Source organism: Bacillus carboniphilus (assembly GCF_020524035.2).
Classification (GTDB): domain Bacteria; phylum Bacillota; class Bacilli; order Bacillales; family JAIVKR01; genus Bacillus_CC.
The window spans coordinates 2,922,672-2,980,342 of record NZ_CP129013.1; the positions used below are offsets into that span (position 1 = coordinate 2,922,672).

A 57,671-nucleotide genomic window follows, 5' to 3' on the forward strand; every position below is an offset into this window, starting at 1 on the left:
ACAACGTGTAGGTTTAGCTAGAGCTTTAGCTAATGATCCAGACATTCTACTAATGGATGAAGCCTTCAGTGCATTAGATCCTCTAATTAGAAAAGAAATGCAGGATGAACTATTAAGCTTGCAAACTTCAATGAATAAAACCATTATCTTTATTACCCATGATTTAGATGAGGCTTTACGTATCGGTGATCGAATTGCCTTAATGAAAGATGGACAAATTGTACAAATTGGAACACCTGAAGAGATTCTTATGAATCCTGCTAACAGGTATGTAGAAAAATTTGTTGAAGACGTTGACCTATCGAAAGTGTTAACGGCGGAACATGTGATGATGTCCCCTGAAACTGTTCAAATCGATAAAGGTCCACGTGTGGCCCTTCAATTAATGAAAGATAAAAACATATCGTCCATTTTTGTGGTCGATAAGAAAAGTAGTTTGTTAGGACTCGTCACAGCAGATGATGCAGTAGACGCAATTGAATCTAAGAAAACATTAGAAGAAGTGATCATCAAAGAAATTCCAACCGTTTTAAAAGAAACAATGCTAACAGATGTTTTTACCATTATTTCTGGCACAAGTTATCCTGTGGCTGTAACCGATGAAAATCATAAAACTAAAGGTGTACTAGTTAAAGGTGCTGTGCTTGGAGGACTTGCAGGAAATGATGAACACATCAACATATCATAGCGTTGAAACATCAGGAGGTGAAGCATGGGTATTCCAAAGATTCCATTAGATAAATGGGTAGATAATTTAATAGAGTGGCTAACCGATACCTTTGAAGGGTTTTTTGAAATTATTGCAGATGGAATTGAAGCACTTTGTGATTTAATGGTAGATGGGTTAATGTTTATCCCGGTCATACTATTAATCTTATTAATCACTGGTCTTGCTTGGTATGTAGGACGGTGGAAATTAGGCGTTTTTACGTTTTTGGGATTATTTTTAATTGATAATTTAGGGTACTGGGAACAGATGATTGAAACATTGACACTTGTTATTGTTTCGGTTGTCATTACGATAGTCATTGGTATTCCTATTGGAATATGGGCGTCACAAAGCGAAATTGTACGTCGTATCACAACGCCTATTTTAGACTTTATGCAAACAATGCCCGCTTTCGTATATTTATTGCCAGCAATCTTTTTCTTCAATATTGGAATTGTACCTGGAATTGTGGCGTCGGTTATTTTTGCCATGCCGCCTGCCATTCGATTAACGATATTAGGTATTCATCAAGTTCCAGGCGATTTAATTGAAGCAACGCATGCGTTTGGTTCAACAACAAAACAGCGTCTCTTAAAGGTACAATTGCCTCTTGCCATGCCAACGATTATGGCGGGTATTAACCAAAGTATCATGCTAGCTTTATCAATGGTGGTTATTGCGTCGATGGTCGGTGCGCCAGGTTTAGGTGCAGAAGTGTATCGTGCGGTAACACAACTTCAAATAGGAACTGGATTTGAAGCAGGAATTGCCATTGTTGTTTTAGCGATCGTTTTAGATCGTCTAACTCAAAATGTTGGGAAACAAAAAAAAGGAGGAACAGCGTAATGTTAAAAAAAATACTATTACCTATTTCTATGTTGACATTAACAATCGGTTTAACGGCGTGTTCAGAGGATAAAAAGGAAACGAGTGAAAGTTCAGAGAGTGTTAGTGTAGGAGAAAGCGTAGATTATGAAATCATCGGAATCGATCCTGGTGCAGGTTTAATGAAATCTACTAATACAGCACTTGAAACTTATGAATTAGATGATTGGGAGTTAGTTGAAGGTTCTGGGGCAGCAATGACAGCTGCTTTAAAGAAAGCGTATGAAGATGAAGAGCCAATTATCGTAACTGGTTGGACACCTCACTGGAAGTTTTCTGAGTTTGATTTAAAATATTTAGAGGATCCAAAAGGTGTATATGGTGATGCAGAAGAAATTCGTACCATTGCAAGAAAAGGTTTAGCAGACGAAAAGCCAAATGCGTATAAAATATTAGATCAATTTCAATGGACAGCAGAAGATATGGGAAATGTGATGGTCATGATCGAAAACGGTGAAGCTCCTGAAGATGCAGCTGCAACTTGGGTAGAAGAAAATGCCGATAAAGTTTCAACATGGACTGAAGGTACTGAAGTAGTAGATGGCGAAGAGATTTCAATTGCTTACGTTGCATGGGCAAGTGAAATTGCAAGTACAAACGTAATTACTAAAGTACTACAAGATCAAGGTTTTGAAGTGAAGATGGTTCAAGTAGAGGCAGGACCAATGTGGACAGGAGTGGCTGATGGAAGCGTAGACGCTCACATCGCTGGTTGGTTACCATCTACACACCAAGATCACTATGAAAAGTATGAAGGTGATTTTGAAGATTTAGGTCCCAACCTAGAAGGAACGAAGATCGGTTTAGTTGTTCCTGCTTATATGGATATTGACTCAATTGAAGATTTAAAATAAGCATGTTTTAGAACTAGCTCCTTTTAGGGCTAGTTCTTTATTTTTAGAGTAAGAAAGTATATAAATAGGTCCTTATTTGGATGGTGCTTTTATTTTTGTCTAGCTCCAGCGCCCAGCGACTGGTGATGCTTTCGAAGCACACGACGTGCTAGCATCATCGTTGCCCACAGGACGTGGACGCCTTTAGATGATGTTCCATTTCTCTACGATCAGTCAACGGAGACGCCTCCAGGAGGGAGGTGGATCTACGTCGCCACAGGACGTGGCTGAACTTAGTAGATCCTCCGCTTTCGGGCTTTTCGTGTTTCCTTTATCTCATGCGGCGATGAACAGGAGGTTCTAGCGTCAACGTTAGTCACAGGACGTGACTGTACTTAGTTGACGTTCCTTTTCCCCTGCGTTGCTAAACGGGCGCTTGCGCTTTTCTTATTAGAGGATAAATGTAATAAAACGAGAATAGTTAATTGAAAAAGGCCATATAGATGAACTGTGAGTAGGACAATCAAAGGGGGATTTTTGATATGTTTCAACGAATTGATGTGTTCTTAAAAACGTGGGGTTACGAGTCTAAGATGACGCAAAAACTAATGAGTAACTTAACGGATGAATCTCTAAAGCAACCAGATCGTTCTGATCACTATTGTTTAGGTCAAATTGCCGATCATCTTGCCAACACGATACCGATGCTAGCTACAAAAGCAGGATTATCATTAAAGTTACCTGATGAAGTCATACATTCTCAGTCTGTGAAAACTTTATTAGAGCATTATCAAAGGAATAGTGAAGCCTTCATTCATGCTGTTGAGAAGCAATGGAAAGATGATGATTTGAATGAGGAGCTTGACTTTTTTGGTGCTACTTTTACAAAAGGAATGCTTTTAACCTTTTTAATCCAGCACCAAGCCCATCATCGAGGACAAATGACGGTATTGATGCGAGAGGCTGGCTTAATGGTTCCTGGTATGTACGGACCATCAAAAGAAGAAAGAGCAGCCCTTCAACAATAATAGCTGAAAAATATAAGGCCGTTTCTACAAATGTGGAGACGGTTTTTGTTATGCTAGAAATAAGAGGACCAATAGATGATTGTTATACATGAAGTTTCCTTTTCTTTGAGGATTTTAAGGGGAATAGAGACTCCTGTGGAAAGACGGGTTAGGAAAGAGTCGCAATGTGAGGGAAGAACGAGAGAGTCCATGAAAGAATGTCCGCTGAAAAAGAGGAATGCTTTCACAGGCGCAAGAGAAAAAGAAGGATGTTTTTACTTTTAGAGGTTGTTCAAAAAGTCCTAAAAAAATGTCGGTTGAATAACTTTGTTGGTTTGCTTTTGCGCTCCTCATGTACCAAGAACGTACACTGTGAGTGCTCAAAGCTACACCGCCTCGTTCTTCAGCGTCCTTTTTTCCCTACTTTTTGAACACGCACTTTTAAAAAAGGATAGTGGAGGAGCAGGGATGTCCAAAACACAGCGTTTAATAGAAATCATGATGACTGTAAATGCGAAGCGAAAATTTACAGCTAAAGAGTTAGCAGAAGAATTTAATGTTTCATATCGTACCATTCTACGTGATTTGGATGAATTGAGTGCCCTCGGTGTTCCTCTATACTCTGAAGTGGGGGCAGACGGTGGTTATTATGTGTTGAATGACCGAATGTTACCTCCCGTTTTTTTAAAAGAATCAGAGGCAGTGACTTTATATTTTGCTTTCCAGTCTCTCCAGTTTTTAGGTTCACTTCCTTTTGAAACAGAAACGGAATATGTTTTAAAGAAGTTTTATCAATATTTATCATCAGAAGCAAAAGCTCGTATTCACGAGATGAAAGATCGAATTGTTTTTTGGCATCCGAACCGAGTTCAGTCGGCAGATCATTTGGATGTCTTATTGGAAGCAGCTATTGATCAATCAGTCCTCGATATTCTATATGATAGTCAGAGAGGTATCATGGAAAGAAACATTCAACCGATTGGATTGTATAGTTACAACGGATTTTGGTACTGTCCAGCGTATTGTTTTCTCAGGAAAGGTGTACGTTTATTTCGTGCTGACCGAATAAAAAAATTAGAGAAGAAAGAAAGAGAGTCTGTTCAAAAGAACCTTCCGTATAAATCGATTATGGAGTGGATAACGTTGTCTGAAAAAGGCTGCCCCAATCCGATCAAATTTGTTGTAGAATTGTCGAGAGAAGGTGCGCGGCGTGCAATGTCAGAGATCGATTTAGAACGGTTAGTAAAAATAAAAGAAGATGGGACGGGCTTGATCGATACGAGAATTCCCAAATCAGAATTGAATTATTTTGTAGATCTCATTTGGAACTTTGGGGATCAAGCTGTTATAAAGGAACCGACAGAAGCCATTTCTTACATAAAACAAAAATTAAAAGTGTTAACAGAGAGGTATTCTTGAATTATTTTATAAACGATATTGAATGTGACGTAATATGTCACTATTTAATGGTAGCTTTAAGAGGAATCTACTATGGAAAGGATGATAGGTATGAATGCTGTTACCATTTTACGAAATCAATTGTTGGAGGAATTAGAACTAGGGATCCGCTCGATGGAAGGTTTGCTGAGAAAGGTAAAGGAGGAGGATTGGCAGTATCGGCCAGCACATAATATGAGAAACCTGATTGAATTAGCGAGACACATCTCGTCTATACTTGAGGTCGATCTTCATATTTGGCAAGAAAAAGATCAGGAAACAATCCAAAGCGTTGAAGGATTCTATAATGAATTGGAAACATCAGAAGCTATGATTGAAGCGATGAAAAGAGGCTATGACAACTACAGATCATATTTGATAACCATGTCAGATCAAGATTTTTTGACTAAAAAAACAACGCCCTTCTACCTGGAGGAAGGGGCAATTCAAGCACATTGGCTTGTTGAAGAAGTTTCTCACTTTTTTCATCATCGTGCACAATTTTTTAATTATTTGAAACAGCTTGGCTATGATGTAAGTATGTATGACTTGTATTGTTAGGGAATGAAAAACGATTGAAGTGTGTGTTCAAAAGGTAGGGGGGAAAGGGCGTTGAATAGTAAAGCTGAAGCACTCCTTAGGTCCATCATCTAAGTTCAACCACGTCCTGTGGTAACGACGATCATAGCATCGTAAGAACTATTGAACAACCTCTTGAAGGAGAAGATGTAGGGTGAAGAAAAAAATAATCATTAGTGAACGCCTAAAAAGGCAAAAGTTGTTGGCACCATTAAGTAACAGTAATAATGCTGAAGCATATAAACAATTATTTCGTTTATTGCAGCCTGTTGCACCTGTTCATAACAGTCGTCCTGGAAATCCCCCAAAGCTAGTGCATAGGACCAGCTTTGATGACACGTTGTTGGCGGAGAATCTTCGCCAACAACATATGATTGTTAAAGGCCGTTTTCAAGGGGGACGTATCGGCTATGTTTTAGAAGAAGATCTCAGTCTTTATGCCAGCATTTTTAAAAAACCGATTCAAAAAGTGACTTCACTTCATGAAGAAATATTATCTATTCTGCATCGTTCTGGTGGGATGTCAAAGGACTTGTTGAAAGAACAATTACCTTATAAAGCGACAGAAATTAATGCTGCATTAAAAAGAATGCAAGAAGCGTTTTGGCTATATGAATCTCAAATTGATACAGATTGGAATACGGGATGGTTCGACTTTAAAGAAGAATGGCCAGAAGTCGACTTAAGTCAAAACAGTACCTCTGACGTTGCGAAAATTTTATTGCGCTTTCTTGAAGCATTTGTCTTTGCCACCTTAAATCAAATGAAAAGCTGGTCACAGTTAAAACTAAAGACGCTCAATAATGCATTAGATTTTTTAATAGAGAGTGAGCAAATTATTAAATTAGACATTGAAGGTATTGGAATAGGGTATATGAGAAAGGAAGATGAAAGTTTGAGCGATGGGGACATAACGCCATCCGTATTTATGTTAGATAAATCAGATTTTTTAGTGAGGGCTTATTTAGACGAATTAAATCAAATGTTTAAAGGAAAAGAGGTTCTTCAATATCTTTTAATAGATGGGGAGTTTAAAGGAGCGGTACTGGGACATTGGAGAATTGGCCCGCATGATGTTGATGATGTTGAGGTGATCCTTCCTCAAGAAGAATGTAATGAAAGACGAGAAGAAATCATTGCTGAGATTAGGAAGGGGTACTCAAAAGAAACAACCGAAATTCTTCACTTTAATGGAGAACCTCTTACGTGAATGGTGTTCATGAAGCATGAAAGTAAGTATTGATATATTCATACTAAAAACAAGGCGTATTCTGAAAATGGAGTATTCATTCATGAGAAATTAATTGCAGAAGTTCTCCGTCTAGGTTATCCTAAGACTTCTTGAACAGTAAAAACTTGTATGCCCAATAGCTTTCCAATAAATATCATAGAATTATGACTCTTCAGAAAAAGGTGAAATGGTTGGTTACTTTTAGACAAACGATAATACTAATAGTCATTTTTTTAGGTTTCATGTTGACAGGATATATATTCGAAATAGATACTTTTAAACTATTCATTGTCAAGGAGCACGGATTTGAAGTTAGCTTCGTGGGCGTTTTTTTATGGTATGGAACATGTATCATGATTGAGAAGATCGTGAAAAGAGAATATGAATTAGAATGGTAGACGAAAAAAAGCTGATACACCAAGGGTGCACCAGCTTTCTTTCATTTTCATTATTTTTGCGTAGCTTGCTCGAACTCTTCCTCAATCTCTTGAGAAGGTTTCCCGCTTATTAAGCTAAATATAATAATGACAATCGTTGAGAACACAAAACCTGGTACGATCTCATATAGGTTAAACAACCCACCTTCGATATTTTTCCAAATAACTACGGTTAATGCACCTACAAGCAATCCTGCACCTGCTCCTAATCCAGTCATACGCTTCCAGAATAGCGATAGGATAATGACTGGTCCAAAGGCGGCCCCAAATCCTGCCCATGCATAACTAACAAGTTCAAGTACAGAGCTATCTGGGTTTGCGGCAAGTAAGATGGCAATGATCGCAATAACGAGAACCGAAAAACGACCAATCCAAACGAGTTCTTTATCAGACGCATCTCTTTTAAAGAAAGCTTTATAAAAGTCTTCGACAACTGCACTAGAAGAAACTAATAACTGTGAGTCAATCGTACTCATGATTGCTGCTAAGATTGCGGCTAATAAAACTCCTGCTACCCAAGGATTAAATAAGATTTGGGTTAATTCCATAAAGACGGTTTCACTATCTTGGAGCGGGTTATCTACAAAGTAAGCAATTCCTACAAAACCTGTAAAGACGGCTCCTAAACCAGCCAACACCATCCAAGTCATCCCAATTAATCTTGCTCTAGGCACTTCTTTTACAGACTTGATGGCCATAAAACGAGCTAAAATATGGGGTTGACCAAAATACCCTAGTCCCCAAGCCATTAAGGAAATAATTCCGATTAGCGTAGTGTCTGTTAGGGCGTCTAAATAGCCTGCATCAATAGATGCGACTCTGTCTACAGTTTCGCTCATTCCACCCATATCATTAATGGCAATGATAGGTACAAGAATTAACGCGAGGAACATGAGTATACCTTGAATAAAATCAGTCCAACTTACGGCTAAAAATCCACCTAAGAACGTGTAGGAAACGATGACAATCGCACCAATCCAAAGAGCTTGATTATAAGTGAATCCAAATGAGCTTTCAAATAGTTTAGCTCCTCCAACCAAACCGGAAGATATATATAGTGTAAAGAAGATGAGGATGACAACCGCAGACATGACCCTTAAAATTTTGGAGCTGTCTCTAAATCGGTTTTCTAAAAAATCGGGGATTGTAATAGAATCATTGGCTACTTCTGTGTAAGTTCTCAGACGACCAGCAACAAACTGCCAATTTAAATAGGCACCAATTGATAATCCGACAATAATCCATAATGAGTTCATACCAGAAACATAAGCGGCACCAGGTAATCCTAATAGGAGCCAACTACTCATATCAGAGGCACCAGCACTTAAAGCCGTTACACCAGCCCCTAACGTTCTTCCTCCTAAAATATAATCTGATAAGTTCTTTGTTAAACGATAAGCTAAAAATCCAATGACTAACATTCCTACAAGATACACAATAAACGTAATTAACGTTGCTTCATTCATTTTTATGAGTTTCTCCTTTCAGTAAAGTACGTAATTATAGATAAGATGATTAATAGTGGCATAATGGAAATTAGAATATAGGATGCGGTGGATAAACTCTCCATTTCAGAACCTCCTTTCAACTAATAGCTTTCTGACAAGAATATTAACTTGTCATTATTTTGAGCAATAATGTTAATAATGGTAACATACATACATTTCATTTCAAGGGGATAAGAGAATGTCATGAGTATAAGCGTCAGATAGTGAGTATATGCATAGAGTTGTGGAGTTATGATGCCGAGATTCTATGTGAGCATGGGAGAGCTAGTATATTGCGAATAAACAAGCAATTGTGATGTATGGTATGATGGTGGATAAGGGATTATTTTCTATTTTTTCTATAGAGGATGGGGTGTTTATTTATTTTATGTATGAGAACGTAACTTATGAAAGATTTCTAGTGGCATTAAGAAACTGCAACCCAAGTTTTCAAGCATATAGGGAATGGAGATGTGAAGATGAAAATAGGCCAGCAGTTTCCGTTGCATCAAGTGAAAGACGCCCATCAATTAATAGAATAGCGAAAGAATACAGGAAAGGTTTTACTCAATGTTACTCTATAAAGTAAGGTTGGTATGACTTTCGGGTAATAAGATAGACTTGTAGTAAACTGATGAAAAGCAGCCAACACAGATGCTACTATAATACTCGTTCTTAATGGAATCAGTTCTCCCGTAAAACCAATTAATAAGACTGAAATGATTTGCATAACGCTTTGTAATGTCCCAAATACACTCGAAATTCTTCCCATCATTTGAGAAGGGACATTATTTTGGTAGAAGGTTAAAAAACCGGTGCTATAAAAGGTTGTGAAAAATCCTAGAATGACAAACCCGATGGCAATCGACCAAAAGGAAAAAGAGATTCCATATATAAAATAACCAAGACCAGAAAGAAAATACCCTACTCCCATTAATTGTTTGATGGATACCTTATTCGCTATTGCCGAAACAACTGAAGCGCCAACAATGGAACCAACTCCGGTGATACTAATCAATAACCCGTACTCCGTTTCTGATAAATAAATCACGTCTCTCGTGAATACAACTTCCTGCGCGTCCATCCCTAATGAAACAAGCATGAAAAAGACATTCAACATATAGATGGATAAAATAGCTACATGTTGTTTGCTGAATTGAATGACTGCCTGCCAGTCTTTTTTTAATACTTGAAAATGAATGGACTGCTTCTCCTCATGCTGGTGGTCAAGGTCCACATTAGGAAGTAAGGATAAAATAAGGGCTGAAAGTAAAAAGGATGCACCATTAATCCAGATTGCGATACTAGTAGACGTACTGATTAATAGTATTCCTGCAATTGCTGGTCCAATTAAAAAAGCACTAGACATAATAAGGCTACGAAAGGAGTTGTAACGTTTTCGATCCTTCTCAGGGATAAGCATGGTCAGGTAGGTTAATGAAGCTGGATGAAAGAAAGCTTTACATATTGATAATATTAGTAAAATCACATAAATAAGCCAAACAACTTCAACAAAAGGAATTAAACAGACGAACACACCTCGTAATACATCCACAAAGATGAGAATAGTGCGTTTATTCATTCGATCAATAAAACTACCCGACCAAAAACTAGTTATCAAAGAACCTAAAGGTCCCATAATCCACAAACCAGCAACTGCAGCAGGTGAACCGGTCAAATTGAAGACAAAGACATTAATGGCAACAAGATAAATGAAATCCCCTAATGACGAGATCCCAAAACCTAATAGTAATAAATAATGGTGGGACTTTTTAGAGCCTGATTTTTGCTTTATGTATAAATCCTCCCTTACTACTGGATAATATCATCATAACTTGTTATTAATTTACAGTCTATAAAAATTAGAATTTTTTGAGAATTGTTCATATTTTGATACCTATTTACACCAAATAAGAAAAAGTGTATTGTTACACTATATGAATAATTTGGGGAGTGTATATTTATGTTAACGGTCATCTTGTTAACCGTCGTATTGCGATATGTAATCAATAAAATGGTCTTATTAGAGAAAATAAAGTGGGGTAAGACGATTTTAAAGGAGGCAAAAATGATTCTACATATGATGCTTTATGATTTTGAATTAGTGTTTCTCATTCTTTTTATCCCGTTTATGTTATGGGTCATTTCAGGGAAGCCTAGTGATTGGGATGCAATTTACATAGTAGGTGCTTCATTATTAGGGACAATTTTTTATACATACAGTTACTATTTCAAAACAAAAGATGTTTAAGAGGGTTGAGATAGAATGGGGGAGAAAAAGTAAAACCCATAAAAGATCATTCTTTCATGGGAGTAAGAGTAAAATAGATCAATTCTTCTGGTTAATTGTGATCACGGTCTTGTTCTGGTCGGCAGTATTGAAGTCCATTAATTGTTCTAGAGTCTACAACTAAATATTCAGGGTCTGTGCCTGGTGTAAAGGTAGCGAGATGCTCTTCTTGATTAAAAGATATAAAGTTAGTTGTGGCCACTTGATTACCATTGATAATGACATGGTTAATGAGAGTTCCTGGTGTTGTAATTGTTAGTAATTTCTCTACAGAAGTTAGTTCAGACATATTCTAACCCTCCTTTATCAAAGTTCCCTTTTCTAACCCTTTATTTTTTTCTTGGATAAAGGGATATAATAGTATATGTGAAAGCCAAAACTCTTGTTTGGACGAAAATATTAGTGCATGTTAAAACAGGTAGGGGAAAAACGATACGAAGAAAATCCACTATTATGCTGTTGATATGTAATTACTTTTCTTTTGAATTCTTTTCACTTGAAAAATACCATACAGGGGTATAGTATATAAGTAGAGGTGATCAGATTGGATAATAATTGTCATAATCAAGAAGAAGAAAGAATGTTAGCAGAGCCAAGGTCAGATCAAGAAAAAACGCAACTGCTAAACAGATTAAAGCGAGTAGAAGGACAAGTAAGAGGCATTCAAAAAATGATTGACGAAGATCGCTACTGTGTGGATGTGTTGATTCAAGTGTCGGCTATAAATTCCGCCTTAAAAAATGTCGGAATGCAGCTTTTAGAAAGACACACTCATCACTGTGTATCAGATGCGATAAAATCTGGCTCAGGGGAAGAGTCGATTGAAGAGCTCATGAAGGTTATTAAGCAATTTTCAAAGTCTTAATGGTTGGAGGGAAAACCATGGTGAACGAACAAAACCAAATCAATATACATGTAACAGGTATGACCTGTGCATCTTGCTCAAATAGAATAGAAAAAGTGTTAAATAAAATGGATGGAGTAGAAGCAAACGTTAATTTAACAACTGAAATGGCATCTATAAGGTACCCATCACAAGTAAAGACAGGTGAGATTGTCGGGAAAATTAATGACCTTGGATATGGCGTGGAAACGGAACAAGTAGAGTTAGAAGTGTATGGTATGACTTGCGCATCTTGTTCCACGAGAATTGAGAAAGTGTTAAACAAGATGGAAGGGATCGAGAATGCAACCGTTAACTTAACGACGGAAACAGCTAGTTGTACAGTTCAAAAAGGTGTTGTCACAACAAGTGATATTATCAACAAGATTGAAAAGCTAGGGTATAAGGCAAAAATAAAGCAAAATCAACAAGAGAAAGTATCGAATAAAGAAAAAGAAATCAAAAAACAAAAGGTTCAATTATCTTTATCAATTCTTTTTTCTTTACCTCTACTCTATACGATGGTCGCCCATTTTCCGTTTTTGAATATTCCTATGACTGAGATCCTAATGAATCCGTGGGTACAATTTTTATTTGCTACTCCTGTTCAATTTTGGATTGGTGGGCAGTTTTATGTAGGTGCTTATAAAGCGTTACGAAATAAAAGTGCGAACATGGACGTACTTGTTGCCTTAGGAACATCAGCCGCTTATTTTTACAGTTTAGTGGAGGGGCTTCGGACGATTGGGAATCCGCAATATACCCCCCACCTCTATTTTGAAACGAGTGCCGTGCTTATTACACTTATTTTAGTTGGAAAACTTTTTGAAGCTTTAGCAAAAGGAAGAACAACGGAAGCCTTATCGAAGCTTTTACATTTACAAGCAAAGGAAGCCACGGTTTTAAAGAATGGAGAGGAAAGAAAAGTATCCATTCAAGAAGTAATGGTAGAAGATATCATTATTGTGAAACCAGGAGAAAAAATACCTGTCGATGGTGTTGTACTTGAAGGGCATTCTTTTATAGATGAGGCGATGATTACAGGGGAATCGATTCCGGTAAAAAAAGAAGCAGGAGATCAAGTCGTTGGTTCAACGATTAATAAAAACGGAACACTAAAAATGAAAGCGACACATGTAGGGGAGGATACAGCTTTATCCCATATCATTCGTGTTGTCGAAGAAGCTCAAGGATCGAAGGCACCGATTCAACGGTTATCGGATGTTATTTCAGGTTACTTCGTTCCAATTGTTGTCGTAATAGCTGTTCTTACCTTTTTTACTTGGTTTGTCATCGTGACACCAGGCGATATTGCTCAATCATTAGAAGTTGCAATTGCCGTTCTTGTGATTGCTTGTCCATGTGCTCTTGGATTAGCAACGCCAACATCGATTATGGTTGGAAGTGGATTAGCTGCTGAGAATGGCATCCTTTTTAAAGGGGGAGAACATTTAGAGAACACCCACAAAGTGGATGCGATTGTGTTTGATAAAACGGGTACCATTACAAAAGGAAAGCCAGTTGTAACCGATTATCAATCAGAAAATGATGAGATTCTTTCTTATTTATATACAGCCGAAGATGCATCCGAGCACCCTTTAGCCGAAGCGATTGTGGATTATGCAAAAGAACATAACGCCCAAAAAGTAAAGCAGACAAATTTTGAAGCCATTCCTGGTCATGGTATCAAATCAGAAATTAATAACCAAGTTTTCTTAGTAGGAACGAGAAAATTAATGAGTAAGTATAATATAAACTACTCTTCCTATCAAGAATCACTCTCGACTTTTGAAAATCAAGGAAAGACAGCGATGTTAATTGCTTTGGAAGGTCAAGTGGTCGGAGTTATCGCTGTTGCTGATACAGTAAAAGAGACAGCGACAAAGGCCATAAACCAGCTTCAACAGAATGGAATTGACGTTTACATGATCACTGGAGATAATCAAAAAACAGCAGAAGCGATTGCGGGTCAAGTAGGAATCAACCATGTTTTTGCTGAAGTGCTTCCTGAAGAAAAAGCAAATCACATTAAAACGCTTCAAGAACAAGGAAGGAAAGTAGCGATGGTCGGTGATGGCATTAATGACGCTCCTGCTTTAGCAACCGCTGATGTGGGAATTGCCATTGGAACAGGGACAGATGTTGCCATTGATACAGCTGATATCACAATTATGGGCGAAGATTTATCGCTCATCTTTAAAGCAATCAAAATTAGTAAAAAGACGATGAAGAATATTCGTCAAAACTTATTTTGGGCACTCGCCTATAATTCAGCAGGAATTCCAATTGCAGCGATTGGTCTGTTAGCTCCATGGGTAGCAGGAGCTGCGATGGCATTTAGCTCTGTATCAGTTGTGACGAATTCATTGCGCTTAAAACGCGTGAAATTATAATGGTGTTCGAAATGAGAGTTTTTGAACAACCATATTTATAGGAGGAATCAATGATGGAAAAAACAACATTACAAGTAGCGGGTATGACATGTGGACATTGTGAAAAAGCAGTGAAAGGAGCACTAACTCCAATCGATGGAGTAAAAGAAGTCACGGTTTCTTTACAAGATGGGACAGTTGATGTTGAATTTGAATCGTCAAAAGCATCTTTAGTACAACTTAAAGAAGCTGTGGAAGATCAAGGGTATGATGTAAAGTAATCAGTTTATGACTTGTAGAGGAGGATAATCTTCTACAAGTTTTTTAATTGTATAAAGAATTGAGAAAATCTCTTGACCTTTTCCTTACGTCACCCTTGAAACTAAAGATATTCTTATAGAAAGGGTGAATGAGATGGAATTTTATCCAATACCAATGCTAATTAAACTGTCTGTTAGTGATATGGAGTCTTCTGTAAACTGGTATCAAGAAGTACTGAATTTTCACAATGTGTTTGAATTAAAAGGAGATGATAAGCAAATGGTTTTTGCTCACTTACGAGGTAAGAAATATCAAGACATTATATTGGTAAAGAACCAACCAAATGCTAGTACGCATGAAGCGAAGGTTATTTTAACTGTAGAAGACGTTCATAAATTCGAAAAGAAAGCGATTCAATTTGGAATTAAAACAAAAATAACTGAACAGCCTTGGAACGCAGTAGAACTTGAATTAGAAGACCCAGATGGATACCCTATTATATTATCGATGAGGAATCACGATCTTTCTTTCGATGAAGTCGTTAAGCGGATGAAGTTTTGAGTTGCAGGGGAATTGAAATGAGGGTGGAAGTTCTATATAGATAGATTCATCATACTAGGAAACTGTTAAACAGCATACTATGCTATGAACAGTATATTAGTAAATAAGTCACTATAGGAGGAGTAGATGAAAACGGTTTATTATACTAAGTACGTTCCACCCGATGTTCTTCAAGTAAAAGAAGTTGAAAAGCCAATGATTGAGGATAATCAGCTATTAGTCAGAGTACATGCAACGACTGTATCATCTGGTGATTCAAGAATGAGGAGGGGAAATCGAAAGTCATTACCTCTTTGGCCTATTTCTAAAATGGCTATTGGATTAAGGAAACCTAAAAATCCTGTGCTGGGAATGGATTTTGCAGGAGAGGTTGTGTCTAAAGGGAAGAACGTAAGTCGATTAAGGCAAGGTGATCATGTTTATGGGTTCCCAGGAAAGGGTGGTAGTAATGCAGAATACATCAAGGTTTCTGAAGAAAGTTCAGTGACAGTTAAGCCCTCCAACATGACCTTTGAAGAGGCTGCATCCGTTCCTTTTGGTGCAGTATCGGCGTTATTCTTCTTGAGAAAAGGCAAAATTAAAAAGGGTGACGACATTCTGATTTATGGTGCATCTGGGAGTGTCGGCACGTATGCTATTCAACTAGCCAAGTACTATGGAGCAAAAGTGACTGGAGTTTGTAGTACAGAAAATGTAGAGATGGTTAAATCTCTAGGTGCGGATGATGTAGTTGATTATAAAAGGGAAAACTACACTAATAGAAAACAGACGTATGATATTATTTTTGATACTGTTGGAAAAACAACTTTCTCTCATTGTAGAAAATTACTAAAACCAAAAGGGTATTATGTATTAGCGGTTATGAATTACCGAGAGGCTTTTCAAATTTTATGGACGTCTCTTTTTGGTGAGCGAAAGGTAATCAGTGGTATTGCAACAGGAAGTATTGAGGACTTCAATTTTCTTAATAATCTTATAGAAGAGGGGAAATTGAAAGCAGTCATTGATCGGAGTTACCATTATAATAATATTGCTGATGCTCATCGATATGTTGATAAGGGGCATAAGAAGGGGAATGTTGTAATTAAGTGGATTTGAGTGGGATTGTTGTATATTAGATAAGTATGTTAAAAGATCCCTATTCAAATGGTGTACACCTTTTCTACGTTAAAAGATTAGTAGAGGGATTTATTATCATGATTGTGGAAGGTAGTTTCAAATATAAAGAAGGTAATCTGAAAGCATCCTAATAAGGGTGTTTTTTCTTTTTTGTTTTAATATACCTTGATCGTTTTGTCTAAATAACATGGACTAGACAAATTAAGTATACAGAATGAATAGATCGATCGAAAGGTTTCTCCTTTAATATTTTGGATGAAGGTGTGGGATTAGAGCACAGTTCAATATGGTAACAGGATATTCTTAATTTAGCGGAAATGAGTGAAATATTGGAGTAGTTGGCTTTTGGAGGTGTGCCTCAGTATTGTCCCCTTAAACATAATAATTAGTAAGATGAGTATCGCTACCAAATTCGTTATGACCTTTATATTGCTTCAAATCCCTAGATACTCATAGTTTGAAATTTATGGAATTTATTCAATGGGTATCGATAGCATGTTACCATGTTTTTATAAGGGGATAAGTGAAATCATAATAGGTGATTAATTAATATACATAGAAAGGGTGACCATAATGGGCAAAAAGGTCGTTATTGCTGGAGGTACCGGATTTGTTGGAGAATATTTTAAAGAGAAATTCGAAAAACTAGGCTATGAAGTAATCATTATTTCTCGGAAAGCCCCGTTTATTACATGGAATGATCAAGAAGCGATCATTGGAGCGTTAGAAGAGGCAGAGATGCTCATTAATTTAGCAGGTAAGACTGTAAACTGTCGATACAATGATAAAAATAAACAAGAAATTCTCGAATCGAGAACGAAGACAACCGAACTACTAGGAAACGCGATAAAGAAATGTGTCGATCCGCCGAATATATGGATTAACTCTAGTACAGCGACTATTTATAGACATGCAGAGGATCGCCCAATGACGGAGGACAATGGAGAAATTGGGACAGGCTTTTCTGTTGACGTAGCAAAAGAATGGGAGCATTCTTTTTTCTCATTTCAGCTCCCTCACACGAGACAAGTAGCTCTACGAATTGCCATTGTTTTAGGTCCAAATGGTGGAGTAATGATTCCTTACAAAAATCTAGTTCGTTTTGGATTAGGTGGAGTGCAAGGCTCAGGAGATCAAATGTTTAGTTTTATCCATATTGAGGACCTTTTTCAAATTGTGCTCTTCTTGAAAGAAAGAGAAGATTTAGAAGGCCTTTTTAATTGTTCTTCTCCAGTACCAATAACGAATCGTAAATTAATGGAAAAACTTCGAGAAACACAAGGAAGAACATTCGGACTGCCTGCTACAAAATGGATGCTTGAGTTTGGGGCTTTCTTTTTACGGACAGAAACTGAGTTAATTTTAAAGAGTAGATGGGTCATTCCTGAAAGGTTACTTAATGAAGGATTTACGTTTGAATATGAAACCATTGAAAAAACGCTTGAAAATATTTTAGCGAGAACGTAATAACAAGTTCTCGCTTTGTGGTTATTTTTGATGGTCTAATAACGTTTGAACCGTAACAAATGTATATCCTTTTTTTCTCAATTCATCAATGATGGTTGGCAAAGCTTCAACGGTTCCATCCAATGCTCGAGAATTTTCCTTGGCGTTATGTTGTAACACGATTCCACCAGGAGTTGTGTCACGCTTAATAATTTCGATGATTTCATCTGCTGAAGTCCCACTCCAATCCAGTGTATCAATGGACCATTTCACGTTGCGCATACCTAATTCGTTAAGGATTTTTATATCTGCTTTTGTAGTAAATCCATAAGGAGGTCTAAATAAATCTGGCTTTCTTCCTGTAACTTGTTTTATCTCAGTTTGAGTGGATTGAATTTGCTTTTTTACATCAGAAGACCAAATTTTTGTTATATAAGGGTGATCCCAAGAATGGTTTCCAATTCCATGACCTTCCTTAACGATTCTTTTCATAACTTCTGGATAAGTTGCTACTTGTTTCCCTACAACAAAAAAGGTGGCCTTTACTCCTTTTTCTTTTAAAATATCTAAAATCTTCGCAGTATAATCACCATCAGGTCCATCATCAAAGGTTAATGTGACCAGTTTATCTTGTGTGTTTACTTTCTGTATTAAATTTTTCTTTACAGTGATATTACTGGTGATAAAGGATCGTTTTAACTTTGAATCGTAGTTGATTTTCATTCCTAATTTCTTAATAACATCTACTAATGGAACGTAGTACTCTCCATCAACCTCTGTTGATTTAGCAGTCAAGGTTCCTCTTTTCCATTTCTTTGTCATTGAATTATATTCGTCATAATACTTTGTACCAATTGGCAAGGAGAACGTTATCTTATCCGTTTGAAAAACAATCGATTGATATTTTTCGTTCCAATCAACGAATGCCCCTGTTCTTTTTAAAAGAATGGCAGGAACAAGTAAGTGTCCATCAACAACAATGTACTTCGTCGTATAAGGCACATTATCAAAATATATAGATGCTTTATCCAATTGTGATTCTTGTGCTTTCGTTTGAGCTGGTATACAGAGGGTGAAAATGAGGGCTAAAACGAAGCTGATTTTGAATAATGGTGAATTTAATTTCTTTATCATGGTGAATGCTCCTTTTCGTTTTTGCTATTTGTAGCATTTCCTATGAAGTTTTTTTTACAACTAAAAATCTTTTTTATAAAAATTAACAATGAACTAAGAACCGAATATTTCAGAATAAGGTCCCATTTCCATATAATTATTTGTTGACTACTACTTTGTAATACAATATAGTTATTTAAGAGGGAAAGTTTACCTTGTTTATAAAGGGAGTGTCATGTTGTCTACATCAACACAAATGCTTAAAGGAGTACTAGATGGCTGCTTATTAGCGATCATTGCAAAAGGAGAAACGTACGGCTATGAAATGATTGAAAAGCTTCAATCTCATCAGCTAGCAGTGGTAAGTGAAGGAAGCATTTATCCTGCTTTAATGAGACTGCAAAAAAACAACCTTGTTTCAACTGTAATGAGGAAGTCTCCTAGTGGGCCAAAACGAAAGTATTACTCGATTACAGAAGAAGGGATGGAAGAATTGGCAAGGTTTAAAGAATTGTGGGAAGGATTATCAGAAGGTGTGACGTCAATTTTAGCATAAGGGGGAGAAGGGAATGCTCTCACAAAAGTCGGAACAATTTTTAGTGGAGTTAAAATTGCACTTAATGTCTAAAGGGAAAGATGAACAGCAAATCGTAGAGGTTATTGAAGAATTAGAGGACCACCTTATGCAAGCGGAAGCAGAAGGGAAAAGCGTTGATCACATTGTTGGAAACAGCCCAAAGAAATATATCAAGACTATTAGTAACGAATTGAATACAAACCTTCGTCAAACGATTAAATATGTTCTTTTGGCCATTCTTTATTTAGTGGCTTCAAGTTGCTTTTCTTCTGCGATTGAGGGTGAGTTTACCTTAACAGCCAAAAACTTATCCATTACCGGTGCTGGTTTATTTATTGGAATTCCCGTATTAGCATGGCTTTATTTCAAAGGAATTCCAAAGTTTTATCTTTCAAATTGGAAGTTTGTGTTTGTTTCAGTTTTTATCAATATGCTTTTAATAGCTGTTTTTGTTGGCATTCATTTTATCGTCGAGCCATTTGGAGATGGAATTGTTTATAAAGGGTCAACCTCTTTCAGCTATTCAATCGCTATTTTGTGTGTTGTCATTTTCATTCTATTTGCTTTTATTGGTAAGTCGTGGTTATTAACGGCTTTTATTGTCTATACAATTTCGCTAAATCTAAACCCTTTATTCGTTAAGCACTTTTCTTCTTCAGAGAATGAGATTGCCTTGGATATTGGATATACGTTGACTCTGACAGCTTTAATGGGATTCGTTTTTGGCTTATATATTTATCGAGATAAAAAGAATTCAAGTGTGTAAAGGGGAATCATTTATTGGATAGTCAATCAGTGTTAGGGAAAGAGCGGATCATCTCGTTAGATGTCATTCGTGGATTTGCATTATTAGGAATTTTACTTGTTAATATGCCCTCACATTCAGGGAGTGACTTATTTTTCTTATCGGGAATGGACAAACAAGTTTTATTGTTTTTTCATCTCTTTATTCAGACGAAGTTTTATACCATCTTTTCTTTCTTGTTTGGGTTAGGCTTTTATATTTTTATGACGAGGGCAGAGAAAAAGGAACTTGCTGTTAACCGTCTTTTTTCAAGAAGGTTGTTCTTCTTACTTCTTTTTGGTATTCTTCATTTCGCTTTGTTTTGGGAAGGTGACATTTTAACAACTTACGCGTTAGTTGGCTTTATTTTAATACTATTTTATAAAAGAAAACCACGAACCATTTTGATTTGGGCTATCTCTCTCATGACTTTTTATTTGCTACTATTATTATTGGGTTCCCTAAGTGGAACTAGTATTTATGAAATTGATGAAGGAATGGTCAACTATTCAATTGAAGAAGGAGAAGAAAAGGTTGCAGCCTACACGTCGTTATCTTATTTAGATCTTGTAAAGTGGAGATGGGCGGATAGTGCAGTTGAATATTTCTCGAACAATCTTTTTATTGTTTTCGATATCCTTGCTGTATTTTTAATCGGTTTATTGTGCGGAAAGCTAAAGGTGTTTAATCGAGTAAAGGAATTAAAGAACCGATTTAGAAGGTTACAAATCTCAAGTTTATTATTAAGTGTTCCTACATCAATCATTATTTACAAAATGTTCGCCTTAACAGAAGATGTGACATATATCTTCAGTCTTTGGCAGTTGTTATTTATCACCTTGAGTGGAATCACGTTAGCGACTTTCTATATTACCACCATTACATTAGCTCTAGAAAAAGCATTTTGGTCTAAAATGTTGAACCCATTAAGGTATGTAGGGCAGATGGCGTTAACAAACTATTTAGCCCAAACGGTGATCACGTTTATTATTTTTTATGGTTTTGGCTTGTTTGGACAAATCACCTTATCACAAGGCGTGATCTTCAGTATCATTCTATACATATTACAAATTGCTTTTAGTTATATTTGGCTAAAAAACTACCAATTCGGTCCGATGGAGTGGCTATGGAGATGGCTAACATATGGAAAGAAACCTGCCATGAAAAAGAGGATGGAAGTGGAAGGGTAACACAGGTAGGCTTTTCCCATAAGGCTAGGGAGGAGCCTTTTTTACATAAAGGGGATGATTCTATGACCAATCTTTATTTCATCAGACATGCTCACTCTACCTATACGCCAGATGAAAAGGGAAGACCTTTGTCTGAAAGAGGGTTAAATGATGCAAAAAGAGTAACTGAAGTTTTAAAGAGGGAAGATATTGATCATATCATTTCGAGTCCGTATCAACGTGCGATCCAAACGGTTCAAGGAATTGCTAATCACACCAACAAGCAAATGGAAGTGGTTGATGGTTTTAAAGAGAGAAGGTTAGCAAAAGGACCTGTAGAAGATTTTACTTATGCGATCACAAAAGTATGGGAAGATGAGCACTTTTCATGGGATGGTGGCGAGTCGAATATGGAGGCACAAGAAAGAGGAGTTCAAGCTACTTATGATGTATTAAAGAAGTATGATGGCAAAAATGTAGTGATTGGGACACACGGTAATATCATGGTTCTCATCATAAACTACTTTGATAAGAAGTACGATTTTGCGTTTTGGAAAGAACTTGGGATGCCGGATATTTATAAACTAACGTTTGAAAGAAAAGAGCTAATAAGTGTGATAAGGATTATATGTTAGGAGAGACATGATGAATACATATTTATACTTAGTCAGGCACGGAGATTCTCCAAAAGAAGGAAATGAAAGGATAAGAGGACTATCTGAAAAAGGAAAAAGAGATGCTCTCAAAGTGAAAGATATACTAATAGATGAAGGGATAGATGTGTTCGTTTCCAGTCCATACAAACGAGCGATTTTAACTATTCAACCTTTAGCAAATGAGACCGGTCAAGGAGTAAAGGTACATGAAGATTTAATGAGGTTGTTCAAAAAGCCCTAAAAAAATGTCGGTTGAATAACTTTGTTGGTTTGCTTTTCCGCTCCTCATGTACCAAGAACGTACACTGTGAGTGCTCAAAGCTACACCGCCTCGTTCTTCAGCGTCCTTTTTCCCTTACTTTTTGAACACGCACTTAAAAGAAAGAATTTTTTCTAATCAATCTAATCGAATGAGAGATGAGGATTTACTGCCTCTATTAGAAGAATCATTTGCTAACCTAGACTACTCATTCAATGACGGGGAGTCTAATCGAGCGTGCCAAAACAGAGCTATCATGGTACTAAAAGAGTTGCTTAACAATTATGAAGGAAAAAAGATTGCCATTGGTACCCATGGAGCAGTCATGACGTTAATGATGGCGTATTATGACAGCAAGTATAACTTAGATTTCCTACGAAGTTTATCAAAACCTGATCTATATAAAATGGAGTTTAGCGGTCAAAAATTATTATGTGTTGAGAGGTTATGGAGCTGAAAACTGATATTCATTTTTACGAATGTATATTTGTCTTCCTTCTTAATATAATGAATTTATGAGGTGATGATGAATGACGACAAGTTCTAGTATTTCTTTAAGAAATTTAGGTGCTTCTGATTTGAAGGTTTCACCGTTAGGATTAGGTACGTGGCAATTTAGTAAAGGAAAAAGGTTAGCAGGCATAAAATTTTGGCCTGATTTGGAAAAACAACTGATTCAAGAAATAGTGAAGGTTAGCTTAAGAGGTGGAATCAATTGGTTTGACACTGCTGAGATTTATGGGAAAGGGGCATCAGAAGCAGTTTTAGCGGATGCTTTGAATGAATTAGGAGATGAGGCAAAAGAGGCGTTAATATGTACGAAATGGTGGCCTGCCTTTAGAAGAGCTAAATCTATTAATCAAACGATTGATCAAAGACTAGAAGCGTTAAAAGGTAGAAAGATTGACTTGTATTTGGTGCATCAACCATTTTCTTTTTCAAGTGCAAACGAAGAGATGAATCAAATGGCTCAATTATTACAAGAAGGCAAAATAAATCATGTCGGAGTTAGTAACTTTAGCGAAAAAAAATTGAGAGAAGCACATGGTGCGTTAAAAGAACAAGGCTTTCCTCTTGTTGCAAATCAAATGAAATTTAGTTTACTAGATCGGCGGATTGAAAGAAACGGAGTGCTTGATGCAGCAAAGCAGCTCGGAGTCACTATTATTGCCTACTCCCCTTTAGAACAAGGAATTTTAACGGGCAAATTTCATAAAAACCGTGAGTTGATTAAAAACATTGTTGGACCAAGAAAGTATCTCTCTGGCTTTAAAGAGTCCTCTTTAACTAGAACACAGCCGCTAATTGACTTACTGGAACGGCTTGCGAAGGAATATGACATATCAACAAGTCAAATTGCATTAAATTGGACAATCCATTTCCATGGGGAAACGATCGTTGCCATTCCTGGTGCGACGAAAAAACATCATGCTGAAGAAAATATAGGTGCGCTAACTTTTCGATTATCTGATAAGCATCTTGCTGAAATTGATAAGGTTTCGAAAGAAGTTTCACTGAAATAGATTTCCTGGAAAAACAAATCCAAGGGTGTTGCGATATTCTTGGATTTTTTAGCGTATAAATATTTTATTTCGCCATTATTCTGGTTATTCAATATCCAATTTAGTAAAGTTAGTTGTAAGTACAAATAAAAAGGTGATTACAATCAAAAAATTGAAAAGTATATTATTTATGATTATTGGATCCATCTCCTTATTAGTTGGTATTGCAGGGACAATCTTTCCTGTTCTTCCGGGCGGCCCATTTTATTTATTTGCTGCTTTTTGTTTTGCAAAAAGCTCTAAGAAAATAGATAACTGGTTTAAAAGCACCTCTATATATCAAAAATACGTTGTAGCGCTATTAGAGAATAGAGGGATGACGTTAAAAGAGAAAATAAGAATAAACGTGATTGCTGATTTTTTTATCGTGTTCTCTATTTTTTATATCGATATCCTATTAGTGAAAGTGATTTTGATCGTACTCGGTCTCTATAAGCATTATTATTTTATAAAGAAGATTAAGACGATTAGCCCTGATGAAGAAAAAGAGTTGTTAGAAGGAAAATGAAAAGGAGTTAATTATCGTGTCTCAATATGGTGAAGGTTTATTTAAAGGGTCAGCAGAATATTACTCGAAGTATCGACCAATTTATCCTTCCAATTTAATCAGGTTTTTAGTAGATAAGTTCTCCTTAAATGGAGAGCAAAATTTACTTGATTTAGGATGTGGGACTTGACATCTAACTTTAAGATTGTCTGATTGGTGCCAAAAAATTGTGGGTATTGATATAGAGCCTGAGATGATTGCAGAAGCAAAGCGTCTTCATCAACAAATAAGAATAGGAAGTATTGATTGGTTCAACGGGACCCCAGAGCAATATAAGGAGCAGTTTGATGAACCCTTTCATTTAGTCACAATCGCTAAAGCCTTTCATTGGATGGATCGTCCGAAAGTGCTAGATGACCTTTATGAAATGATAGAAGAAAATGGTGGCGTGACGATTATTGATAACTATGACCCGCAAAAAAAACAAGAAGATTGGCAGCTTCAGCTAAACGAAGTGATAGAGATGTGGTATGGAAAAGAGAGAAGGGCTGGAAATTCAACCTATTCTCATCCAACTACAAGTCATGAAGAAATAGTGGCCGAATCAAAGTTTCATCTTGAAAACTACACATTACCTCCTTATGAAATCACATGGACTGTAGAATCTATTATTGGCAACTTATATTCTACTTCTTATGGATCTAAGAGATTTCTAGGAAGCCATGTGAAAGCTTTTGAAGATGAAGTAACCGACGCGCTCCTATCTATTAATGGTGAAGGTTTATTTAAAGAGCAAGTTCAATTATCAATGAAACTAGCATTAAAATGAGGGGAATCTACATGATTGTTGAGTTGCAAAAAAATGAGTTTCATAAATGTAGAGAGTTTTTAAATCCAACTGGACAAGTAGAAGCATTTGCTGTAGTAGAGGGGACAAATCCAGGAAGAATTTTTGTAGATAATATGGATGTACCGAAATCTGGTTTGATTTGGCTAGGGAGTAATGATGGCTTCCTATTTATTGGTGATGAGAAGAATGAAACGTTTAATTGTCAGCTAGATGAGTTTATCGATAAAACTATAGTTTCTAAGCAAAGAAAGTTCAATTAAAGGGATTTGAAGCAATCGTTCATCATGAAAATTGGAATCAAACATTTGAAAAAGTTTTTCATCATCGGGAGATTGGAAGCTGTAATCAACGAGTCTATACGATAAAAAATAGAGATGACTTTAAATCTGAAGAACCGATGATTGATGAGGAATATGAAGTGGTTATAATTACTAGTGAACTGATTGACAAGAACCCCAATACACCATTTTTACGGAATACAATTAACGAGTATTGGACCTCTATTGAACAGTTTCTTGAGAAAGGAATCGGGTTTTGTGTTGTTTACAAGAAGCAAATTGTAAGCGTTTGTTTTTCAGGTTTTGTCTTTAATGATATCCAATGACTTCATCGTGCTGTGTGCTTTTTAGGGAGTGAAAAACCATCAACTGAAAAGTGTGAGTAGCTTTATTTCATTAATGATAGATAAATAGTGGAAAACAGGGGTTATTACATGAATAAATTTTTTAGTGCTTTAGAATATGTAAATGAACACATTTATGAACCTAATCAATTAGTGATAAGGTCTATCCAAGAAGAACAACAAAATTCAAATTATGGTGGCGGCACTTTTTTATTATCAAATAAATCGATTCGTTTTAGAGTCTCTAAAAGAACGCCGAATAAAATAGGAGAGTTTGTTGCTATTTGGGAAAAAGGTGAAGATAGCAAAAATACCGCCTTTTCATACGAAAATGCGCCGGATATCTTAGTTATTAATACCACTATTAAAGAAAATCAGTTTGGTCAATTCATTATACCAAAGGAAACTCTTGCGAAACGAAACATACTTAAAACCCGTTCTTCAAAAGGAAAAATGGGATTGAGAGTTTATCCAAGTTGGGAAAGTCCAACAGGTAAACAAGCCTTAATGACTCAAAAATGGCAGTTACCTTATTTTGTTGATATGAGTAATATGAATGATTTACCTATAAAGAAAATCTTACAATTGTATCTTCAATAGTACGTGGAATGTTATTAGTAAAGAAACCTTTAAGTTATGCGGACGGTTTTTTGATTAGAATAAATAAATGAAGAATATCTTTTTATTGATTTCGATTCGGCGGTATTAGAGATCTATATATAATACCAGGGTGTTTGAGGTGTAAAAAGCAAGGAGAAGAATATGGAATCTAGTTTAATTATTATACGAGGAAACTCTGGAAGCGGAAAAACAACGACTGCGAAAAGCCTTCAAGATCATTTAGGGAATGGAACCTTATTGGTTTCTCAAGATGTTGTACGCCGTGAAATGCTAAAGGTTCACGATAGAGAAGGAAATCTTTCAATTAATTTGATTGAACAAATAGCAAAATACGGAATAGGTCGATGTGAATATGTAATTGTTGAGGGAATATTATATAAAAATCGTTATGGTGAAATGCTGAATAACTTAATTAACCTTTTTAATCAGAAGGCCTATATTTATTATTTCGATCTGCCATTTGAGGAGACAGTCTTGCGCCATAACGGTAGTTCGAAAAAGATGGAGTTCGGAGAAGAATCATTACATGCTTGGTGGACTCCAAATGATCACCTTGGAGTAGAGGGAGAGGTCATGCTGACTAATGATATGTCACAAGAAGAGGTGTTGAAACTGATCTTGCATCAAATAAAACTGAAAGATTATTAGTCAGACCTTTTATGAGAGACGACTTAGAAGATGTGTTTCAGATTTGAAAAATCATGGACTATAGTGCTGACAGCAACTCCAACAACTCAAGTATCCACCCCTTATCTTTTTTATGTGAGGACATATGTCTTTGACTACGACTGATAAATACATAAAATGAAAGGTATGTAAACATGAGGGGTGAATACGTTGAGAGATTCAAAAATAGTTACTTTACAAGGTTTTTATTTATTTGCATTTTTAGGGATGGGAAGTTTTCTGCCTTTATTAAGTGTATATTTAAAAGAAGTTGAAAAATTGGACGGCTCACAAATTGGGTTAATTATGTCCCTTGGTCCTATCGTTATGATGTTTTTTCAACCGATTTGGGGAATGGTGAGTGACTATACGCAAGCGCCAACAAGAGTGTTAGCTTTGACGACTTTCTTAACCGGAATCGCTGGCTTGGGTTATACCATATTTGATTCGTATCATTTGTTTATTGTCATAGCAATTCTGGTGGCTATTTTCCAAAGTGCAATTATTCCTGTTTCAGATAGTATTTCTTTAAAATATGCAACAAAAGTGAAATATAAATATGGAAATATTCGATTATATGGATCGTTAGGATTCGGTATCGCTGTATTTGTGATGGGGAAATTATCTGAATCCATTGGCCCTAGTGTCATTTTTTATTCTTTACTCATTACCCTTACACTTGCTTCTATTCTTGCGTTGATTGCTCCTAGTGAACGACAAACGGTAAAAGTAGAAATAATAAAAGGGATGAGACAACTATTTTCATATAAAGAGTATGTTCTTTTTCTAGGCGTCACGTTCACCATTTTTGCTCCTAACCTTGCTAACAATACGTTCTTTGGCTTGTTTGTTGAAGAAAGTGGTGGAACTTATGCAGCCATTGGGATCGCCTTTATGGTGGCGGTGTTTATGGAAATTCCCTTTATGAGATGGTCTGGAAGCTTTATTGATCGCTACGGTTACTTAATGGTCATTATCTTAGCGGGAACGGTATCACTTGCTAGATGGTTCTTGTACTTTTTTGAACCAAGTATGTCGATTATTTATCTTTCAACCATTATGCAAGGATTTTCCTTAGGTTTATTTATTCCAGCAGGCCTTCAATATATCAAGAAGGTGGCCCCAGATCATGTGGAAGCATCGGCAGTGACGATATATGCCGCTGTTGGAACGGGACTCGGTAACTGGTTTTGTACGATCATTGGTGGTTACCTATACGAATACTTTACCATTTATGCCGTGTATTTATTTTTTGGCTTATTAGCCTTCCTTGGAATCATATTAACGTTCGTTTTATATCAAAATGAAAGAGTTCTTAATAGTGAAACACCTATAGTAAAGACTTCATAATATTTTAGACAGCCTCAGGACCTTTGGATCTGAGGTTTTTCTTTTAAATTTGGATTGATATAATGAAAATTATGGATAATTAAAAGGAGATGAAGAGACATTTATGAGTGATCAATGGATAGAATGGGCAAAAAAATTACAATCAATCGCTCAAGCAGGATTAACATTTTCAAAAGACGAATATGATCTAGAACGTTATCAACAACTAAGAGACCTCAGTGCCGAAATTATGTCAGAACACACAGATTATCCTTTGAACAAAATCAAAGATTTCTTTGCTAACGACAAAGGCTATCAAACTCCTAAACTAGATGTAAGAGGAGTGGTATTTAAAGAAGACAAGATTTTAATGGTGAAAGAAAGACTAGATAATCGGTGGTCTTTGCCTGGAGGATTTTGTGATATTGGCCTGTCAGCTAGTGAAAATATTGTGAAAGAAATTAAAGAAGAATCAGGTTTCAATGTAAACCCTACAAAGTTATTGGCGCTTTTACACATGAATAAGCATCCTCATCCTCCACAACCCTTTGACTATTACAAAATATTTATTCAATGTGAAATTACTGGCGGAAAAGCAAAGTCGGGTTTAGAAACGAATGAAGTGAAATTTTTTGAACAAAATCTTTTACCTCCACTATCTACAAGAAGAAATACGCAATCACAAATAAACATGTTGTTTGAGTTTTTAACAGATCGAAATAAACCGGCGATTTTTGATTGAAGGTCATTCTGTCGATAAAAAAAGAGCTAAACTATAAGTCTACCTTTATAGATTAGCTCTTCCTCATTTTTAGCTTATTTCTTTCTTATTAGGAACATCATAATTGTAATGATGGTGAATGCGGTTAATGATAGAAAAGGAATGGTGATAAATCCAAGCCAATTAATGTACTCGCCACTACATGGAATTCCATTAGAGCAAGGTTTGAGGCTTGCAAAGCCAGGTACTTTCTGTTCTAAATAGTGGAAAATAGCGATAAACAATCCAATGATGGACATCGGTAGAACGTATTTTTTCACTGCTTTGTCATTGAAGAAAGTGGCAATCCCTAAAATCAGTGGTAATGGATACATTAAAATGCGCTGGTACCAACATAATTCACATGGAACAAAACCGCGAAATTCACTGAAATATAAACTCCCTAACATCGCAATAATAGAAGTGACCCAAGCAATATAGAGGTATAACTGCTGGTGATTATTACTTTTATTTTCTTTCATGTTACTCTAATTCCTCTTCTATTACAGATTTAAGGTCTTCATAGCTTGGAGCAGCTAATTTTACTCCATTAACAAAAATTGTTGGTGTTTGTTCTACGTTGAATTCCTTAATTAGACTAGAGTCTGTTGTAATCTTACTTATATGTTCCTGTTCTGTTAAACTTTTTTCTAGCTCCTCTACATTAATGGAAGGGAATTGTTGCGCTACTTCTAATGCTACTTCTTTCGTCAACCATGTTTCATCATGACCTTCATCTGGCTGAGCATCATATAAAGCTTTTTGGAATTCCCAATATGTTTCAGGCGATTGCTCCCAAACTTCCTCTGCAGCTAACGAACCAATGGTGGAAGGCTCGCCATGAAAAATGGTATTAACATAAGCAAACTTTACTTTCCCTGTATCAATATACTCTTCTTCAAGTTGCGGGAACACTTGCTCACCCCAAGCTTTACAAGTAGGGCATAAAAAGTCTCCAAATTCAACAACTGTCACAGGAGCATCCTCATCTCCAAGGACAGGTTGTCCTTCGACGGAAGGTTGATTTTCGTATGTTGTCTGATTGTTTTCTTGACTCATTTTATTAATGAAGAAAATCGCAACTAAAAGGGCGACAACAACAAGCGTTAATATAACAATAATTTTGAATGGCGATTTTTTTTGCAAATGAACTCCACCTTCCTTATAGGATCGTAAATTTTCTTTTGTGCGAATCTTTCATTATTTTATCATGAATGAAGAAAAGCGGTTCAATTAAATTTTGTCAATTACATTAATTTTAATGAAAATATTGACCTATTTATCTTTATCGAAGAATTGCATATGCTTTTTCTCTTCCTTATAGTAATCTAAGCGGTCTTGTAGCGTTCCGGTATGAAATTCAAATTTATGCCCATCTAAGTCCGTGAAGTAGATAGATTTTTTATCTTTCACGTCTCGTTCTCTACCTGGTTGGATGTTGACTTTCAGTTCTTGTAACTTTTCTAACATTTGATCAAACTCTTTTTCCTCGATTGAAAAGGCAATGTGAGTATAGGATTGATCAATTTCATTACGAGGAATATCTTTCTCCTCATTTAATGCTAACCAAAGTCCATTTAAATCGAAATAGGCTGTCGTTCTTCCTTTGACAAGGAGCTTGGCATCAAAAACATTTTGATAAAAATGGATGGAATCTTCTAGGTTCGAAACGGAAAATAATAAATGGTTAATTCCTTTCAAAGTTAATCGCCCCTTTCTGTATCCAGAGTATTATTTATGTAGCATATACACAATCAATATTGGTAATTGGTGCATAGTCTATTGGAGGTAAGGTCTATATTTATGTTGAATTTTTTGACCTTATTATTAAATGATGAGGAGGATAAAAATGACAATAACGTTCACGAGTGGCCCTATTGATAATACAAGTTTATTAATCAATCCTGTCGAAGTAAGAATAAGAAATACTGACTCGGCAAACCAGGCCAGTGTAACCATACGGTTTGTTAATGAGTCTACTTCACCAGAAACCTTGGTTAGTTCTAATTCTTTTCTTGTCAACGCTTCAAGTACAGAAAGTCTATCTTTTAATCCAGTTGGAATCTCATCTTTCTTAATTGAGATTGAAGTTAGTCTTGCCAACCGTAGCGATGAAGTAACTGCTACTACTGTGCAGCCAACTGCCACCCTTTTTTCTGGTGCTACTTTTGTTGAGTTTGAACGTTTTCTTGTGTCAAACCCTGAGCAACTACAAGAGATTGATTATCCTGAAACACCACAATTAAATTTGTTTGTTCCAGATTCAATCGGATGTGATGGAACCATTAATGGAGATGTAACCTTAGGGGGTGTCCCCCCAACCTGGAATTAGCGTGACTCTGTCAGCAAGTACGACAGGTGTTTCTTTTTCTCCAAATCCTGCAGTTACTAATTTAAGCGGAAGTTTTACCACGAATATATCCGTTGACTCTTCAAAGTTTACAACAGATGTTGTAGTTGGAGCGTCTGCTCAAGTTGGTAACCAATTTGTTCAAACGGTTGCTGTTATGAGTGTGTTATGTGGATTTGTCGTTTACACAGCAAATCTTGCCCCTCCATTTGGCGATAATGTTTCTGTCGTTGATGGAGTGACTAATAGTGTGATAGAGACTGTGACACCAGGACAAAGCCCTATTAGCGTTGTAGCCAATCCATCAACCAAGTTGGTGTATATTTCAAATGTTACTTCTATGGATATTTCTGTACTGAACGGAGAAACAAACACAATTATTGACACTATTAGCATAGGGGTATCTCCTGGTTTTCTAACTTTGACAACAAATACAATACCAACAAAATTGTTTGCACCATTAGACATAGCCTCTGTTTCAATTATTGATACTGAAACAAATCAAATCGTAGCGACATTATCCATTGGATCTGAACCTAGAGTTCCCTCCGCAAATCAACAAACGAATCTCGTCTATATCCCTAACAGTGATAATAACAATGTTTCCATTGTAGATGGGGAGACAAATACCTTAATTGGTACGATAACAGTGGGTGACTCTCCGCTTGGAGTGGCTGTTTCAGAAATAACCACACCACCTAAATTATATGTCACCAATAGTAATGATAACAATGTTTCTGTTGTGAATTTAAATACAAATACAATCATAAACACTATAACGGTTGGTATGCAACCTTTTCCTATTGCAGTTAATCAGACGACAGAATTGGTTTATGTAGGGAACAATGATGATGCCACTCTGTCTATCATTGATGCCAATACCGACACGATAATTTTAACAGCATTTCTTTCTTTAAATCCCTCATTTATAGCCATCAATGAAGAAACCAATCAGTTATATATCACTAATGGAATGCAGTTTCTTGGGGTGTTCGATGCGAACATAAACCAGTTAACAGATGTGGTTGTAGTAGGTGGAGGAGTCAACTCCGCTGCGGTTTTGACTTGCTAAAAAAGAGACTGTCACTTCAGTCTCTTTACATAACTTAGTCTAAGGATCTCAAAGAGGGGTTTAAAATATTAATAAGGATAACCTTGCAAATCGTAAAAATACTGGTCAAAATGACAGTCATATTTGTAACCCTGTCAATCCATTGAACCTCTATAAACAAGAGAATAATCCAGCTTAACAAAACAATAAACAAATATAGCGATAAGTTTATGACGACGGTTATGATTAAGGGATGTTCTTCGTTCACTTTCAAGTCGAACAACACATGGGCAAAAATGAAGAAGAAGCTATAAAAGAAGATATCAAAATTTGCGCCTGTAAAATCCATTTTTGTAGACACCCTTCAAAGAGAGATTTTTTTAAGAGTTTCATGATGATTGCTTTCTATCCATCTCTCTATTTTGCCCACTTATAGAAGTATATATGAGAGGTTTATACGAAGGAAATTAGTTTGGTTCCATATGGATATGAACATAATAAACATTATGTTTATCCATTAGGGCATGCTCTACATCGGTAGAAATATCATGGGCGTCGCAAATATCTAATTGACTATTTACAAGAATAATTAAATCCACAACCGATTGATTACCGTATCTCCTAGCCTGTATACTTTTCACTTCTTCTACTCCGTCAACATCTAATGCCGTTTCTTTATAACACTCAATATCTTCTTCATCATAGCCATCTGTTAAATAATGTGTCGCATCTCGGAAAATATCCAACCCTGTCTTGCAAATTAACACTCCCACAAAAAACGCCGCTAATGGATCTAGCCACGGGAGGTAAAGGTGGGCACCAATAATTCCAACAACCGTTCCAATACTTACTAAAGCATCAGATAAATTATCCTTTGCCAGCTGCATAAACGGCTTGGCTATTAATTTTCTTTGCTAAGTTTTTATTATATCGATAAACAGCGAACATTACAGCTGCACAAAAGAGTCCTGTATAGGCAGAAAACAAGTCTGGTGTTTGGGCATTTCCTTCTAAAACTGAAGCTCCAGCTTTAAATAAGACTTGAAAACCAACAATAATCATAATAAGTGATGCAACTAATGAACCGATGTTTTCCGCTTTCCAATGACCATACGTATGATCATGATCGGCTGGTTTACGTGAAAACCTTAGCCCAATTAAGACAGCAACTGAAGCGACAATGTCTGTTGCGTTATTCAAACCGTCAGCTCTTAAGGCTTCAGAGCCCGCCCAATACCCAACAATTAGTTTTAAAGAAGATAAAAATAAATAGGCGATAATACTAATAATAGCTCCCCGTTCACCTAATTTAATTTGTTCATATCTTTCTTGGTCCATTAGAATCCCTCCACTTCCTTACCCATTTCTATCGTATCAAGCCCATGCCGAGTGGGTCTATAGCAACGTTTTTTCGCCTTCCTATATAATTATGAGTTGTATAAAAAAGTTTTATTTAGCTAAAAAACATTGAATGAAACAACACAGTCTATATGTTCCTCTAGTTCCAATACATTTAAACAAACGTTTGATTAAATGATGTTTATTGTTGAAGAAGCCAAAAATATTCATTATGGAAAAAAGATTTAAAGTTTAAATGAGAGTTAATGAAAAGGAGTTTGACAACACTGAAGCCAACATCTATCTTTCATTTTTCCTATGATAAAATAAATAAAAAAATGTATGAAGGAAGGTAGGCATGGATATTTATCAATTTAATAAAGAGGTTGGAAAAAAGGTTGAAAAGTTTAATTCGGATTTTATAATGTCTCATATAATTCAAACTCAAAAACCGTCTCGCATAGGGTGTATGTATTTAGAAAAGAATGGAATCATTGGTTATCATGAAGCAGTTGTTCCACAGCTTCTATTGGTAGTTAACGGAGAGGGGAAAGTAAGAGGAGAAAAGGAAGAGTTTGTACATGTGAAAAATGGAGATGCCGTTTTTTGGGAAAAGGGAGAGTGGCACGAAACGAGAACAGATACTGGATTAACAGCCATTGTCATTGAAAGTAAAGAATTAAACCCGGCATCATGTATGCCTTTAGCAGAGAAAAAACGTATTTAAACAAACGTTTGATTAAGAAAAACAGGTAACCCATTAACCGGGAATATACCTGTTTTTTATTTCTTATTGGCGATAGTAAGCCCATTTTTAGTTGGTTTGTGAAACTTGTCCAATCAATATAGACAGTTCTTTCATATTATTAATATAAAAGATAGAGATTTCTTAGAAAAAATCTGAAAGAAAGGAGAACTGAAATGAATAGTAGATTGTGGGATAAAATGTTAATTGTTATGAATAGAGGAAAAATGAAGAATGACAAGAAAAAACTTTTTCTTGTATTTTGTAATCACAGAACTGGTTCAAGTGCAACAGCTGGAGTTTTATCTCAATTAGGTGTTCATATGGGTGATACACTTTTAGAGCCGAATGAAAATAATCCAAAAGGCTATTTTGAGAATAAGCTCTATGTCTCAATAAATGAAAATATTTTGCATGAGAATGGAGCAACGTGGATTGAACAGCCAAATTCTCTTAAGTTAAAACGATCATCCAGAATGGATAAGAAAATATCTGAATTCGTTGAAAGTCAGCAAAGGAATGTTTGGGGATTAAAAGACCCTAGGACATTATTAACATTCGAACTTTGGGAGCCTTTTTTAAAAAAAGACAATGACATCTATTATATTTTCGTTCATCGTGATTTTGAAGAATCGAAACAATCATTAATAAAACGAAATGGATTTTCCCCAAAGAAAGCAAATGACGTTTTAATCCCCTATTTGAAAAAACTTCATTATTATCGTCACATTTATTTGTCTTCTGAAGAAAAGATTATTGACGTTTCATTTGATAGTCTTGTCTCTAACCCCAGAGTATTTACAGCCCATATTAATCATTTACTAGGACATCCAGAAGAAAAAAATTTTAAAAAAGTATTTTCTTTTATAGATCAAAGCCTTAAACATTATTAGCCCTATTATAAAGAGAAATATGTGAGAACAATATTGAGCAATAAAGCTCATCAATTAAATCAGTAAACATTTATATTATTCAAGTTCTCCATACTTTCATAGAATGAAAAAGTGTGAATAACATATAGTGATAGTAAGTGAAATAATAGGATGTTCAGCAATGAATCTTTTGACAGAGCATCAAGTTGTTGTTTAATTTTAGGTTATCTTCTTTTGGATGGGGGAACTTTCGGATGAGTGACAATAAGGTATCTGTTATTTGTTGTTACAATAAAAAAGATGTTTTACAAGGCATGTTATACAAAAGCTTAGAAACACAAACCATATCATTTGAGTTTATTCCAATAGACAATACTAATAATCACTTGTTCACCTCTGCCTCAGCTGCACTTAATTATGGAGCTAGGAAAGCGAAAGGGGAATATGTGGTTTTTGTACATCAAGATATAAGGATTGACAGTCCTACCTTTTTGGAATCGCTTATTGATCATTTTGAATCTCACAAACCATGTTTATTAGGTTTAGCCGGAAGAAGTGAAGATTTTCATGCCTATTCCAATATGAAGCACGGGAAAAATCAAGATGCAGGGTCGAAAACTTTGATCACACCTGTATTAGTTCAAACGCTAGATGAATGTTTTATTGCATCCGAAAGAGATCTCTTTCTTCAGTATCAATTTGATGAATGTTTATGTGATAGTTGGCATCTATATGCTGTTGACCTATGTCTTTCTTGTGGGAAGGATGGAATTAAGTCGTATGTAGTTCCTGAACCAGCTTACCCACCAATCTACTGGTGATTTGGATAGAAAGTACTACAAAACTTTAAAAGAACTAATAGAAAAGCATAAAGATCATTATGACGTTATTTATACGACAAATACAATTGTTCGAACGGACCATTAAACAAACGTTTTATTAATGAAAAACAGGCAAACCTTTCGACTAAAAGTGCGTGTTCAAAAAGTAGGGAAAAAAAGGACGCTGAAGAACGAGGCGGTCTGCTTAATGAACACAGGCTAAGTACAGCCACGTCCTGTGGCAACGCCTGCGCTAGCCCGTCCTGGGCGTCGAAGCACTCACAGTGTACGTTCTTGGTACATGAGGAGCGGAAAAGCAAACCAACAAAGTTATTCAACCGACATTTTTTTAGGGCTTTTTGAACAACCTCTAAAAGGTTTGCCTGTATAGCTAAACAGTATCTTTCACCTCATAAAAATGAAAAGTAGCTTTAAACAATCTCATCATTATTCCTCCTTACTGATTAGTATCAATTATAAAATTAGTTAAAAAACATACGGCTATGTTTGCTTTTTACTTCTTCCATTAACTCTTCGACATGTTGCTGATGATGGATTTGTTGTGGTGTCATTTCACGTCTATTGACGGTAACGACAACAAAGAAAAGGTTAATCGTCATCTATATCACCTCCTTTAAAAAAGTACCTTCGTTGTTTCTTAAATTCAGCTAAGTCATATAAAGGTCTTTACAAATAATCAAAAAAACTCCAAGAGAACTTCTCCTGGAGTGAAAAAAACATATAAAAACTACAGGAAATGTTGCTCGTCCTGTAGCAATAAACAATCATAAACATATACATGTTTAAAGGATAGAATATATCGGCACAGGTCGAATAATATATGGTGTTTTTGTTGGTAGAGATAAATAAATGGATTGGTTAAACATGTTATCCGACCTCCTTAGTAATAATTTTCTAGTAACATTAAAACATACTTAGAAAGGTTTGTAAATACCAATTTAGTATTTTTTTTCTTATTAATAAAGAAGTTTCTGAATAGGAGAGTATATTAATGGATAAAAACAAGTTGTTTCTTATTTTTTGTCTTCACCGTTCAGGTTCAAGTGCAACAGCTGGAGTGTTAGCTCAATTAGGCGTTCATATGGGGGATAATCTATTGCAACCTAGTGAAACGAACTCAAAGGGATATTTTGAAAATAAAGACTTTGTATCCATAAATGAAGTGCTTTTGTACGAGAATGGAGCGAATTGGGCTAAGCAACCAAATCCTTTTAATTTGACGTTATCATCCAAAATGGAACAGGTCATTTCCAAGTTTATCGATTATCATCAAAGAGCTGTTTGGGGACTGAAAGATCCGAGAACTTTATTAACATTTGAACTGTGGGAATCTTATTTCAAAAGAAGCAATGATATTTACTATATTTTTGTTCATCGTGACTTTCAAGAATCAGTGGTATCTTTAATGAAAAGGCACCAATTTACTGAACAAATAGCATATGAAATCTTGATTCCTTATTTAAAAAGACATTATTACTATCGTCATATTTATTTATCGTCAAATGAAAAGGTTATTGATATTTCATTTAATGATCTCGTATCAGACCCAAGTTTATTTACAGCTCAAATGAACAAAATTTTAGGAAACCCAAAAGAAGAAAACTTAGAAAAAGTACGATCTTTTATAGAAGAAGATTTAAAACACGAATAGAGGACGGTCCTTATGTTTTTTCCTCTAACGTGTATTGTTCAGTAAGTCTCAATATATGTTAAACTATCATTATTAAAAATGTACAGAGAGTGATATTGTATGCCTGATTGGTCCTATCATATTCTTTTTAAACCATTTCTTTCTAAAATGTCATCTTTAACGTCTAGAGAGTTTATCCATCGAGGGATGAATACTGTTGCATCTCTCCCTGGAGGATCACATATCATCAATTTCCTAGGAAGAGAAGAATGTTCTCCTTTGTTAAAGAAGACTAAAGATCAGATTGTCTTTTCGAATCCAATTGGTATTTCAGGTAGCCTTGACCCTCAACTAACAGGAACAAAGGCTTTTACAAATTTAGGGTTCGGTTTCATTGAGATTGGTCCGGTTACGGTCGAGAAAAGAGAAGGAAATGCAACTGCAATTGATTTCAAAAAACAAACGATTGATTTTCTTGAAAAATTCGAATCTATTGGATTAGAAGCGACAAAGAGAAAGCTGCAAAATATAGAGTTTAAACAGCCGTTATTTATTCGTCTAAAAGGTACGAGTGAAGAAAAGCAATGGATGATTCAAGAATTAGAGGAGTTTGCATCCGCTTTTGTTGTTGAGGATAAGGATGTGGAAAGGCTTCATACGAAGAAACCGATTTACTTAGCCATACATATTGATCAGGCGTCTATGGAAGGAATAAAGGAATATGAGGGAATTATTCTTGAGGACGAGTATGACCCTCAAAGATATGTAAAGGTCATCAGTGATTTAAGAGAAACCGGGTACGATAAGACAATTATGACAGTAGGAGCTGTGAAAGAGCCGCAAGATGCTTTGGGAATCATAGATGCAGGAGCAGATTTCATCATTCTTAGTAAAGAATATGTCTTTTCAGGTCCTGGTTTAACAAAAAGGATTAATGAAGCGCTTCTTAATCGACTGTCAACAAAGAATGAAGTGATAGATGGCTGGCAATATTATTGGTTGTTCGGTTTAATGATCGTCATAGGGGGGATATTAGCCCTGTTCATCAGTTTACAATCTGTTTTATTGCCCTACGATGAACAGTTTCTGCAGACGACTAAAGATGAAATATGGTCTTTCAATAAAAGAATTCTCTTATTTATGTCTCATGATCGAATGACGTTAGCTGGTACGATGATTTCAGGTGGAATTGTGTATATGTCATTGGCGAGACATGGTGTAAGAAAAGGGTTACTTTGGACTAAGCAAGCAATAGATATAGCTGCAATTGTTGGGTTTTTAGGCATATTCTCATTTATTGGCTATGGTTATTTTGATTGGCTACATTTAGTCTTTTGGTTACTATTAATTCCCTTTTACTTATTAGGTTTTATCAAAACAAAGGGGTTAACGAATACGCCTAGTTCAACCAATCTAAGAAACAATAAATGGTGGAAGCTTAGTTTGGTTGGTCAGCTTTTCTTTGTCATTCTCGGCTTTTCTTTTGTCATTGGTGGGCTAGTTATATCCTATATTGGCGTAACCAATGTGTTTGTATCAACAGATCTATTATACCTTTGTATGCCTCCAGAGATTTTAGATGAGTTTAATCAAAGGTTGATTCCTGTTATTGCTCATGATCGAGCAGGGTTCGGGAGTGCTCTATTAAGTGTTGGCTTATTAGTTTTGATGCTTGCGCTTTGGGGGTTTCAACAAGGGAATCGATGGATGTGGTGGACGTTATTTGTCGGTGGTCTACCCGCTTTTTTCACAGGAATTTGGATTCATTTTAAGATTGGCTATACAACCTTTATTCATTTATTACCTGCTTATTTTGCTTTGTTTTTATTTGTCATTGGTCTAATACTCAGTTATGCATTTTTACATAAGGGTGATGAAGGATGATCCTTGAGAACAAAAATGGACTTATTTTGATTAGGCAAGACCAATTAAGTGAACGGAATTGGAGAACGGACGATACGTATAAACTAAGCTTCTCTTCCTTTGGGGAAACGAAATATGGGATAGAAGGAGAAGAGATCTCTCTAGATAAAGGGGAGTTTCTCATCTTTAATCCTTCCGTCCAACATAGACAACTGAAAGCAACGAAGGAAAAGTTTCTTGTAGAAATCAACTCTTCGTTGCTTTATGATGTAGCAAAACAAATAGGTGGAATGACAGAGCCGGAGTTTTCTTTCATAACGTACAGACAGCCACAAATTGAACAATGGACGTCTTTTGTTCGAAACTTTTTGCTGGCAAGCAATGATTCAGACTCGAATCAACTTTTTCTCGAAAACAGCCTTACGCAACTAGCCATCTTGATGCTACAATACGGCATTGGCTCCCATCAAGCCGATTTTCCAAGAATCAATTGTAAAGAAAATATTCAATCTGTGATCCATGCGTTAAAAGAAAACTATGATGAAGAATGGAGTCTTGATCAAATGGCAGTGATAGCTCAGATGGGTAAGTATCAATTTGCCCACCTTTTCAAGGAAGAAACGGGTCTTTCTCCTTATTCATGGCTGCAATTATATCGTCTTTTCTCTAGCCAAGGAAAACTGATTTATACCGATCAAACGATTTTAGACATTGCCCTTGATCATGGATTTAAAAGTGTCTCTTCCTATAATCATTTATTTAAAAAGGTTTATCGAAAAACGCCACGACAGTTTAGGTTGAGCCATCGTATAAAGCAAGCCAATCAAACTAGAAAGAATAATAATTAGACCACTAAAGATCATGAGCTGCCTAATGGAAAAGATGAGTGAGAGTAGTCCGAATAAACTTAATGATAGGGTGTTAGCTAAATATAATAGAAAAGCATTTGAGCTGAACGCCCGTCCCATTTTCTGTTCAGGAACAATGGTTTGAATTAAGTAAACACGTGATAAGCCGGAGATCGGTAAACCAATTCCTACTATTATGACACCAATGAAAAAGTGCAAAGGTTGATTAAAAAAGCCAAGGTAGGCGATTCCTAATCCCCAAACGATCCCCCCGATGAGGTAAGATTTCATCGTTAAGTTCTTAAAGAAGATAGGTAAGACTAAGTTCGTTAAAATGACGATGGCACCAAACACCCCTTGCAAGGCACTATAAAACTCCTTACTATTTGAACTTACTTCTGTAAGGGAGAGTAATAGCCCTACTTGCCAAACCCAAGTATTGAAAAATACGATTGTGAAAGTGAAAAGAAATAGTTTGCGAATCGTTAATTCATTTTTAGCCCACATGAAAAATTCAAAGATTGAAGTAAAGATAGACTGAATCGATTTTTCTGTGATTGTTATGGTTTCTTTGAAATGAACTTTTGAAAGACAGTACGCACTTAATAAATAGGTTAAGGCATCTATCGTAAAAAAAGTGAATGACTCCGTATGAGTTTAGCATCCAGATTGATAGAAAGGGGCTCAAAATGGTGATCCCTCTTGTGACGGTATCATGTAAGCTGTTTGTACCCGCTCTTTCTTTTTCTGTCGTAATTTTTGGTAGAACTGTTCTGTGCGCGGGGTTAAAAAAACAACCAAGGCTTTGAATGAGGAAACTAATAAAGAGCAAATAATAGTAAGAAAGAGAACCGATAAAATAAAAATAAACAATAGATAAAATGAGTGGAACTCGTAATAAATCTAAAAGGATCAGTAACTTCTTTTTTGGAACCCAATCTGTTATGACTCCGCCGATAAGACCGAAGAGCAAATAAGGTAATGTTTCAGCGATCGCGATTCCAGTCGTATGAGCTTTAGATCCTGTTATGTCATAAGCTAAAAATAGAAAAGCCATCCCAGATAAAACATCTCCTAGTTTGGATATGCCTCCACCCAAAAGATAGTAACGTATATTTTGATTCTTCCAAATTTGTTTATACAATTTAATCACCTCAAGGAACACTTTATCGAAAAAGAAATCAATATTCTGCTTCTATATTGCTAAGATTTAGGGCAAGATATTGCAGAAATATAATCTGATTTTTCAGAATAATAATATTTATAATCAAGGATAGACAATGTAAGAGCATATACGAGCATAAGTCAGTATGTTTAAGAGTAATAGATATGTAATCACGTTAGAAGAAGAGAAGAGAGCAGGACATGCAGTACCAAGTCATATGGTATTTTCATTTAATCAAATAGTTATGTAGAATAGGTTTATAGTTTTGCGGTAATCCTAGATTAAACAATTATTCAATAAACAGGAGATGTCTAACACAGATGTTAAAAAACAAAAAAGTAGCCTTTTTAGGAGCAGGATCAATGGCAGAAGCGATTATTTCTGGAATGATCCAAGCTGAAAAGCTTCCAAGTGAACACATTATTGTTACAAACAAAAGTAACCAAGAAAGACGAAATGATCTTGAAAATAAATATGGAATTACTGGAGTAAAGCTAGATGAGCTAAATCTCGATGAAATTGATATGGTTGTTTTAGCGATGAAGCCTAAGGACGCAGAAAAGGCACTTTATTCAATAAAGAACCAATTAAATTCAAGCCACATTATTATTTCTGTAATGGCTGGAATTACAACATCTTATATAGAAGATTGTATAAATGAACAATGTCAAGTTGTACGTGTCATGCCGAATACGTCTAGTATGATCGGTCAGTCTACTTCAGGTATGTCATTTGGTTCAACTGTTCAGAACGAAAGTGTCTCTTTATGTAAGGAGTTAGTAGGAACCTTTGGAGAAGTATTCGTTATCGATGAAGATAAAATGGACTTGTTTACTGGAATCGCGGGGAGTGGTCCTGCCTACTTCTATTATTTAATGGAACATATCGAACAGGTTGCAATAGATGGTGGGTTAGATAGTGAAACGGCTCGAAAGATTGGTGTACAAACGATGTTAGGTGCATCACAAATGATGGTCGAACAAGAAGAATCGCCATCTGAATTACGGGAAAACGTCACATCTCCAAATGGAACGACAGCTGCAGGGCTTCATGCGTTAAAGAAAAATGGTGCAGGAAATGCAATTTCACAAGCCATTAAGTCAGCAGCTAAACGATCGAAGGAATTAAGTTCCAAGGAGCCTGAATTAGTATTGACCGCTAGTCGCTAGATTTTATACTGATAGAGGTTGTTTAAAAAGTCCTAAAAAAATGTCGGATGAATAACTTTGTTGGTTTGCTTTTCCGACACTCCGACGCCAGGATTGGCTAGCACGGGTGTTGTCCCTAGGATGGGGACGTTCTTAGCCCGTGAACCATTGTACGTACACTGCGAGTGCTCAAAGCTACACCGCCTCGTTCTTCAGCGTCCTTTTTTCCTTACTTTTTAAACACGCATTGATATATAAACTACAGGAGTGATTCTTTGAATTCGTCTCATGCTCAAAAAATAGTCGTTAAAGTTGGTAGCAGTTCATTAACAAGTATGCATGGGGAAATTAGCCGTAAAAAGCTAGAAAAATTAGTGAATGAAATTGTTCAACTAAAAGATGATGGACATGAAGTCATCGTTGTTTCATCTGGTGCAGTAGCAGCAGGCTATCGTAAACTTGGTTGTTTGGAACGCCCACAAACGTTACCTGAAAAACAAGCGGCTGCTTCAATCGGACAAGGTTTATTAATGGAAGCTTATTCTGACTTGTTCATATCACATGGATATGTTGCGTCACAAATATTAATAACAAGGGATGACTTCTCAGATCGAACGCGCTATAACAATGTTAGAAATACGATGAATGTTTTATTAGATCGTGGAATTATTCCGATTATTAATGAGAATGATTCGTTAACGGTGAAAAACTTGAAGTTTGGTAATAATGACGTTCTTTCAGCAAAAGTGGCGGGCTTAATCGATGCAGATAAACTGATTATCTTATCTGATATTGATGGGCTATTTAGCTCTGATCCAAGGAAAGATACGAATGCGAAGTTATTAAAAAATGTTCATGAAATTACGAAAGATATAGAAAAACTTGCTGGTAGCTCAAGTAGCACAGTTGGCACAGGTGGAATGAAAACGAAGCTTGACGCCGTAAAAATTGCGATGGCATCAGGAATTCCTGTCTTTTTAGGAAAAGCTAATAGTGTAAATATTCTTTCTGATGCGGTCAATAAAAAAGCAATAGGGACGTATTTCGAGCAGAAAAAGAAAAAAATCCTTTTAAATAAGAAAAAGCACTGGATTGCTTTTCATTCAGAGCCTGAAGGTGAGCTAGCAATAGATCCTCATGTAAAAGAAGAGATGATTGAAAGTAAGAAAAATTTACATTTGGATGATGTTTGCGATGTAAAAGGACAGTTCCACTCTGAAGATGTTGTCAAAATCACCGACTTAGATGGAAAAGAGCTCGGATTAGGAATTGTCAATCATTCATCAGATCAGATTAAAGATTTAAAACAGGATTATGAAGAAGAGGACAATACAACTGTCATTGATCGAAAAGATTTTGTGTATTTCGACCTATCTGTACCAGCAAATTTATAGATAAAGCGAAGAATAACGTTAGGTAATAAATGGAAGTTAATCTCTAGAAAAGGGTGATCCTTGTGATTACAACGGAAAACAGTATTGAAAAACAAGCGATAAAAGCAAAAGAAGCATCAAAGACCTTAACGATGTTAACAGAAGAAGAAAAGAATACGGCCTTACTGACAGTAGCAGAAGAGCTTGAAAACAACGTCCAAACGATCATTAAAGCGAATCAAATTGACTTGGAAAATGGTGAAAAAAAAGGCTATGAATCGGCCTTTATAGACCGTCTTTCTTTATCTAAGGAGAGAGTGTTAGATTTTGTTCAAGGGTTACGTGAACTTGTTAACCTTGAGGACCCAACGGGAAAAGTAATATCTAACTGGACGTTAGAAAATGGACTAGAGGTTTCCAAAGTGACCGTTCCACTAGGTGTTATCGGCATGATTTATGAGGCTAGACCGAACGTAACGGTGGATGCAACAGGAATCGCATTAAAATCTGGAAATGCAATTGTCCTTAAAGGAGGATCATCAGCGATTTCTTCCAACAAAGCGATCGTAGAGATCATTCATCAAGGGTTAGAGAAAACGAAAATACCGAAGGATGCAGTGCAGCTGATCACTTCTACTGACCGTGAAGCCACGAAGCAAATTTTCACGATGAAAGAACATATTGATGTATTAATTCCCCGTGGTGGAAAATCGTTAATCGATGCTGTTGTGAATAATGCGACCGTTCCCGTATTAGAAACGGGTGTTGGAAACTGTCATCTTTATATTGATGAACAAGCAGATCCTAAAATGGCGCTGAATATTATGGTTAATGCAAAAACCGATCGCCCAGCTGTATGTAATGCGGCTGAAACCTTAATTATTCATGAAAACTGGTTAAATGCTAATTTAAGGGATTTAGTGAAGGTGTTAAGTGAGCACACTCTATTGCGGTACATGGTGACGAAACAATCACAAATCTTATTCCTAATGCTACATTAGCGACAGAAACAGATTGGACCGATGAATATTTAGGGTTAGAGATTGCGATCAAAGTTGTTCGTTCTATGGATGAAGCAATCGAACATATCGAAACGTATGGAACGAAGCATTCAGAAGCAATCATAACAGAAAACAAAGAAAATGCGGAGAAGTTTTTAAATGTCATTGATGCAGCTGCTATTTATCACAATGCGTCAACCAGGTTTACAGATGGAGGAGCCTTAGGATTTGGCGCTGAAATCGGCATATCGACGCAAAAACTTCATGCCCGCGGACCAATGGGTCTACCTGAACTAACAACGACGAAATTTACCATGAGAGGGAACGGACAAGTTCGATAAATGAATAAAAAGAAAGCTGTCTATTATTCGAGAGTATGAGTAATAGGCAGTTTTTTTGTTTTAAGATCAGAAAGCATTCCTGTATTTAAGCAAAAATGAAGATTGAACAAAAAAGCCATCTTGGTATGATACGAGGTGCACAGCTAAGAATCCCTTAAATAGACCAAGGAAGACTTAATACGAAGTATAAAAAAACGATAAGTTTTTAAAACTGACAGAAAAAACCTTAATTATAAGAGTAGACATTACCAAACATAAACATGTAGCGCGAGCGCATAAACTTTGTTCTTAATAAGACAGTACTTTCACCGTTGTCTAACTTCAGCGTCCAGTGAATGGTGTTACTTTCGAAGTACACGATGTGCAAGCATCAACGTTGCTTACTTAAAGGGTGTGGCCATTTTTAGTTGATAATCCTCTGTAGTAGATGATGATCCATTTTCTCCACGATAAGTCAGCGGAGACGTCTCCAGAACGGAGGTGGATCTACGTTTTCCACTCTTTTTATTGTCTTTTTAAGACTTCAATATCGTATTTCATAGCGTATATGTCTTTATTTAAAATATCGGTCTTGGTGTCTATATGCTTTGTTGTTCGGTCTATATATTCTCCGACTTGGTTAATAAGGTTTTGCTGAAGGCTATCAACTTTAGTGTCCACTATATCAACCTTTTCACCTAATATGTCCACCTTGTTTTCTAGCTTATCGAACTTCTTTTCGGTAGATTCTTTAAAATTGTTTAATTCACTAGATATAGAATCAATCTTCTTTAAAATTAATTGTAAAGTTTCTTCCATGTTCCCTATTCCTCACTTTCATTATCCCGGTACTTTTTCGGCTTATACTTTTCATTTTTCTTCAACTTTTTTTCAGCTTCTAAAACGTCTGCCTTATAAAACAATTGTACGTTCCCTTCTTTTATGAATGGTTTTAGCGTTCCTTGTTCAATGATCTTTTGAAGCCTAGCCCTTCCAATATTTAAGTGAGTCCTAACGCTGTTACTTGTTAGTACTTCAGTTTTAATATATACTCTTAATTCATCTTCATTATTAAATATTAATTTACTCATTCGTTATCACGTCTTTCTTTTCAGCAACTTCACCAAACATTTAATTGGAAATAAAATACTATAACCGTTATAAAAATCATGACCCAATAAATAACAATATACCATATTGAAGATAGATTTTCATCCAATCATTCAACAACAAATACAAAGAAAAAAGATAACGCTAGTAAGTAAAACAGTTGTTAGTATTCCTAACTCAAGTTTCTTGTATATATCTTTTAACATTTTCTTTCATAGATTAAAATGTTACAAGGAGGATGAAGAAAGGCGATGGAACCGCCTTTCTTCATCACTTACTTAACACTTTTTCTTTCATTTACTAGCTTGGATATTCTCTCTACGGTTCTTCTTGTAAGTTTGCCAACCGCTTAGGATGATTATTATCAGTGATATGTTGGTTAGGATAACTGTGAAATTGAATCATTTGTAGTAAACCAAGCTAGTAATCATTGAAAGCATTTTTTCCACTCCCCTTTCAGTATACCAAAACTACATACGAATGTACATACTTATTTATATATTCATATCGTTTATTTTTCATAGACTTCAAACAATAAAACAAAACAAGAACACATGAATTAACGTGCGTTCCCTTCTAATTACTTCTCAACCTCGATCAAGTTTATTCTATTTTCTTTACACTTAGCAACTAGGATCTTTATCCCCTACTTTTTGAACACGCACTATAAGTAAAAACCATTAAAGGTCTAAAAATAATTGTAATATTACAAATATTAAAACTTTAGAAAAATGATTCATTTTCACTATACTAATCGGAGCCTCACTTCATATGTTATACAGTGTGTTTTTACAGAGACAGAAGGAGGGTTAAGAATGAATCTTTTTCAAGAAACGTATTACGTTTGGGTGAATAGTGATTTGGAAAAAAGAGAATGGGAATTAAAAATTATTGAAAACCCAGACGATCTACAAGCACAAATGAGAGTTGAAAAGAATTAAAGGTCTTTATAAGAAAAAAGCACCTGTTTCACTTAGGTGCTTTTTTACCGTTTTTAGTTTAAAATATGGATTTAATTGAAATGATTTCAAAGGATTGTTTCGTGTTACGTGGAATTAATAATGTAGGATTGAAAAGGATGTGATGGCGTGAGTATGAAAGAGGAAGTAGAAAAATTAATTCAAGAGACAAGAGAATTAGACGAAAAATTAAACTCATTAAATACATTAGAGCATTTAAAAGCACTAGAAGAAATTCTTTCACAGCATAAAGTAGAGATTGAAAAATATTTAGGAAGAGAAATTAGCTGAATTATCTTCTTCTAAAGGGATATCCCCATCCATACCGAATACATTTGTTAATGACCTTAAGGATGTGGTTCGATTGAGATGGTGGAAAAACATTGAGGAAGCTTTCTTTGAGTCGAGTGAACGGGAGAAGACCATTAACACATCTGAACAGGATTTACAAAAAAGCTTGCTAAAACATATAGAAACAGTAGATAACCATATGTCCATGAACCAATATTTATAAAGGGAAACGATAATGATGTTGAAAAAGAAGACGATTATCTTTGGAAGCACTTTGGTTGTTGGTGTGTTTTTTATAAAAAAAGCAATAGAATATGAAGGCAAAAAAACGTTGTTAAAGCAACGTTTTTTCATTAATGTATTAACAATAAACAACCGTAATCTCTTCACAAACGACGAGCATATCTTCATTAAATGAAGGAAGCGCACTTGTAAAAAAGTCAATATCGCCGAAATGCCAAGATGTATAGTTTTGATGATGGATATTGGCTTCTTGTGAAAAAGAACTCCACACGTTTTTCACTGAATGATGTATCATCATAACTTCTTTCGTTAACTGATCTTGTTATCGATTAATTGAATAATTTTCTCGTAATAATTGAATGAATGAGGAACAAACTGATCTTTGCTTACGAAATGATGGATTTTTTCTTTTAAACTTTCTTCGTTATAAGTAAACCCTTGAATCTCAATCTTAGTTTTGTTTCCTAAAAATAACTCTTTGAAGTCTTCAAATTTGACTTTGACCATTCCTGAAACTTCTTCATGTTGGAGGTGATAGTCGTCAAACGGTTGATTATTTTCTAATAAAAATACATGAGCAAATTCATTGTCAATAAACGAACCTTTCTTCACGCAATAGCGAACAACTTCTAGTGGGATAAGCGATTCAAAAGGAACGTCTAGGCCAATTTCTTCTTTAAGTTCTCTTACTCCGTCTTTTATAGACTCATGCTCAAGAAGGTGCCCAGCAGCTGTAATGTCCAATAAATTGGGCCAGTCTTTTTTAAAAGGACTTCTAACTTGTAAGTGGATGTACGTCTTGTTCTCCTCATGACTAATAATCCAACATTGAAAGGTTTCATGCCATAGCCCTTTTGTATGAACTTCTTCTCGTGTGGCAACTCCAAGTGTCTTTTTATTGTCGTCAAATATTTTTAATGTTTCATTATTCATTATTAACTCCTTCAAAAAGTGATTTGGTCTATTATAAGTGCGTGTTCAAAAAGTAGGGGAAAAGAGCCGAGAAGAACGAGGCGGTGTAGCTTTGAGCACTCGCAGTGTACGAACTCTGTACATGAGAAGCGGAAAAGCAAACCAACAAAGTTATTCGACAGCAATTTTTTATGACTTTTTGAACAACCATTATAACAAAATTTTTTAGTGAATCTTTATTATTGAGGAAAGGTAATGTATAAAAATAAAGGAGATGGAAGAAATGTGTGGTCGGTTTTCTTTAGCAACAGACATGGAGTTGCTTCATGAATTATTTGAAATCGAAATGAATGAAGCATTGACCCCTAGGTACAACATTGCTCCTTCTCAACCTGTTCTTTCTATTATAAATAGTCAAGATGGCTATAGAGCAGGGTTTCTTAGGTGGGGATTAATTCCACCTTGGAGTAAAGATGAAAAAATCGGCTATAAAATGATTAATGCAAGGTCGGAAACGCTTGATGAGAGAAAGTCATTTAAAAAACCATTACAATCGAAACGTTGTTTAATACTCGCAGATGGATTTTATGAATGGAAAAAGGAAGGGTCTGTTAAAACCCCTTACCGTTTTATTATGAAGAACCAACGTCCATTCGCATTTGCAGGATTATATGAAAAATGGCAGAACGGTTCAGAAACGATTTTTAATTGCACGATCATTACAACTGAACCTAATGATTTAACTAAAAAGGTTCATGACCGCAGTCCTGTCATTTTGACGAAGGAGGAACAATCATCATGGTTAGATAGGAATGAGCAGGACTTAAAAAAGCTTAAGCAATTATTAAAGCCTTATCCTGCTACAGAGATGGAAATGTATCAAGTATCCTCTTTTGTAAATTCACCTAAAAATGACAATAAAACTTGTATTGAACCAGTTAAGAAGTAACCTCTTTTCCTGTATAGCAGAAACAAGTGGTCAAATGATCATTCACCATACCAGTAGCTTGCATAAATGCATAGCATATGGTCGGTCCTACAAATGTAAAGCCTCTTTTCTTTAAATCTTTACTCATATGTTTGCTTATTTCTGTAGTGCTAGGAACTTCTTCTAGTGATGTAAAGTGGTTAATAATTGGTTTTCCATCCACAAAAGCCCATATGTATTGACTAAATGAACCAAATTCGTCAACGATTTTAATATAGGCATGGGCATTACGAACAACTGCCTGAACTTTTAATCGATTACGGATAATCCCCTCATTCTTTAACAGTTCATCTATTTTTTGATCATCATATTGAATGATTTTCTGAGGGTCAAAGTAATCAAAGGCTTGCAAATAATTCTCACGCTTCTTTAAAACGGTGTACCAGCTGAGTCCAGATTGAGCGCCTTCTAAATTTAATAACTCAAATAGCTTTTGATCATCGTATACTGGCACTCCCCATTCATGATCATGGTAATCAATGTAAAGGGGATCGTCATTCACCCAACCGCATCGATTCATAAAAAACGCCTCCCTCATGTTTTTCCTCAGTATAAAGGGGAAAGACGAGGGAGGCAAGTATGTTATAAATAGATTTTCGGCTTTTAAAAAGGAATTTTAACAAAGTGAAAACGTATAAAAATTTGTCCTTATTTGGTTGGTGCTTTTATTTTTGTCTAGCTCCAGCTCCCAGCGTCTGGTAGCGCTTTCGACGCACAGGAGGTGCTAGCATCATCGTTGCCACAGGACGTGGCTGAACTTAGTAGATCCTCCGCTTTCGGGTTTTTCGTGTTTCCTTTATCTCATGCGGCGATGCACACGAAGTGCTAGCGTCAACGTTAGTTCGCGCGTCGTGACTGTTCTTAGTTGACGTTCCAATTGTTGTGCGTCGCTAAACGGGCGCTTGCGCTTTTCTTATAAACTATGCTCCTTTCCAACTATCAATTAAGTCTTGGTTTTCATCAATCCACTTTTGAGCCCCTTCCTCTGGGGAACTATCTTCAATATATTTCATTAATGTACCGAGTTGTTGATCATTGAGCTGCCAGTTTTGAAACATTTCGAACACATTAGGATAATCAGTATCGAAGTCTAGACGCGTTAAAAAATAGATATCATCTGGCTCCCCATAAACACCTTTCGGGTCTTCTAAATATTTTAAGTCATATTCAGAAAAAGCCCAATGTGGATTCCATAAGGTGACAGCGATCGGTCTTTCTTCTTCATATGCTTTTTTTAACTCAGTCATCATTGCAGGTTCTGATGATGTTAATAAATCAATATCTAAATCATATGCTGAGAGCATTTCTTTATCCGTAATATCCATCAAACTTGTTCCTGCTTCAATTCCAACAATTTGGTTGTCAATTTCATCTTTTATCTTTGATAAGTCTTCTAAGGAATTTACTTCCTCCATATAAGTCGGTACAGCAATTCCAAGCCCAGTTCCCTCATACCAAGCATTCCCTTTTATAATATCGTCTTTGTAATCCTCATAAAAAGGTTCATCGGTGAATGGTAGCCAAGCTTCAGGGGCAATATCTAAATCTTTTTTTTGCTATCCCAGACCAGACGGCTGCTTTTTCCAGTTCTTTTAACTCGACAGAGTACCCTTCATTTTCGAGAATAATTTTCCACATGTTTGATACAGCAATATTTTCAGCCCAGTTGTTGATTCCGAAAACAAAGTTTCCTTTCTCCCCTTCCTCATTTTCTCCTTGTGAACAACCACTAAGAATGACGTTAAAGGAAAGAACAAAAAGTAAACTAAGCATTACAAATCTTTTCAAAAGTGTCTCCTCCTTATATCTAATATGACTTAGGGTAAATAAGATACTTTCAACCTTTAAGTTAGTCTTCCATATGGAAGCAGATCTATACCTATAGTGATTAAGAACTAGTAAATCTGAACTCTTCCTAATACTTTGGATAGAAGATCATTTTATGGATAGCATAACAATTGGAGATAAGCACTTTATAACTTTTGAATTTTATTCTATTAAAAAATTTAGAAAAGAGTGTTAACGACATGAGTGATAGCGTAAAAATCAAAATTCGAGTAGATAAAGTAACGAAAATCTTTGGGAAACAGCCTAAAAAAGGTTTAAAACATCTTCAAGAAGGAAAAAGCAAAAAAGATATATTGAGTGAGACGGGGATGACTGTTGGGGTCAATCGGGCGAGTTTTGAAGTAAGAACTGGAGAGATTTTTGTCATCATGGGTTTATCGGGGAGTGGAAAATCCACTTTAGTACGTTTGTTGAATCGTTTAATCGAACCTACAGATGGTCATGTATACATAGATGGTAACGATCTTATCAAAATGGATCAGGCTGCTTTACGTGAAGCAAGGCGTAAAAAAATGAGCATGGTGTTTCAACGTTTCGCGTTATTTCCACACCGTACCGTTATAGAAAATGCCGCATACGGATTAGAAATACAAGGTGTCAATAAAGAAGAGCGGGAGAAAAAAGCGAACGAATCTTTACAATTAGTTGGATTAGCCGGTTATGAACATAGTTTACCGGGAGAACTAAGTGGAGGTATGCAACAAAGAGTAGGGCTAGCAAGAGCGCTTGCAAACGATCCAGATGTTTTGTTAATGGATGAAGCGTTCAGCGCATTGGACCCTTTAATTCGCAAAGATATGCAAGACGAACTATTGGAGCTTCAAGAGAGTATGCATAAGACAATCATTTTTATTACACATGATCTTGATGAGGCTCTTCGAATAGGGGATCGAATTGCATTAATGAAGGATGGGATGATTGTACAAGTAGGAACACCTGAAGAAATTATGACTAATCCAGCAAATGATTATGTTGAGCGATTTGTTGAGGATGTAAATTTGGCAAAAGTGATTACGGCAGATCTAGTGAAAACACGTCCTGAAACGATTCAAATGGATCGAGGACCTCGAGTTGCATTGAAGCTTATGAAGGATACAGGCTATTCTACGCTCTATGTGGTTAATAAGAAAAAAGAATTTTTAGGTATTGTGAAGGCGGATGATGTGAACGAAGCTATTTCTAAGCAAAAAGAGTTATCGGATATTGTCATTAAAGATATAGAAAAAGTTCTTCCTGAGACGGTCTTAGAGGATTTATTTGATAAAATGGCTGCTTCGCCCTATCCATTGCCTTTAGTAGATGATGATGGCCGAATTCAAGGTATTGTAAAAAAGAGAAAGTGTGATTGAAGCGCTAGCAGGACACACACTCAATGAGGAAGGAGAGGATCAAGGTGAATAATATTCCGAAGATACCTTTGGGAAGATGGGTAGATGTAATTGTTACGTGGATTGAGGAAAACTTTGCTTCTTTTTTCAACCTTATTAGTGATGCGATCGAAGGGTTTGTCAATAGCATTGTTTTATTACTTAGTGTTCTTCCTGCCTTAGTTTTAATCTTAATCATTGCTGCTCTTGCTTATTATAGTAGTAGAAACTGGGGGCTGACTATTTTTACATTGATAGGGTTAACCTTCATTTGGAATTTAGGGTATATGGAACAAACAATTGATACGCTAGCTCTTGTATTAACTTCTGTGATTATTTCTGTGATTGTTGGAATTCCATTTGGGATATGGGCTTCACAAAGTTCACGTGTCTCAAGAATCATTACCCCAATATTAGACTTTATGCAAACCATGCCGGCCTTCGTCTATCTTATTCCATCTATCTTATTTTTTGGGATAGGCGTTGTACCTGGGATCATTTCTTCAGTCATATTTGCTATGCCACCAACGATACGTCTGACCAATTTAGGCATTCGTCAAGTACCTGAAGATTTGGTTGAAGCCGCCAATGCGTTTGGCTCAACAACGAGACAAAAACTATTTAAGCTGCAACTGCCACTTGCGATTGGTACAATAATGGCTGGAATTAATCAAAGTATTATGCTGGCATTGTCGATGGTTGTCATTGCTTCTTTAGTAGGAGCACCAGGTCTAGGGGTAGAAGTCTATCGTGCGGTAACGCGTATTGAAGTAGGTTCGGGATTTGAAGCGGGACTTTCCATCGTCATTTTAGCGATCATATTAGATCGAATTACTCAAAATTTAAAGCCGAGTAGAAAGTAATGTCCTATTTAAACGAAGCACCTCTCTAGTTAGGTGCTTTTATTTAGAGAACTAAGTTGACTTTTGAAAAAACAGTATATTAAAAAGGGATTTTACCGTCTAAACTATTAGCAGTTTTTGATTGTAGGATATATTCCTCGTTTCTTTTCCTAAATATCCACTTATATACAAAATTCCACACTACTTATACAATTAAATTGTGCGTTTCCCCAAGCACTCAATGATGTACATGCATATAGTATTCTATAAATGTTAAAAGGGGGGAGTCCAGTGCCGTTTATTGGCTGTGATTCATCTAGTAATGGGGGGAGCAGTAATGGGGGGACGACATGTATATGTACAACGCTTGAAAATTTAATAGGTGATCATGTCTTGTTAACAAAGATTGATGGAGCTATGTTATATGCGTTTGGAGATCTTGAATCGGGAACTACTTGTTTTATCACGATTTATTTTCGTGTATCGAATGTGAACTTAACGAGTGGATGTGTAGTGTTTGAATTGTTAAGACCACTAGGGCAAAGATCTATTACTTTACCTAATAGTGTGTGCTGTGTACCACTAAATCAAGTTTGTAAAGGGCAGAATTTGTCGGTGAATGTAACAAATCAGTTTGTTACAGTAGATTGTGATTGTTTATGTTCCGTTCAGGAAATTTTCCCTGTAGTCGTTGAGAGTGTTTAGATTTAGAGCGATGTGTCTTAATCAAAATATTATTAATTAAATAGGATGTTTAACTAATAATAGTCATGTCTTGTGATTGAAAACTTTTCAAGAAAATAAGTTCTAATCTGACCTCTTTTTATTTTCTATACCTAGCTTTAGCTTGCGGAAGCACCTGCTTAGCAGGAGGTGTGGTATAAAACCACCTACTTTTAGTAGCATTTCTTTTAGTCGGCTTTAGCCGATAAAACTCGTAGGCGGTTCAGTCCGCCTACGAGAAACCTCCGTACTTTAGTGCGGAGTCGTTTAGTAGGGGAAACATGGGAGAAATAAAATATACAAAGAGGATTAACAAGGTTAAAATTTTACCCCAAGCCCAATAGTGTTCAAAACTTTGGTTTTGGGGAAAATAAGGATTGAATCTATTTATTTTAGGTTTAGTCTAAAAAGTATGAAATTTAAAAAATATCAAAATGATAAACAGATTTATTAAAAACAATAGTTCAATGTTGCCGATACCCTTGCAGTAGCTGTATCAGTACCAGTGCCAGAAGCATCAACTGAAATCGTTTCTAATTCTGCAAGTGTAACAGATTCGCATTCACCTGCATCTACTGTAACGGTTGTGACACCACCATTAGAAACAACTAAACTTACATCTAATGGGTCATTGGTTGATGAAGTATTTTCAATAAGGATCGTACCGTTTATTGAAAAATTTGTACTATTCATCCATACTGTTGAAGACATGGACGCGGTAAAGGTTAAATCACAACAAATGGCATCATTGACACAGCATTTATCAGTCCTACAACTCCCTATACTTGCCAAATGGTAACATCTCCTCTCGTTTTTTATTTTATGATTTCTATTGAAGGAAGGTGATAAATGTGGGGAAAAAGGGCTTAGTATGATGTTTTTGATGAGCATGGATTACCTTCAATTACTATCTTTGTTTTCTTGAGAACACATATCTTGTAGGTTAAATCAATGAGGATGTCAATATCAAGGTGACACGCACTTTTGTGAACATTTAGGATTAAAAAGTCTAAATCGCATAATTGACTTTTTATTTTGGCCCCTTTTGGGATACATAACATCACTTTTTCTGTTTTATAAAAATCAATTAAAGGAAAAAATGGATGGGTGTAACATGGTATCTGGAGTAATCCAAAAATAGAAAGAATTACTTGCGATATAGGTAAAGTATTATGGCTAGTACAAATATGATTGATTCGTTTTCTACATTGATTGTCTACTTCTTTTATGTCAAACTGTAGCATCTGAATGTTTGTTATAGTCTGTCCAATAAGTTCTTTTATTTGAGTAGGATGTTGGAATGTTTTTTTGCAATAATGTAATTGTAGTTCTAATATTCCCTTGCAATATTGCTTGTTTTCTTTGCAAAATAAAGAAATTGTTTTGATGTCACAAATGGTAATGGCTTTACATTGATTGGGAGATAAAGTGAAATTCTTATCTTTATTAATGGAGAGGGTTACATTTCCAAAATGATTTTTGACGATAACCGTTGCGACGATGAAATAATCAGTGTTATTTTCCCATAAATTTCTATGTTGATTTATGTTACATTTTTTTTTGAAAGGGATACAAACAACATCACTGTATACACACTGGACAGTTTTTATCTTTTTCCGAATGGTAATTTTGCTATTTTTTACAATCCAATCCGTGACTCGATCTACATTAATGACATGACAATGTTCTTTCGCTTCAATCTTCTCTAAATCAGTGTTGTTTTTAAAAACCATTTGTGTCACATCCTCACTTATCCTTACATAAGCAGATTATGAATGAAGCTAAGAAATGTGCAAATATATAGCTGAATAAGGCTATCCTTTCCTTAATTTTAGTTAAACAGAGAAGAATTAATTATCCCTCAATCATTAAATACATCAACTTGCAAATTCTCAAGCACGTCTATTGCTTCTTTTACGGGTAGTTTTGGCAACGCAAACTCTTCTCTTATGACTTCATCTATTTCATCGTATGTCCTCAACTTATGTGTCCCCACTTGTTTATCCTCGTGTTGAATAGAAGGAGAAAAGTTGAATTGCTGTATTGTTGATCACAAATAGATAAAAAGGTCCAGTTAATATTAAAAACTTACAAATATTGATCTTTATTTAGTTTAATAGTCTATCCCCTTTTTAGTTAGTTAGAATCGATTTAAGGAAATGTCGAAAAAGGGAACTTCTGAACGATGAATGTTGGTAAGTGTTTCTTTATAATTGGCTATGTTTTCTTAATAAATAAAAGGAAGGAATGAAACATATGCCCAAAAATTTAAGGAAACGTTTGAGCCTATTTGTCATTGGTGTGCTCTTAATAGGAAGTTTGATGGGGGTAGCGATCTTTTTTAATAGTAAAGATTCAAAGTTAGTAACGAGTAAAAAAGATGTTGCTCCATTAGACAATGCAAAAAGAAAACAGGAGGAGGATGAAGAAAAAGAGAAGAGTCTTCCACCAGATGACAAAGCAACAACTGAAGGGACAAGAGAGGAAGAAGAGGAGTCTGAATCTCAAGAGTTGGAGGATGGTCATGTACCACCGTCTGATTCGAATGATTCAAATGGAAAGGATTTATCCCAATCGGAGGAAGCTATTCGAAATACTCCTTCATCGACCAAGAATAATAGTTTAGTAGATGAGAGCTTTGCTCAAGAAAAACAAACAGGGATAAATACTTTAGGTGAATTAACGAATGAAGGAATCAATCAAGAACCCTCGGCCACCTCTGAGGAGTTATTTGGTGGTCAAGATAGTGGGAGAAAGGATTCGACGCAACCAGAATCTACAAAAGATAGTGATGATGTTGGAGTAGAGCCGACACTTCCTGGAGATACAGTTGAAGAAGGTGAAGAGGAT

At 35.9% G+C, this 57,671-nt stretch carries 62 protein-coding genes and 6 pseudogenes (1 of these 68 only partly in view); 48 read left to right on the top strand and 20 right to left on the bottom strand.

Going from position 1 to position 57,671, the window contains the following annotated elements:
- The 7 genes from LC087_RS15040 to LC087_RS15070 form a co-directional block, all read left to right on the top strand.
- Positions 1 to 688, top strand: partial view of a quaternary amine ABC transporter ATP-binding protein gene (locus LC087_RS15040; protein WP_226540466.1) — the 3' portion only. 515 nt of this gene lie to the left of the window's left edge; 688 of the gene's 1,203 nt are visible here — the last part of the coding sequence; the start codon falls outside the window, past its left edge; the stop codon is at positions 686 to 688.
- 24 nt (positions 689 to 712) lie between these two features.
- A complete protein-coding gene (locus LC087_RS15045) occupies positions 713 to 1,555 on the top strand; it encodes an ABC transporter permease (protein WP_226540469.1) in 843 nt (280 codons plus the stop codon).
- Entirely contained in the window at positions 1,555 to 2,448 is an 894-nt protein-coding gene (locus LC087_RS15050) for a glycine betaine ABC transporter substrate-binding protein (RefSeq protein WP_226540471.1), read from the top strand. The genes LC087_RS15045 and LC087_RS15050 overlap by 1 nt, the downstream gene beginning before the upstream one ends.
- A gap of 521 nt (positions 2,449 to 2,969) precedes the next feature.
- On the top strand, positions 2,970 to 3,455 hold the full coding sequence (locus LC087_RS15055) for a DinB family protein (protein WP_226540473.1): 486 nt from the start codon (positions 2,970 to 2,972) through the stop codon (positions 3,453 to 3,455).
- A 447-nt stretch (positions 3,456 to 3,902) separates the two neighbouring features.
- Positions 3,903 to 4,853 (top strand): helix-turn-helix transcriptional regulator, encoded by a 951-nt coding sequence (locus tag LC087_RS15060; RefSeq protein WP_226540475.1) that lies wholly within the window; start codon positions 3,903 to 3,905, stop codon positions 4,851 to 4,853.
- Between the two features lie 72 nt (positions 4,854 to 4,925).
- Complete coding sequence (locus tag LC087_RS15065) at positions 4,926 to 5,432, top strand: DinB family protein (protein WP_226540476.1); 507 nt, start codon at positions 4,926 to 4,928, stop codon at positions 5,430 to 5,432.
- 172 nt (positions 5,433 to 5,604) lie between these two features.
- A complete protein-coding gene (locus LC087_RS15070; protein WP_226540478.1) occupies positions 5,605 to 6,660 on the top strand; it encodes a DNA glycosylase AlkZ-like family protein in 1,056 nt (351 codons plus the stop codon).
- 469 nt (positions 6,661 to 7,129) lie between these two features.
- Here the strand turns inward: LC087_RS15070 and putP are convergent, their stop codons facing one another.
- Together putP and LC087_RS15080 are read right to left on the bottom strand one after the other, a co-directional pair.
- Positions 7,130 to 8,584 carry a sodium/proline symporter PutP gene (gene putP / locus LC087_RS15075; protein WP_226540488.1) on the bottom strand — a complete coding sequence of 485 codons (1,455 nt, stop codon included), beginning with the start codon at positions 8,582 to 8,584 and terminating at the stop codon, positions 7,130 to 7,132.
- A gap of 547 nt (positions 8,585 to 9,131) precedes the next feature.
- On the bottom strand, positions 9,132 to 10,400 hold the full coding sequence (locus tag LC087_RS15080; protein ID WP_371932704.1) for an MFS transporter: 1,269 nt from the start codon (positions 10,398 to 10,400) through the stop codon (positions 9,132 to 9,134).
- Between the two features lie 168 nt (positions 10,401 to 10,568).
- Between LC087_RS15080 and LC087_RS15085 the strand changes: the two genes are divergently transcribed.
- The gene (locus LC087_RS15085; protein ID WP_226540490.1) at positions 10,569 to 10,856 is read left to right on the top strand and encodes a hypothetical protein; all 288 of its coding nucleotides are present in this window, start codon (positions 10,569 to 10,571) and stop codon (positions 10,854 to 10,856) included.
- A gap of 91 nt (positions 10,857 to 10,947) precedes the next feature.
- Here the strand turns inward: LC087_RS15085 and LC087_RS15090 are convergent, their stop codons facing one another.
- Entirely contained in the window at positions 10,948 to 11,184 is a 237-nt protein-coding gene (locus tag LC087_RS15090) for a hypothetical protein (RefSeq protein WP_226540492.1), read from the bottom strand.
- Positions 11,185 to 11,475: 291 nt separating this feature from the next.
- Between LC087_RS15090 and LC087_RS15095 the strand changes: the two genes are divergently transcribed.
- From LC087_RS15095 to LC087_RS15120, 6 genes are all read left to right on the top strand, one after another.
- The gene (locus tag LC087_RS15095; RefSeq protein ID WP_226540638.1) at positions 11,476 to 11,760 is read left to right on the top strand and encodes a metal-sensing transcriptional repressor; all 285 of its coding nucleotides are present in this window, start codon (positions 11,476 to 11,478) and stop codon (positions 11,758 to 11,760) included.
- A 20-nt stretch (positions 11,761 to 11,780) separates the two neighbouring features.
- Positions 11,781 to 14,171: a heavy metal translocating P-type ATPase gene (locus LC087_RS15100; RefSeq protein WP_226540640.1), complete on the top strand. Its 2,391-nt coding sequence runs from the start codon at positions 11,781 to 11,783 to the stop codon at positions 14,169 to 14,171.
- A gap of 53 nt (positions 14,172 to 14,224) precedes the next feature.
- Positions 14,225 to 14,431: a copper chaperone CopZ gene (copZ, locus tag LC087_RS15105; protein WP_226540496.1), complete on the top strand. Its 207-nt coding sequence runs from the start codon at positions 14,225 to 14,227 to the stop codon at positions 14,429 to 14,431.
- 133 nt (positions 14,432 to 14,564) lie between these two features.
- Positions 14,565 to 14,972 carry a VOC family protein gene (locus tag LC087_RS15110; RefSeq protein ID WP_226540501.1) on the top strand — a complete coding sequence of 136 codons (408 nt, stop codon included), beginning with the start codon at positions 14,565 to 14,567 and terminating at the stop codon, positions 14,970 to 14,972.
- Positions 14,973 to 15,098: 126 nt separating this feature from the next.
- Positions 15,099 to 16,070 carry an NAD(P)-dependent alcohol dehydrogenase gene (locus LC087_RS15115; protein WP_306019681.1) on the top strand — a complete coding sequence of 324 codons (972 nt, stop codon included), beginning with the start codon at positions 15,099 to 15,101 and terminating at the stop codon, positions 16,068 to 16,070.
- Between the two features lie 594 nt (positions 16,071 to 16,664).
- Positions 16,665 to 17,558 carry a TIGR01777 family oxidoreductase gene (locus LC087_RS15120; RefSeq protein ID WP_226540503.1) on the top strand — a complete coding sequence of 298 codons (894 nt, stop codon included), beginning with the start codon at positions 16,665 to 16,667 and terminating at the stop codon, positions 17,556 to 17,558.
- Positions 17,559 to 17,579: 21 nt separating this feature from the next.
- Here LC087_RS15120 and LC087_RS15125 read toward each other — a convergent pair whose 3' ends face one another.
- Positions 17,580 to 18,671, bottom strand: coding sequence for a polysaccharide deacetylase family protein (locus LC087_RS15125; RefSeq protein WP_226540510.1), 1,092 nt, complete (start codon positions 18,669 to 18,671; stop codon positions 17,580 to 17,582).
- A 214-nt stretch (positions 18,672 to 18,885) separates the two neighbouring features.
- On the opposite strand from LC087_RS15125, the gene LC087_RS15130 reads away from it, so the two are divergent.
- From LC087_RS15130 to LC087_RS15205, 16 genes and pseudogenes are all read left to right on the top strand, one after another.
- Complete coding sequence (locus LC087_RS15130; protein ID WP_371932609.1) at positions 18,886 to 19,206, top strand: PadR family transcriptional regulator; 321 nt, start codon at positions 18,886 to 18,888, stop codon at positions 19,204 to 19,206.
- Between the two features lie 13 nt (positions 19,207 to 19,219).
- Positions 19,220 to 19,993 (top strand): hypothetical protein, encoded by a 774-nt coding sequence (locus LC087_RS15135; protein WP_226540514.1) that lies wholly within the window; start codon positions 19,220 to 19,222, stop codon positions 19,991 to 19,993.
- A gap of 14 nt (positions 19,994 to 20,007) precedes the next feature.
- Positions 20,008 to 21,201: a DUF418 domain-containing protein gene (locus tag LC087_RS15140; RefSeq protein WP_306019682.1), complete on the top strand. Its 1,194-nt coding sequence runs from the start codon at positions 20,008 to 20,010 to the stop codon at positions 21,199 to 21,201.
- A gap of 62 nt (positions 21,202 to 21,263) precedes the next feature.
- Positions 21,264 to 21,815, top strand: coding sequence for a histidine phosphatase family protein (locus LC087_RS15145; protein WP_226540642.1), 552 nt, complete (start codon positions 21,264 to 21,266; stop codon positions 21,813 to 21,815).
- Between the two features lie 10 nt (positions 21,816 to 21,825).
- Positions 21,826 to 22,050: pseudogene (locus tag LC087_RS15150) on the top strand (histidine phosphatase family protein); the annotation flags it as partial.
- A gap of 160 nt (positions 22,051 to 22,210) precedes the next feature.
- Positions 22,211 to 22,552 (top strand): annotated as a pseudogene (locus LC087_RS15155) (histidine phosphatase family protein); the annotation flags it as partial.
- A 73-nt stretch (positions 22,553 to 22,625) separates the two neighbouring features.
- On the top strand, positions 22,626 to 23,618 hold the full coding sequence (locus LC087_RS15160) for an aldo/keto reductase (protein ID WP_226540526.1): 993 nt from the start codon (positions 22,626 to 22,628) through the stop codon (positions 23,616 to 23,618).
- A gap of 151 nt (positions 23,619 to 23,769) precedes the next feature.
- The gene (locus tag LC087_RS15165) at positions 23,770 to 24,165 is read left to right on the top strand and encodes a YbaN family protein (protein ID WP_226540527.1); all 396 of its coding nucleotides are present in this window, start codon (positions 23,770 to 23,772) and stop codon (positions 24,163 to 24,165) included.
- Positions 24,166 to 24,181: 16 nt separating this feature from the next.
- On the top strand, positions 24,182 to 24,334 hold the full coding sequence (locus LC087_RS15170) for a class I SAM-dependent methyltransferase (protein WP_226540530.1): 153 nt from the start codon (positions 24,182 to 24,184) through the stop codon (positions 24,332 to 24,334).
- 15 nt (positions 24,335 to 24,349) lie between these two features.
- Positions 24,350 to 24,973 (top strand): class I SAM-dependent methyltransferase, encoded by a 624-nt coding sequence (locus tag LC087_RS15175; protein ID WP_226540532.1) that lies wholly within the window; start codon positions 24,350 to 24,352, stop codon positions 24,971 to 24,973.
- Positions 24,974 to 24,984: 11 nt separating this feature from the next.
- Positions 24,985 to 25,254, top strand: coding sequence for a GNAT family N-acetyltransferase (locus tag LC087_RS15180; protein WP_264189908.1), 270 nt, complete (start codon positions 24,985 to 24,987; stop codon positions 25,252 to 25,254).
- A 14-nt stretch (positions 25,255 to 25,268) separates the two neighbouring features.
- Positions 25,269 to 25,598, top strand: coding sequence for a GNAT family N-acetyltransferase (locus LC087_RS15185; protein WP_306020853.1), 330 nt, complete (start codon positions 25,269 to 25,271; stop codon positions 25,596 to 25,598).
- Between the two features lie 108 nt (positions 25,599 to 25,706).
- Positions 25,707 to 26,216 carry a MepB family protein gene (locus LC087_RS15190; protein WP_226540534.1) on the top strand — a complete coding sequence of 170 codons (510 nt, stop codon included), beginning with the start codon at positions 25,707 to 25,709 and terminating at the stop codon, positions 26,214 to 26,216.
- A gap of 162 nt (positions 26,217 to 26,378) precedes the next feature.
- Positions 26,379 to 26,885: a kinase gene (locus LC087_RS15195; protein WP_226540535.1), complete on the top strand. Its 507-nt coding sequence runs from the start codon at positions 26,379 to 26,381 to the stop codon at positions 26,883 to 26,885.
- A 180-nt stretch (positions 26,886 to 27,065) separates the two neighbouring features.
- Positions 27,066 to 28,253, top strand: a complete 1,188-nt coding sequence (locus LC087_RS15200) for an MFS transporter (RefSeq protein WP_371932610.1) — start codon at positions 27,066 to 27,068, stop codon at positions 28,251 to 28,253.
- Between the two features lie 103 nt (positions 28,254 to 28,356).
- On the top strand, positions 28,357 to 28,974 hold the full coding sequence (locus LC087_RS15205) for an NUDIX hydrolase (protein ID WP_226540537.1): 618 nt from the start codon (positions 28,357 to 28,359) through the stop codon (positions 28,972 to 28,974).
- A 74-nt stretch (positions 28,975 to 29,048) separates the two neighbouring features.
- Here the strand turns inward: LC087_RS15205 and LC087_RS15210 are convergent, their stop codons facing one another.
- From LC087_RS15210 to fosM, 3 genes are all read right to left on the bottom strand, one after another.
- The gene (locus LC087_RS15210; protein ID WP_226540538.1) at positions 29,049 to 29,474 is read right to left on the bottom strand and encodes a disulfide oxidoreductase; all 426 of its coding nucleotides are present in this window, start codon (positions 29,472 to 29,474) and stop codon (positions 29,049 to 29,051) included.
- A 1-nt stretch (position 29,475) separates the two neighbouring features.
- Positions 29,476 to 30,138 carry a DsbA family protein gene (locus tag LC087_RS15215; protein ID WP_226540539.1) on the bottom strand — a complete coding sequence of 221 codons (663 nt, stop codon included), beginning with the start codon at positions 30,136 to 30,138 and terminating at the stop codon, positions 29,476 to 29,478.
- Between the two features lie 129 nt (positions 30,139 to 30,267).
- Positions 30,268 to 30,693, bottom strand: a complete 426-nt coding sequence (gene fosM / locus LC087_RS15220; protein ID WP_226540540.1) for a FosM family fosfomycin resistance protein — start codon at positions 30,691 to 30,693, stop codon at positions 30,268 to 30,270.
- A gap of 148 nt (positions 30,694 to 30,841) precedes the next feature.
- On the opposite strand from fosM, the gene LC087_RS15225 reads away from it, so the two are divergent.
- A complete protein-coding gene (locus LC087_RS15225; RefSeq protein ID WP_306019683.1) occupies positions 30,842 to 31,324 on the top strand; it encodes a hypothetical protein in 483 nt (160 codons plus the stop codon).
- Positions 31,302 to 32,414: a YncE family protein gene (locus LC087_RS15230; RefSeq protein ID WP_306019684.1), complete on the top strand. Its 1,113-nt coding sequence runs from the start codon at positions 31,302 to 31,304 to the stop codon at positions 32,412 to 32,414. The genes LC087_RS15225 and LC087_RS15230 overlap by 23 nt, the downstream gene beginning before the upstream one ends.
- A 446-nt stretch (positions 32,415 to 32,860) precedes the next feature.
- On the opposite strand, the pseudogene LC087_RS15235 reads toward LC087_RS15230, so the two are convergent.
- A pseudogene (locus LC087_RS15235) lies at positions 32,861 to 33,731 on the bottom strand (cation diffusion facilitator family transporter).
- Positions 33,732 to 34,089: 358 nt separating this feature from the next.
- Here LC087_RS15235 and LC087_RS15240 point away from each other — a divergent pair.
- From LC087_RS15240 to LC087_RS15250, 3 genes are all read left to right on the top strand, one after another.
- Entirely contained in the window at positions 34,090 to 34,458 is a 369-nt protein-coding gene (locus tag LC087_RS15240; RefSeq protein ID WP_226540545.1) for a cupin domain-containing protein, read from the top strand.
- A gap of 194 nt (positions 34,459 to 34,652) precedes the next feature.
- A complete protein-coding gene (locus LC087_RS15245; protein ID WP_226540547.1) occupies positions 34,653 to 35,369 on the top strand; it encodes a sulfotransferase family protein in 717 nt (238 codons plus the stop codon).
- A gap of 233 nt (positions 35,370 to 35,602) precedes the next feature.
- On the top strand, positions 35,603 to 36,169 hold the full coding sequence (locus LC087_RS15250; protein ID WP_306019685.1) for a glycosyltransferase: 567 nt from the start codon (positions 35,603 to 35,605) through the stop codon (positions 36,167 to 36,169).
- 482 nt (positions 36,170 to 36,651) lie between these two features.
- Here the strand turns inward: LC087_RS15250 and LC087_RS15255 are convergent, their stop codons facing one another.
- Positions 36,652 to 36,789, bottom strand: a complete 138-nt coding sequence (locus LC087_RS15255) for a YrzI family small protein (protein WP_226540550.1) — start codon at positions 36,787 to 36,789, stop codon at positions 36,652 to 36,654.
- 392 nt (positions 36,790 to 37,181) lie between these two features.
- On the opposite strand from LC087_RS15255, the gene LC087_RS15260 reads away from it, so the two are divergent.
- The 3 genes from LC087_RS15260 (at position 37,182) to LC087_RS15270 (ending at position 40,531) form a co-directional block, all read left to right on the top strand.
- On the top strand, positions 37,182 to 37,841 hold the full coding sequence (locus tag LC087_RS15260; RefSeq protein WP_226540552.1) for a sulfotransferase family protein: 660 nt from the start codon (positions 37,182 to 37,184) through the stop codon (positions 37,839 to 37,841).
- 99 nt (positions 37,842 to 37,940) lie between these two features.
- On the top strand, positions 37,941 to 39,704 hold the full coding sequence (locus LC087_RS15265; protein ID WP_226540554.1) for a dihydroorotate dehydrogenase: 1,764 nt from the start codon (positions 37,941 to 37,943) through the stop codon (positions 39,702 to 39,704).
- Positions 39,701 to 40,531, top strand: a complete 831-nt coding sequence (locus LC087_RS15270; RefSeq protein ID WP_226540555.1) for a helix-turn-helix domain-containing protein — start codon at positions 39,701 to 39,703, stop codon at positions 40,529 to 40,531. The genes LC087_RS15265 and LC087_RS15270 overlap by 4 nt, the downstream gene beginning before the upstream one ends.
- On the opposite strand, the gene LC087_RS19770 is transcribed toward LC087_RS15270, so the two are convergent.
- Together LC087_RS19770 and LC087_RS19775 are read right to left on the bottom strand one after the other, a co-directional pair.
- Positions 40,439 to 41,038 (bottom strand): MFS transporter, encoded by a 600-nt coding sequence (locus tag LC087_RS19770; protein WP_371932611.1) that lies wholly within the window; start codon positions 41,036 to 41,038, stop codon positions 40,439 to 40,441. The genes LC087_RS15270 and LC087_RS19770 overlap by 93 nt on opposite strands.
- 7 nt (positions 41,039 to 41,045) lie before the next feature.
- The gene (locus tag LC087_RS19775; protein ID WP_371932612.1) at positions 41,046 to 41,675 is read right to left on the bottom strand and encodes an MFS transporter; all 630 of its coding nucleotides are present in this window, start codon (positions 41,673 to 41,675) and stop codon (positions 41,046 to 41,048) included.
- Between the two features lie 341 nt (positions 41,676 to 42,016).
- On the opposite strand from LC087_RS19775, the gene proC reads away from it, so the two are divergent.
- From proC to LC087_RS15290, 3 genes and pseudogenes are all read left to right on the top strand, one after another.
- Positions 42,017 to 42,865 carry a pyrroline-5-carboxylate reductase gene (gene proC, locus LC087_RS15280; protein WP_226540557.1) on the top strand — a complete coding sequence of 283 codons (849 nt, stop codon included), beginning with the start codon at positions 42,017 to 42,019 and terminating at the stop codon, positions 42,863 to 42,865.
- Positions 42,866 to 43,179: 314 nt separating this feature from the next.
- Positions 43,180 to 44,238, top strand: a complete 1,059-nt coding sequence (gene proB / locus LC087_RS15285; protein WP_371932705.1) for a glutamate 5-kinase — start codon at positions 43,180 to 43,182, stop codon at positions 44,236 to 44,238.
- Between the two features lie 131 nt (positions 44,239 to 44,369).
- Positions 44,370 to 45,559: pseudogene (locus tag LC087_RS15290) on the top strand (glutamate-5-semialdehyde dehydrogenase).
- Between the two features lie 504 nt (positions 45,560 to 46,063).
- On the opposite strand, the gene LC087_RS15295 reads toward LC087_RS15290, so the two are convergent.
- Together LC087_RS15295 and LC087_RS15300 are read right to left on the bottom strand one after the other, a co-directional pair.
- Positions 46,064 to 46,357, bottom strand: coding sequence for a coiled-coil domain-containing protein (locus LC087_RS15295; RefSeq protein ID WP_226540561.1), 294 nt, complete (start codon positions 46,355 to 46,357; stop codon positions 46,064 to 46,066).
- Positions 46,358 to 46,362: 5 nt separating this feature from the next.
- Positions 46,363 to 46,629 carry a hypothetical protein gene (locus tag LC087_RS15300; protein ID WP_226540562.1) on the bottom strand — a complete coding sequence of 89 codons (267 nt, stop codon included), beginning with the start codon at positions 46,627 to 46,629 and terminating at the stop codon, positions 46,363 to 46,365.
- 834 nt (positions 46,630 to 47,463) lie between these two features.
- On the opposite strand from LC087_RS15300, the gene LC087_RS15305 reads away from it, so the two are divergent.
- From LC087_RS15305 to LC087_RS15315, 3 genes are all read left to right on the top strand, one after another.
- Complete coding sequence (locus tag LC087_RS15305; protein WP_264189909.1) at positions 47,464 to 47,589, top strand: hypothetical protein; 126 nt, start codon at positions 47,464 to 47,466, stop codon at positions 47,587 to 47,589.
- A 147-nt stretch (positions 47,590 to 47,736) separates the two neighbouring features.
- Positions 47,737 to 47,898, top strand: coding sequence for a hypothetical protein (locus LC087_RS15310; RefSeq protein ID WP_226540563.1), 162 nt, complete (start codon positions 47,737 to 47,739; stop codon positions 47,896 to 47,898).
- Positions 47,899 to 47,971: 73 nt separating this feature from the next.
- Positions 47,972 to 48,121, top strand: a complete 150-nt coding sequence (locus LC087_RS15315) for a hypothetical protein (protein WP_226540564.1) — start codon at positions 47,972 to 47,974, stop codon at positions 48,119 to 48,121.
- A 138-nt stretch (positions 48,122 to 48,259) separates the two neighbouring features.
- Here LC087_RS15315 and LC087_RS15320 read toward each other — a convergent pair whose 3' ends face one another.
- Both LC087_RS15320 and LC087_RS15325 read right to left on the bottom strand, forming a co-directional pair.
- On the bottom strand, positions 48,260 to 48,436 hold the full coding sequence (locus LC087_RS15320) for an ASCH domain-containing protein (protein ID WP_226540565.1): 177 nt from the start codon (positions 48,434 to 48,436) through the stop codon (positions 48,260 to 48,262).
- Positions 48,437 to 48,450: 14 nt separating this feature from the next.
- Positions 48,451 to 49,074, bottom strand: coding sequence for an NUDIX hydrolase (locus LC087_RS15325; RefSeq protein WP_226540566.1), 624 nt, complete (start codon positions 49,072 to 49,074; stop codon positions 48,451 to 48,453).
- Between the two features lie 262 nt (positions 49,075 to 49,336).
- Between LC087_RS15325 and LC087_RS15330 the strand changes: the two genes are divergently transcribed.
- Positions 49,337 to 50,002, top strand: coding sequence for an SOS response-associated peptidase (locus LC087_RS15330; RefSeq protein WP_226540572.1), 666 nt, complete (start codon positions 49,337 to 49,339; stop codon positions 50,000 to 50,002).
- Here the strand turns inward: LC087_RS15330 and LC087_RS15335 are convergent.
- Positions 49,992 to 50,561 (bottom strand): DNA-3-methyladenine glycosylase I, encoded by a 570-nt coding sequence (locus LC087_RS15335; RefSeq protein WP_226540574.1) that lies wholly within the window; start codon positions 50,559 to 50,561, stop codon positions 49,992 to 49,994. The two genes, LC087_RS15330 and LC087_RS15335, sit on opposite strands and share 11 nt — an antisense overlap.
- 400 nt (positions 50,562 to 50,961) lie before the next feature.
- A pseudogene (locus LC087_RS15340) lies at positions 50,962 to 51,814 on the bottom strand (glycine betaine ABC transporter substrate-binding protein).
- A gap of 254 nt (positions 51,815 to 52,068) precedes the next feature.
- Between LC087_RS15340 and proV the strand changes: the two are divergent.
- The 3 genes and pseudogenes from proV to LC087_RS15360 all read left to right on the top strand — a co-directional run bounded on the left by proV (position 52,069) and on the right by LC087_RS15360 (position 54,803).
- Positions 52,069 to 53,290: pseudogene (gene proV, locus LC087_RS15350) on the top strand (glycine betaine/L-proline ABC transporter ATP-binding protein ProV).
- Positions 53,283 to 54,119: an ABC transporter permease gene (locus tag LC087_RS15355; RefSeq protein WP_226540580.1), complete on the top strand. Its 837-nt coding sequence runs from the start codon at positions 53,283 to 53,285 to the stop codon at positions 54,117 to 54,119. Before proV ends, LC087_RS15355 begins: the two are co-directional and overlap by 8 nt.
- A gap of 270 nt (positions 54,120 to 54,389) precedes the next feature.
- Positions 54,390 to 54,803 (top strand): CotY/CotZ family spore coat protein, encoded by a 414-nt coding sequence (locus LC087_RS15360; protein WP_226540582.1) that lies wholly within the window; start codon positions 54,390 to 54,392, stop codon positions 54,801 to 54,803.
- Positions 54,804 to 55,271: 468 nt separating this feature from the next.
- On the opposite strand, the gene LC087_RS15365 is transcribed toward LC087_RS15360, so the two are convergent.
- The 3 genes from LC087_RS15365 to LC087_RS15375 form a co-directional block, all read right to left on the bottom strand.
- Positions 55,272 to 55,613, bottom strand: a complete 342-nt coding sequence (locus LC087_RS15365; RefSeq protein ID WP_226540584.1) for an S-Ena type endospore appendage — start codon at positions 55,611 to 55,613, stop codon at positions 55,272 to 55,274.
- 74 nt (positions 55,614 to 55,687) lie between these two features.
- The gene (locus LC087_RS15370) at positions 55,688 to 56,554 is read right to left on the bottom strand and encodes an S-Ena type endospore appendage (protein ID WP_226540586.1); all 867 of its coding nucleotides are present in this window, start codon (positions 56,552 to 56,554) and stop codon (positions 55,688 to 55,690) included.
- A gap of 128 nt (positions 56,555 to 56,682) precedes the next feature.
- On the bottom strand, positions 56,683 to 56,817 hold the full coding sequence (locus LC087_RS15375; protein WP_306019687.1) for a hypothetical protein: 135 nt from the start codon (positions 56,815 to 56,817) through the stop codon (positions 56,683 to 56,685).
- Between the last annotated feature and the right edge of the window lie 854 nt (positions 56,818 to 57,671).

Coding starts and splice junctions, on each gene's coding strand:
- LC087_RS15045 (WP_226540469.1), top strand. CDS start 713: ATGGGTATTCCAAAGATTCCATTAGATAAATGGGTAGATAATTTAATA.
- LC087_RS15050 (WP_226540471.1), top strand. CDS start 1,555: ATGTTAAAAAAAATACTATTACCTATTTCTATGTTGACATTAACAATC.
- LC087_RS15055 (WP_226540473.1), top strand. CDS start 2,970: ATGTTTCAACGAATTGATGTGTTCTTAAAAACGTGGGGTTACGAGTCT.
- LC087_RS15060 (WP_226540475.1), top strand. CDS start 3,903: ATGTCCAAAACACAGCGTTTAATAGAAATCATGATGACTGTAAATGCG.
- LC087_RS15065 (WP_226540476.1), top strand. CDS start 4,926: ATGGAAAGGATGATAGGTATGAATGCTGTTACCATTTTACGAAATCAA.
- putP (WP_226540488.1), bottom strand. CDS start 8,584: ATGAATGAAGCAACGTTAATTACGTTTATTGTGTATCTTGTAGGAATG.
- LC087_RS15085 (WP_226540490.1), top strand. CDS start 10,569: ATGTTAACGGTCATCTTGTTAACCGTCGTATTGCGATATGTAATCAAT.
- LC087_RS15090 (WP_226540492.1), bottom strand. CDS start 11,184: ATGTCTGAACTAACTTCTGTAGAGAAATTACTAACAATTACAACACCA.
- LC087_RS15095 (WP_226540638.1), top strand. CDS start 11,476: ATGTTAGCAGAGCCAAGGTCAGATCAAGAAAAAACGCAACTGCTAAAC.
- copZ (WP_226540496.1), top strand. CDS start 14,225: ATGGAAAAAACAACATTACAAGTAGCGGGTATGACATGTGGACATTGT.
- LC087_RS15110 (WP_226540501.1), top strand. CDS start 14,565: ATGGAATTTTATCCAATACCAATGCTAATTAAACTGTCTGTTAGTGAT.
- LC087_RS15115 (WP_306019681.1), top strand. CDS start 15,099: ATGAAAACGGTTTATTATACTAAGTACGTTCCACCCGATGTTCTTCAA.
- LC087_RS15120 (WP_226540503.1), top strand. CDS start 16,665: ATGGGCAAAAAGGTCGTTATTGCTGGAGGTACCGGATTTGTTGGAGAA.
- LC087_RS15125 (WP_226540510.1), bottom strand. CDS start 18,671: ATGATAAAGAAATTAAATTCACCATTATTCAAAATCAGCTTCGTTTTA.
- LC087_RS15130 (WP_371932609.1), top strand. CDS start 18,886: ATGTTGTCTACATCAACACAAATGCTTAAAGGAGTACTAGATGGCTGC.
- LC087_RS15135 (WP_226540514.1), top strand. CDS start 19,220: ATGCTCTCACAAAAGTCGGAACAATTTTTAGTGGAGTTAAAATTGCAC.
- LC087_RS15145 (WP_226540642.1), top strand. CDS start 21,264: ATGACCAATCTTTATTTCATCAGACATGCTCACTCTACCTATACGCCA.
- LC087_RS15160 (WP_226540526.1), top strand. CDS start 22,626: ATGACGACAAGTTCTAGTATTTCTTTAAGAAATTTAGGTGCTTCTGAT.
- LC087_RS15180 (WP_264189908.1), top strand. CDS start 24,985: ATGATTGTTGAGTTGCAAAAAAATGAGTTTCATAAATGTAGAGAGTTT.
- LC087_RS15190 (WP_226540534.1), top strand. CDS start 25,707: ATGAATAAATTTTTTAGTGCTTTAGAATATGTAAATGAACACATTTAT.
- LC087_RS15195 (WP_226540535.1), top strand. CDS start 26,379: ATGGAATCTAGTTTAATTATTATACGAGGAAACTCTGGAAGCGGAAAA.
- LC087_RS15205 (WP_226540537.1), top strand. CDS start 28,357: ATGAGTGATCAATGGATAGAATGGGCAAAAAAATTACAATCAATCGCT.
- LC087_RS15210 (WP_226540538.1), bottom strand. CDS start 29,474: ATGAAAGAAAATAAAAGTAATAATCACCAGCAGTTATACCTCTATATT.
- LC087_RS15225 (WP_306019683.1), top strand. CDS start 30,842: ATGACAATAACGTTCACGAGTGGCCCTATTGATAATACAAGTTTATTA.
- LC087_RS15240 (WP_226540545.1), top strand. CDS start 34,090: ATGGATATTTATCAATTTAATAAAGAGGTTGGAAAAAAGGTTGAAAAG.
- LC087_RS15245 (WP_226540547.1), top strand. CDS start 34,653: ATGAATAGTAGATTGTGGGATAAAATGTTAATTGTTATGAATAGAGGA.
- LC087_RS15250 (WP_306019685.1), top strand. CDS start 35,603: ATGAGTGACAATAAGGTATCTGTTATTTGTTGTTACAATAAAAAAGAT.
- LC087_RS15255 (WP_226540550.1), bottom strand. CDS start 36,789: ATGACGATTAACCTTTTCTTTGTTGTCGTTACCGTCAATAGACGTGAA.
- LC087_RS15260 (WP_226540552.1), top strand. CDS start 37,182: ATGGATAAAAACAAGTTGTTTCTTATTTTTTGTCTTCACCGTTCAGGT.
- LC087_RS15265 (WP_226540554.1), top strand. CDS start 37,941: ATGCCTGATTGGTCCTATCATATTCTTTTTAAACCATTTCTTTCTAAA.
- LC087_RS15270 (WP_226540555.1), top strand. CDS start 39,701: ATGATCCTTGAGAACAAAAATGGACTTATTTTGATTAGGCAAGACCAA.
- LC087_RS19770 (WP_371932611.1), bottom strand. CDS start 41,038: ATGTGGGCTAAAAATGAATTAACGATTCGCAAACTATTTCTTTTCACT.
- proC (WP_226540557.1), top strand. CDS start 42,017: ATGTTAAAAAACAAAAAAGTAGCCTTTTTAGGAGCAGGATCAATGGCA.
- proB (WP_371932705.1), top strand. CDS start 43,180: ATGCATGGGGAAATTAGCCGTAAAAAGCTAGAAAAATTAGTGAATGAA.
- LC087_RS15295 (WP_226540561.1), bottom strand. CDS start 46,357: ATGGAAGAAACTTTACAATTAATTTTAAAGAAGATTGATTCTATATCT.
- LC087_RS15300 (WP_226540562.1), bottom strand. CDS start 46,629: ATGAGTAAATTAATATTTAATAATGAAGATGAATTAAGAGTATATATT.
- LC087_RS15305 (WP_264189909.1), top strand. CDS start 47,464: ATGAATCTTTTTCAAGAAACGTATTACGTTTGGGTGAATAGTGATTTG.
- LC087_RS15320 (WP_226540565.1), bottom strand. CDS start 48,436: ATGATACATCATTCAGTGAAAAACGTGTGGAGTTCTTTTTCACAAGAA.
- LC087_RS15325 (WP_226540566.1), bottom strand. CDS start 49,074: ATGAATAATGAAACATTAAAAATATTTGACGACAATAAAAAGACACTT.
- LC087_RS15330 (WP_226540572.1), top strand. CDS start 49,337: ATGTGTGGTCGGTTTTCTTTAGCAACAGACATGGAGTTGCTTCATGAA.
- LC087_RS15335 (WP_226540574.1), bottom strand. CDS start 50,561: ATGAATCGATGCGGTTGGGTGAATGACGATCCCCTTTACATTGATTAC.
- LC087_RS15370 (WP_226540586.1), bottom strand. CDS start 56,554: ATGGTTTTTAAAAACAACACTGATTTAGAGAAGATTGAAGCGAAAGAA.